General features: G+C 71.6%; 23 protein-coding genes (2 of these 23 cut by a window edge). 19 read left to right on the top strand and 4 right to left on the bottom strand.

Translation table 11 applies throughout. The features are described 5' to 3' along the window. The 4 genes in view from ACZ56V_RS32110 to ACZ56V_RS32095 are tightly spaced (at most 11 nt apart) and all read left to right on the top strand, a layout consistent with a single transcriptional unit that may run on beyond the window. Positions 1 to 1206, top strand: the 3' portion of a protein-coding gene (locus ACZ56V_RS32110) for a sugar ABC transporter substrate-binding protein (protein ID WP_467383709.1). 96 nt of this gene lie to the left of the window's left edge; 1206 of the gene's 1302 nt are visible here — the last part of the coding sequence; its start codon lies off the left edge, out of view; the stop codon is at positions 1204 to 1206. A gap of 11 nt (positions 1207 to 1217) precedes the next feature. Beyond that, a complete protein-coding gene (locus ACZ56V_RS32105) occupies positions 1218 to 2198 on the top strand; it encodes a carbohydrate ABC transporter permease (protein WP_468947161.1) in 981 nt (326 codons plus the stop codon). Position 2199: 1 nt separating this feature from the next. Beyond that, a complete protein-coding gene (locus ACZ56V_RS32100; RefSeq protein ID WP_468947159.1) occupies positions 2200 to 3033 on the top strand; it encodes a carbohydrate ABC transporter permease in 834 nt (277 codons plus the stop codon). A gap of 2 nt (positions 3034 to 3035) precedes the next feature. Next, positions 3036 to 4115 carry a glycoside hydrolase family 130 protein gene (locus ACZ56V_RS32095; protein WP_467383704.1) on the top strand — a complete coding sequence of 360 codons (1080 nt, stop codon included), beginning with the start codon at positions 3036 to 3038 and terminating at the stop codon, positions 4113 to 4115. Between the two features lie 77 nt (positions 4116 to 4192). Here the strand turns inward: ACZ56V_RS32095 and ACZ56V_RS32090 are convergent, their stop codons facing one another. Next, positions 4193 to 6382 carry a polysaccharide lyase family 8 super-sandwich domain-containing protein gene (locus ACZ56V_RS32090; RefSeq protein WP_467383702.1) on the bottom strand — a complete coding sequence of 730 codons (2190 nt, stop codon included), beginning with the start codon at positions 6380 to 6382 and terminating at the stop codon, positions 4193 to 4195. 319 nt (positions 6383 to 6701) lie between these two features. Continuing rightward, a complete protein-coding gene (locus ACZ56V_RS32085; protein WP_468947157.1) occupies positions 6702 to 10052 on the bottom strand; it encodes a right-handed parallel beta-helix repeat-containing protein in 3351 nt (1116 codons plus the stop codon). Between the two features lie 346 nt (positions 10053 to 10398). Between ACZ56V_RS32085 and ACZ56V_RS32080 the strand changes: the two genes are divergently transcribed. Further along, on the top strand, positions 10399 to 11454 hold the full coding sequence (locus ACZ56V_RS32080; protein WP_468947156.1) for a S8 family serine peptidase: 1056 nt from the start codon (positions 10399 to 10401) through the stop codon (positions 11452 to 11454). Positions 11455 to 11577: 123 nt separating this feature from the next. On the opposite strand, the gene eccCa is transcribed toward ACZ56V_RS32080, so the two are convergent. Beyond that, a complete protein-coding gene (eccCa, locus tag ACZ56V_RS32075) occupies positions 11578 to 15597 on the bottom strand; it encodes a type VII secretion protein EccCa (protein ID WP_468947256.1) in 4020 nt (1339 codons plus the stop codon). Between the two features lie 345 nt (positions 15598 to 15942). Between eccCa and eccD the strand changes: the two genes are divergently transcribed. The 12 genes from eccD (at position 15943) to ACZ56V_RS32015 (ending at position 46201) form a co-directional block, all read left to right on the top strand. Further along, entirely contained in the window at positions 15943 to 17343 is a 1401-nt protein-coding gene (gene eccD / locus ACZ56V_RS32070) for a type VII secretion integral membrane protein EccD (RefSeq protein ID WP_398909315.1), read from the top strand. A gap of 129 nt (positions 17344 to 17472) precedes the next feature. Further along, positions 17473 to 19017, top strand: coding sequence for a type VII secretion protein EccB (gene eccB, locus ACZ56V_RS32065; RefSeq protein ID WP_468947153.1), 1545 nt, complete (start codon positions 17473 to 17475; stop codon positions 19015 to 19017). 174 nt (positions 19018 to 19191) lie between these two features. After that, positions 19192 to 19560, top strand: a complete 369-nt coding sequence (locus ACZ56V_RS32060) for a hypothetical protein (protein WP_356361241.1) — start codon at positions 19192 to 19194, stop codon at positions 19558 to 19560. 74 nt (positions 19561 to 19634) lie between these two features. Next, positions 19635 to 19955 carry a WXG100 family type VII secretion target gene (locus ACZ56V_RS32055; protein WP_356361243.1) on the top strand — a complete coding sequence of 107 codons (321 nt, stop codon included), beginning with the start codon at positions 19635 to 19637 and terminating at the stop codon, positions 19953 to 19955. 125 nt (positions 19956 to 20080) lie between these two features. Continuing rightward, entirely contained in the window at positions 20081 to 20587 is a 507-nt protein-coding gene (locus tag ACZ56V_RS32050) for a type VII secretion system-associated protein (RefSeq protein WP_468947151.1), read from the top strand. Positions 20588 to 20687: 100 nt separating this feature from the next. Next, the gene (locus ACZ56V_RS32045) at positions 20688 to 24257 is read left to right on the top strand and encodes an AAWKG family protein (RefSeq protein ID WP_468947149.1); all 3570 of its coding nucleotides are present in this window, start codon (positions 20688 to 20690) and stop codon (positions 24255 to 24257) included. A 13-nt stretch (positions 24258 to 24270) separates the two neighbouring features. Further along, positions 24271 to 24726 carry a YbaB/EbfC family nucleoid-associated protein gene (locus ACZ56V_RS32040; protein ID WP_468947147.1) on the top strand — a complete coding sequence of 152 codons (456 nt, stop codon included), beginning with the start codon at positions 24271 to 24273 and terminating at the stop codon, positions 24724 to 24726. Between the two features lie 129 nt (positions 24727 to 24855). After that, positions 24856 to 25221, top strand: a complete 366-nt coding sequence (locus ACZ56V_RS32035) for a hypothetical protein (RefSeq protein ID WP_398909326.1) — start codon at positions 24856 to 24858, stop codon at positions 25219 to 25221. Positions 25222 to 25233: 12 nt separating this feature from the next. Next, positions 25234 to 40776 (top strand): lonely Cys domain-containing protein, encoded by a 15543-nt coding sequence (locus ACZ56V_RS32030; protein WP_468947146.1) that lies wholly within the window; start codon positions 25234 to 25236, stop codon positions 40774 to 40776. 137 nt (positions 40777 to 40913) lie between these two features. Next, entirely contained in the window at positions 40914 to 41636 is a 723-nt protein-coding gene (locus ACZ56V_RS32025) for a type VII secretion system-associated protein (RefSeq protein WP_467383685.1), read from the top strand. A gap of 329 nt (positions 41637 to 41965) precedes the next feature. Further along, a complete protein-coding gene (locus ACZ56V_RS32020) occupies positions 41966 to 44791 on the top strand; it encodes a DNA polymerase III subunit gamma/tau domain-containing protein (RefSeq protein WP_468947144.1) in 2826 nt (941 codons plus the stop codon). Between the two features lie 252 nt (positions 44792 to 45043). Then, positions 45044 to 46201, top strand: a complete 1158-nt coding sequence (locus ACZ56V_RS32015) for an RICIN domain-containing protein (RefSeq protein WP_468947143.1) — start codon at positions 45044 to 45046, stop codon at positions 46199 to 46201. 46 nt (positions 46202 to 46247) lie between these two features. On the opposite strand, the gene ACZ56V_RS32010 is transcribed toward ACZ56V_RS32015, so the two are convergent. Continuing rightward, entirely contained in the window at positions 46248 to 47057 is an 810-nt protein-coding gene (locus ACZ56V_RS32010; protein WP_467383679.1) for a hypothetical protein, read from the bottom strand. Positions 47058 to 47394: 337 nt separating this feature from the next. Here ACZ56V_RS32010 and ACZ56V_RS32005 point away from each other — a divergent pair, with 337 nt between their 5' ends. Both ACZ56V_RS32005 and ACZ56V_RS32000 read left to right on the top strand, forming a co-directional pair. Beyond that, positions 47395 to 51450 carry a non-ribosomal peptide synthetase gene (locus ACZ56V_RS32005; protein WP_468947141.1) on the top strand — a complete coding sequence of 1352 codons (4056 nt, stop codon included), beginning with the start codon at positions 47395 to 47397 and terminating at the stop codon, positions 51448 to 51450. After that, positions 51450 to 57671, top strand: partial view of an amino acid adenylation domain-containing protein gene (locus tag ACZ56V_RS32000; RefSeq protein ID WP_468947139.1) — the 5' portion only. Its footprint extends 3048 nt past the window's final position; 6222 of the gene's 9270 nt are visible here — the first part of the coding sequence; its start codon is at positions 51450 to 51452; the stop codon falls past the right edge of the window. The genes ACZ56V_RS32005 and ACZ56V_RS32000 overlap by 1 nt, the downstream gene beginning before the upstream one ends.

The raw sequence follows: 57671 nt of genomic DNA, 5'->3' as shown, positions 1-57671 counted from the left end.
GAGCCGACGTCGGGACCGATCGAGATCTGGTACTCGACGAACCAGCAGGAGCAGGCGTGGGCCAAGGCTACCGTGGCTGCCTGGAACGCGCAGCACCCCGATGAGAAGGTCACTGCCAAGGCCGTGCCGTCGGGCAAGTCCACCGAGGACGTCCTCACGGCCGCGATCACCGCGGGCAACACCCCGTGCCTCGTCTACAACACCGCCCCGGCCGCCGTCCCCGCCTTCCAGAAGCAGGGTGGTCTGGTCGACCTCTCCAAGACCTTCCACGACGCCGAGTCCTTCATCGAGAAGCGCTCCGGCGCCGTCGCGGAAGGCTTCCGGTCACCGGACGGCTCGTTCCACCAGGTGCCGTGGAAGACGAACCCGTTCATGCTCTATTACAACAAGGACGTCTTCGCGAAGGCTGGTCTCGATCCGGAGAAGCCGCAGCTGAGCACGTACGAGGACGTGCTCGCGGCAGCCGAGGCGATCAAGAAGGGCAACGCCGCGAAGTTCGCCCTCTACCCGCCCGCGACCAGCGACTCCACCAACGCGCTGTTCGACTTCTACCCGCTCTACCTCGCCAACTCCGGCGGCACGCAGCTGGTGGAGGACGGCAAGGCCACCTTCACCTCGCAGGCCGGGCAGCAGACCCTCGCCTTCTGGCAGCGGATGTACGCCCGCGGCTACTCCTCGCCGGAGGCGTACAGCGGCGACATGTGGGCGGGCCCGTTCGCCGACGGGGTGGCCGCGATGGGCATCGCCGGACCCTGGGGCAAGGGGCAGTTCGACGGCAAGGTGAAGTACGGCGTGGTGCCGCTCCCCACCGCCACGGGAAGGGCCGGCGCCGCGACGCCGACCTTCGCGGACTCCAAGAACGTGGGGCTCTTCAGTTCCTGCGCCAACAAGCAGACCGCCTGGGACTTCACCAAGTTCTCCATGAGCGAGGAGATGGACACGGCGCTCCTCGAAAGGACCGGCCAGTTCCCCACCCGGAGCGACGTGGCCTCGGTGGCGGCCTCCTTCCTCAAGGACAACACCTTCTACCGGCCCTTCGCCGACGCCGTGCCCCACGCCGTGGACGTACCGAACATCGCGGGCTCGACCGAGGTGTGGAAGACCTTCCGCGCCGGGTGGGAGGAGACGGTGCTGACCGGCAAGGGCGATGTGAAGGCGGCCTTCGGCAAGGTCGCGCAGGAAATCGACGACCAGGCCGCGGGCTGACGGAGCGCACGATGACCCCACCCCGTGCCCAGGCCGACACGCCGCGGACCGCCACCGGCCCGGCCCGCGGCGGAGCGGCGCACGCCTCCGCACCACCTCGCCGGCCGCCCGCCTCGCGGACGAAGCGGTGGCTGGGCGGCAGCCCGCTCGGCCTCTTCCTCACCGCGCCGTACACCGCCTACGTCCTGGTCGTGTTCGTCATCCCGTTCGGGGCCGGGGTGTGGATGGCGTTCCACGACTACTTCTTCACCGCGCCTGGCGTCTCCGTACCGCACCCGTTCGTCGGCCTGGACAACTTCACCGAGGTCCTCGGCGAGGCGGAGACCCGGCGGGCCTTCGGCAACCTCGCGCTGTTCATGGCCATCAACATCCCGCTGACCGTGGTGCTCGCCCTCGCGCTGGCGTCGGCGCTGAATACGGTGACCCGCTGGCGGGGCTTCTTCCGGATCGCCTACTACGTCCCGTACGTGACGGCCTCGGTCGCCACCCTGGCCGTCTGGCTGTTCCTGTTCAACGGCTCCGGGGCGGTCAACCACGTGCTCGGCTCCCACGCCCCGGACCCCTCATGGCTGGCAAACAAGCAACTGGTGATGCCGCTCATCGCGGTGTACGTCACCTGGAAGCAGCTCGGGCTCTACATCCTGCTCTACCTCGCAGCCCTCCAGAACGTTCCCAAGGAGCTGCACGAGGCGGCCCTGACGGACGGCGCGGGACGCTTCCAGGCGTTCCGCGCGGTCACCCTGCCGGCCGTCCGTCCCGTCACCTCGCTGGTCGTCCTGCTCTCCATCATCACGGCCGGACAGATCTTCACCGAGCCGTTCCTGCTCACCGGCGGCGGCCCGGGCGGCGCCTCCCTCACCCCGGCGCTACTCGTGTACCAGCGGGGCATCGCCCAGGGGGAGCCGGACGCAGCGGCCGCCATCGGGCTGATCCTCGTGACCGGGGTGCTCGTCATCGCGACCGTCGCCCGGCGCATCACGGAAAGGGACTGACATGGACCGCGTCCTGCGAGCTGTGCGCTACGCCGCGCTCGGCCTCGGTGCCGTCGCCGCGCTGCTGCCGTTCTACTACATGATCATCGGCGCGCTGCAGAAGAAGCGCGACACCAGCCTGGGCGGCCTGCTGCCCGATCCGGCCAACCTCACTCTCGCCAACCTCAGCGGCATCGACGACTCCTTCAGCCTCGTCGGCGCTCTCGCCAACTCGCTGATCGTGACCGCCGGTGTGATGGCCTGCACGCTGGTCTTCGGCCTGCTGGCCGGGTACGCGCTGGCGATCCTGAGGTTCCGCGGCCGCGGCATGGTCTTCGCCCTCGTGCTGCTGGTCCAGGCGATCCCCTTCCAACTGCTGATGATCCCGCTGTACGTGATGGTCGTGCGCTACTTCGGCCTCGCCGACAGCTACGCCGGCATGATCCTGCCGTTCGCCGTCAACTCCGTCGCGGTGCTCATCTTCCGCCAGTACTTCCTGCAGATCCCCAGAGAGATCTTCGACGCGGCCCGCATGGACGGGGCGGGCGAACTGCGCATCCTGCGCTCGGTGGCGGTTCCGCTGGTGCGCCCTGCTGTCCTTACGGCCATGCTCGTCACCTTCATCGGCCCTTGGAACGAGTTCCTGTGGCCCTTCCTGGTGACCAAGGACGAGGGGATGCAGCCGCTGGCCGTGAGCCTGGCGAACTTCTCCCAGGCCAACTCCACCTTCCAGGCCAACCCCACGGGCGCGGTGCTCGCCGGAGCCTGTGTGCTCGCGGTGCCTGCCGTCGTCCTGTTCGTGCTCTTCCAACGCCATTTCACCTCGGCCAACCTCGGCTCCGCGATCAAAGGCTAGGTATGCCCCAGCTCATCACCCCCAGCGCCCTCCCCTACACCCTGCGCAGGGTCGGCGTGCTCATGAGCCCCGATCCCGCCGACCCCATGGAGGCCGAGGGCGTCCTCAACCCGGGCACCGCCTGGGCGCCCGACGGGCAGCTCTACCTGTTCCCGCGCATGGTCGCGGAGGGCAACGTCTCGCGCATCGGCCGGGCCCGCGTGGTCATCGAGGACGGTGTGCCGGTCGGTGTCGAGCGGCAGGGCGTGGTGCTCGCGCCGGACGAGGGCTTCGAGCGGGGCGCGGGCAACGCCGGGGTGGAGGACCCCCGGATCACGTTCCTCGCCGACCTGGGCGTCTACGTCATGACGTACGTGGCCTACGGCCCGCTCGGTCCCCGGCCCGCGCTGGCCGTCTCCACGGACACCGTCGCGTGGCGCCGCCTCGGACCGCTGCACTTCACGTACCGGCCGGAACTCGCCACCGACCTGAACTTCTTCCCCAACAAGGACCTGGTGTTCTTCCCGGAAATCGTGCCGGGCCCTGACGGGCGGCCGAGCTTCGCCATGCTGCACCGCCCGATGTGGGACCTGGAGTGGCTGCGGCCGGGGGAGGGCGCCCCCGCACCTGCCGGGATCAGTGACGGGCGGCCCTCGATCTGGATCGCCTACGCCGACGCCGAGGAGGTCTCCCGCGACCTTTCCGCGCTCACGTCACTGCGGCACTCCGCCCCGGTGGCCGGACCCGAGATGCCCTTCGAGGTCGCCAAGATCGGGGCGGGACCGCCGCCGGTGCGGGTGCCCGAGGGCTGGCTTCTCATCCACCACGGCGTGACCGGCCCCGTCGCCAGGGGCTTCGAACTCAGCCACGGCGCGGTCTACCGGGCGGGCGGCATCCTCCTCGACCCGGACGATCCCTCGCGAGTGCTGGCCCGTTCGCCCGAGCCCTGGCTCTCCCCGGAGACGCACGAGGAGACGGTGGGCACGCTGGGCAACGTAGTCTTCCCCACGGCCGTCGAGCGGATAGCCGACACCACGTACGTCTTCTACGGCATGGCGGACAGCTCGATCGGGGTCGCCGCCCTGGAACGCACCGAGGACTGACGGGCCGCATGCCAAGAGGCGGGCCGCCGAAGGATCACCTTCCATCGGCGGCCCGCCTCTTCCTGCTCCGAGGCCGCCTATGCCAGGGCCCGCGTCACCGTCCTGCCGAGGTCCGCGCCCGTGCCGAGGGCGAAGTCGCCCCGGCGGGTACGGCCCCGGGAGGTGAGGGTGACCGAGACCTGGAGGCCGGGCCGGTCCGGGTTGGCCACGCTCACCACGGGCGAGTGGCCCGTCCGGTCGAGGACCACCAGGGCGGGCTGGTCCACCAGCAGAGCGCTCCCGCCGCCCAGGTCGAGGACGCCGGGCTCATGGAATACCGCCATCGTCAGCCGGAGCCGCGGATGGGTGACGGCCTGCGCCCGCTCGTCGTTGCGCAGGGCCCGCACCACCGGCCTGGCCGCGTAGGCCCTGACCCGGCCGGGGGTGGCGCCGGGCAGGACGATATAGGCGTACCCGGCGTCCTCCGGGGCGGTGCCGTGGTCGAAGAAGAGCGTGAAGGCGTCCCGTTCGACCGGGTCGCGGCCGATCCAGCTGCCGCGCTGCTTCTTGTGGGAGACCTTCAGCGGGCCGCCCTCGGGGAAGACGTAGCCGATCTCGTCGTTGTACGCCCAGGAGGCCGTCACCGGTGCGGAGTCGGTGCCGGGGCGCACGGCCCGCCCGCCCACGGTGGCGTTGGAGCGGGCCGCCCCCTGGTTGACGGTCGTGTGGACGGCGTGGGCGGAGGTGGAGCTGATCCCGGTGCCGAGCACCATCAGCTCGTCGTCGAAGCAGAAGTAGCTCTTGAGCCCCTTGGTCCCGTACCGGTCCAGGGTGAGGACGCAGGCGCCGTACCGCCCGTCGCTGACACCACCGGTGAAGCTCCCCGCGTTGTCGGGGCTGGACGCCGAGGTCACCTTGGCGTACGGCGCGGTGACGCCGGGGTAGTGGGACCAGTCGAACGCGGGAACGAGGTCGTCGTACTCCCGGTTGGTGACCTGGATCGAGGTGGCCCCGGACGCGTTCCAGGCGATCTCGTTGCCAACCTCGGGCCGGAGCGTGGAGCGGTACTCACTGCCTTTCATCCGGGGGGAGTTGATCCTGGTGAAAACGCCGTACCCGTCCCGCAGGTGGGAGGAGAACTCCGACCGCCAGAAGTACTTGTGGCCGGTGACGCCGTTGCCCCGGCTCCGGCCCCGGATGTTGTCGGCCAGGCGCGTGTACTGGGCCGACCTGGCCTCGTCGGCGCGGGCCATCCGGTCCAGCGGCTCCAGGAAGTCCGCCGCGTAGCTGGTGACGCCGTCGATCGTGTTGGGCGGCCGGTAACCGAGGTACAGCATCCCGATCTCCCCGCGGATCAGCCACCGTGTGCCGTCGAGAATGTAGAAGGCCACGGCGTCGATGTCCTCGGGCGAGAAGTCGAAGCTGGTGCCGCGCGCCACGTCGGCCCAGGCCGCGACGATGGTGAAGAGCGCCATGCCGTAGCCCTCGCTGTAGAGCTGCGCGCCGTGCGCCCAGAAGCTGGAGTCGACCTGCACGGCCTCCTTGACCCCGCCGCTGCGGTCGACCGCCACCGTCTGCGACATGGTGACGTAGCCCTGGTGGATGTCGTCCGAGGCGCGCTTGGCGACCGCCTCGTAGAGGTAGTTCTCGGTGCGCCAGGAGCCGTTGGCCCCGACCGGGTCGCGGCGCCCGGTGTTGTGGGCGTAGGCCACCTCCCGTGCCGGGGCGCTGAGTTCGTCACCGACGAAGATCGACACCCGCCCCATGGCCATCGACTTGCCGATCTCGGTCTCCCACCAGTTGGTGCAGGTCGGCCTGGTCTCGTCCCAGTGGAGCAGGGCGCGGTTCAGTGCCTCGATCAACTCCGGCCTGCCATGCCCCTCCGCCTCCGGGTCCCGGTAGGCGTGGGCCATCGCCATCATGCGGTACAGCGCGTGGTACGGCGACCACACCCGGCCGTTCGCGGAACTGGTGGTGTCGGCGTAGTCCACGTTCGGCCAGGACCCGTCGGAGCGCAGGGACGCCGCGTAGGACAGGGCCTCGGAAGCACGGGCGAGGAAGATGCCGTTGGCCAGTCGCACCTGGTCGCCCTGGGCGAGGAAGCGCTGCTGGAGGCGCTCGATGATGATCTGGATGTCGTCGACGACCGACGGGTCGCCGCCCGCCTCGGCGGCCCGGGCGAGGGACGGCACCGTCAGCGTCAGGCCGGCCGCGCCCGCGGCCAGCCCCAACCCGCCGAGCAGGACGCGTCGGCGGTCGGGCAGGAAGGCGGCTCCGGTGTCAGACATGAAAGACTCCTTCAGTGCGTCCGGCCTGCCGACGGGGTGTGGGACGCCTGATCCGTCAAGGAGGGTGCGTCTCGGCCGGCGTGAGGCGTGCGGGCGTTGGTTCGGTCATGGCCGTCAGGTGGGGCACAGGGTGGCTAAACCGGTTTGAGGATGATGTTCAACAGTTATCCGGTGGCGCTCACCCGCGTCAACACTCCGAACGGCGAAACCTGTGTGCCGCGAGGCTTTCCCGCGACGAGCGCGCCGACATGGGCCCGGGGTCCCGAGGAGCGCCGGCCCCCAGCCGGGCGCCAGGAGCCGGCAGGTGCCGAGGGGCCCGTCAACTTGGCGTGTCAGCCAGGTTCACAGGAGGCAGGTCGTTCAGGATCAGGGTCTGCAGGTCGTTCATGGTGGGGGAGTCCATGGTGGCCAGACGGCGGGCTTGACGGGTGGCCATGTGTTCAACGGTCTGGCGAGCCAGGCGGGCGTTGCCGAAGGAGCGGTCACGGGGCTGGGCGTCGAAGTACTTCAGGAGCGCCGGCGGCACGTCCGGAGCACATTCGAAGCCGCAGAGGGCCGCGTGTTGCCGGACGATGGTCACCAGTTCCTCCGAGCTGTAGTCCGGGAACTCGATGTGCCGTGAGAAGCGGCTGGAGAGGCCGGGGTTGGAGGCGAGGAAGCGGTTCATCTCGTCCGTGTAGCCGGCGACGATGACGACGACCTCCTCGCGGTGGTCCTCCATCAGTTTGAGCAGGGTGTCGATGGCCTCGCGGCCGAAGTCGGACGGCGAGTCGGGAGGCGCGAGGGTGTACGCCTCGTCGATGAAGAGGACGCCGCCCAGGGCCTTTTGGAAGACCTCCTTGGTGAGCTGGGCGGTGTGCCCCACGTAACGGCCGACGAGGTCGGCGCGGGCCACCTCGACGATCTGGCCGCGGGGCAGCACTTCCAGTGAGCGCAGCAGCTTGCCGTAGAGGCGGGCCACGGTGGTCTTTCCGGTGCCGGGAGGCCCGGCGAACACGAGGTGCCGGTTGATCCGGGAGGAGGGCAGTCCTGCCGCTTCGCGCTGCCGGGAGGCCGAGAGGAGATTGATCATGTCCGTGACCTCGTACTTGACGCTGTCCAGGCCGATCATCGCCTCCAGTTCCTCCACCGGCGACGTCGCCCGGACTCCCGAGGCGGCGGCCTTGGCGGCGGCGGCAGCGGCCTCGCCGACGTCCTCCGGCAGCAGCACCGTCAGGTCGTGCTCGGCGGCCTCCATGAGACCGGCCAGCCGGAACGCCTGGCGGTCCACCATCTCCTCGAACACCTGCCGGGCCACTCGGCCGTTGCCGAAGTTGGGGCCCCGGTGCATCTCGCCGAAGTGGGCGGCGAGCGCGTCCCTGGTGTCCGGGGAGAGGTCGTAGCGGTGGCGCTCGCAGAGGGTCTCCACGATGGTCACCAGCTCGTCGACGGTGTAGTTGGCGAACTCGACGGTGCGGGCGAAGCGGGAGGCGAGACCGGGGTTGACGGCGAGGAAGGACTCCATCTCGTCCGTGTAGCCGGCCGCGATGACGACGACGTCGTCACGGTGGTCCTCCATCAGTTTGACCAGGGTGTCGACGGCCTCACGGCCGAAGTCGGCGCCGGAGTTCTTGCCGTCGGAGGCGAGCGTGTACGCCTCGTCCACGAACAGCACCCCGCCCAGCGCCCGGTTGAACGTCTCGGTGGTCTTGATCGCCGTACCGCCGACCACCTGCGCGACCAGGTCGGCCCGGGAGACCTCCACCAGGTGACCGGAGCGCAGGCTGCCCAGCTCGGCGAGGATCGAGCCGTAGAGGCGGGCGACGGTCGTCTTTCCGGTACCGGGAGCGCCCGCGAAGATCAGGTGCCTGCTCATCGGCGGAGCCGGGAGGCCGAGGTTGGCCCGGCGCTGGGCCAGCCGGGTCAGGTTGATCAGGCTCTTGACCTGGCGCTTGACCCCCTCCAGCCCGACCAGCGCCTCCAACTCCTCGACCGGTCCGGCCGGTTCGGCGGGCAGCTCGTCGCCGGTCCGCTCCGCCCCCGTCCGGGACGGGTCGGTGAGGTCCGGCGGCGGGGCTCCGTCGTACGCGTCCCGGCCGCCGTTGCCCGCGCTGGAGAGCCGGTCGACGGTGAGCGCGCCCTCCTTGGCTGTCTGTCGCAGACCGGCGCCCCGGTTGTCGTTGGCCGCGCAGTCGAGCACGGAGACCTGGCCCGCGCTCTCCACGCGGACGCCGTCCGCCTGCCCGTTGAGCATCTCGCAGCCGTTGAGGGTGGCCCGCGACCCGGCGAGGAGGAGCACCCCGTGCGCGCCGGAGGAGATGATTCGGTTGCGCAGGGCGGAGACCTCGCCGTCCTCCTCGACCCGGATGCCCTCCGTCGTGCTGTTCTCGACGACCGTGTCACGGATGTCCGCGAAGCCGCCCGCGTCGATGAGGACCCCGGGCCCCCCGGCCTCGCTCATGGAGCAGTTGACGACGTGCGTGCGGCTGTCGGCCGCCACCCGCAAGGAAGCGCCGCCCGCCTTCTCGACCTGGCAGTCCTCCAGTCGGCCGCGCCCGCCCTGGGCCACCTCCACGCCGTGGCCCGCTGCCGCGACGATACGGGCCCGCCGCACCAGGGGATTGGCCCCCGCCCGGATGTGCAGGCCGGTTCCGGCGGCGGCCGTCACCTCCAGCCGGTCGACCTCGGCCGCCGATTCGCCGGTCAGCAGGACGGCGGACGAGGCCGCGCAGTCCCGTACGACGGTCCTGGTCAACGCCGGCGCCGCGCTCTCGGTGGCCAGGACCGCGGGCCCTTCGCAGCGGGTGAACTCGCACCCCTCGTAGCTTCCTCGCGCCCGTGAGGTCACCACGAGGCCGCTGCCCTTGGTACGGGCCACCCGGCAGTCGCGCAGCACCGGTTCGGCGCCGGCGGAGACAAGGATGCCGTGCTCGGAGGTGTCCTGGACGTCCAGTTCGGCCAGCTCGGGCCGCGAGGCACTGGTCACCAGGGCGCCCACGGCCAAGTCGTGCAGCCGGGTGCGCAGCACCCGGGTGGCACTGTTCTGCTCGATGGCGACTCCGGGCTTGTCGGTGCCGGATATGTCGCAGTCCTCGACCCTGCCACGAGCCTGCCCGTTGGCCAGCACCCCGTTGCCGCGCGAATCTCGTACGGTGCAGCCGCGGATGACGGTCCTGGCCTTCTCGCTCATGACCACCGCCGAACTGCCCAGGTTCTCCAGCACGCAGTCCGCGACCACGCTCTCCTCGGCCGAGGTGTCGACGATCCCCGCCCCCGCCGGGTTGACGACCCGGCAGTCCCGCATGGCCAGCGAACCGGCGTTGCGGCTGAGCAGCGCGGTCCAGCCGGCACCGGTGATCTCGCAGCCGTCCAGCGCCGCCTGGCCCTGGTAGGCGTCCACCACGGGGACGTCCTCGTCCTCGGGGCCGCGCAGCACCAGGTCGGTGAGCATCACGGCGTCGGCGACCAGGGTCACGGCGGAACCGCTGTGCGGCGCGATCTCCACGCTTCCCCGGTTGCCGTCGGCCACGATCGTCACCCGCCGGGAGATGCGCAGGCTCTCCTCGTAGCGCCCGGGCAGGACACTGATGACCGCACCCGTCCGGGCCTGTGCCAGAGCTTCACCGATGGTACGGAAGCTGTCCGGCCCTTCTGATCGGTCGGGACCAACCGTGAACAGCTGGCGTACCACGCGCGTCTCTCCTCTTCTTCGTCACCGTCGCGCTGGCGACGACGATGGGGTGACCGTAGTAAACAGTAGAAGGCGTCGGTGAACAGCGGGCGGAGGCAGACCCCATGGCCATCGGCGGCCATGATCTCCCGTACGGAGTTGGGAGGTTGAAGGGGTGGAGCCGCCTTTTATCATGCGTCCCATGAGGCAACCGCGGGTTCCCACCGTCCCCCTGTCCGCTCCTGGCCGGCGCCGCCGCACCCGTAGGTGGTCCCAGGGGGTCGGGGCGCTGGCGGTGACGGCGGCCTGCGCCGTGGGCCTCCCGGCGCAGGCCGCCGCGGACGCAGGCACGACGAGCCTGCCGGCCATGCCCCTGGCACTGGCCCAGGACGCCCCCTGCACCCCCGAGTCCAAGCGCACCGCCGAAGGGGTGACCTGGACGCAGAAGAGCCTGTCGCTGCCGCACGCCTGGAAGTTGTCCCGGGGCCAGGGGGTCACCGTCGCGGTGGTGGGCTCCGGGGTGTCCCTCGCCGCGCCGGCGCTGGAGGGCCGGGTCACCACGGTCGGCGACGCGGGCGAGGACTGCGTGGGGCACGGGACGTTCATCGCCGGGCTCATCGCCGCGGCCCGCACCGACGGCACGGCCTTCCAGGGGGTCGCCCCGGCCGCACGGGTGCTCGGAGTGCGGGGGACCGACGAGCGCGGGGTCCCCTCCGCCGAACGCGTCGCCGCCGGTATCCGCGCCGCGGTGGACCGGGGTGCGCGGGTCGTCAGCGTCGCCTCGGCGCTGCCCACCGGGAAGAAGGAGCTGACCGACGCCGTCCGCCACGCCGTCGAGCACGACGTGCTCGTGGTCGCCCCGGTCGCTCCGGACGCCGAGCCCCAACCGGGTGACCGGACCCCCGAGGCCTACTGGCCCGCGGCGGCGCCCGGCGTCCTGTCCGTGGTCGGAGTGGGCGAGGACGGAGTCGCCCTGAAGAGCGCGGTGGGATCGGCTGCGGCGGAGCTGGCGGCGCCCGGTGGTCCCGTGATCGGCGTCGGTCCACGCGGTAAGGGACATTTCATCGCCGCCGGATCCTCGGCCGCCGCCGCCTACACCGCGGGTGCGGCCGCCCTGGTCCGCGCCTACGACCCGGACCTGTCGGCCGCCGAGACCGCCGACCGGCTGACCCTCTCGGCCGCGCCGGCCGGTGAGGCCGCCCGGCTCGACCCCTACGCAGCCCTCTCCATGGTCTCCGCCGCGTCCCGGGCCCCGGTGGCCGCCCCGGTGGAGAGCGAACCGCTGCGGCTGCCGGTGGCGTCCACGGGCCTCCAGGACCGGGCCCTGGTGATCGCCGGCGCCATGGCGATGCTGGTGATCCTGGTCGCCGCCGCGGCCGCGGTGATCCCGCGCGGCCGCGCCCGGGGCTGGCGGCGGCCCTGAAGAACGTCCGGCCGACCCCGACCGGGCCCACGACACCTGGCGCGGTGCGTGTCCGGCGCGCCCGGGAGCGCGGGCCGCTCTCCGGCGACGAGGCTGGGGCGAGTGTCCGGTGTCCAGGGCGGCTCAGTCCGTTCCGGTTTCGTCCAGCCGGGCCGTCTGCACCAGCGTCGTGGTGCGCCGGGCCACCCGCAGGGCGCGCCCCGTGGGCAGGGTGCGCGGCTTGACGTTCCCGAAGAGATATCCCTCGGTCGGCGGGCAGGACAGCAGCAGAGCAGGCGAGTTGACCTCCTGGAGGCGGCGCAGCAGGGCCTCCTGGAGGCCACGTCCCGAGCCTGAGGCCGAGCGGGCGACCACCATGTGCAGGCCCACCTCGTAGCCGAGGGCCAGATAGTCCAGCAGCGGCATGAAGGGGTTGTTGCCGGGGCCCACGCCGATCATGTCGTAGTCGTCGACGAGGACGAACAGCCGCGGTCCGGTCCACCAGTCGCACAGCCGCATCCGGGCCGGGGCGACGTCGGCCCCGGGCACTCGGAGTTTGATCGCCCGTGCCGCGCCGTTGACCAGATCGCGCAGCGCGTCGATGGACACGGCGTGCCCCAGGCGGTACTCCTCCGGTATGGCGTCGGCCAGGTCGCGGCGGTAGTCCACCAGCAGCACCCGGGCCTCCTCGGGACTGTACCGCTCGGTGATGGCGCGGGCGATCAGGCGCAGCAGGTTGGTCTTGCCGCTCTCGGTGTCGCCGACGGTGATCAGGTGCGGTGTGGTGGAGAAGTCGTGCCAGGCGGGCTTCAGTCCGTCCTCCTCCAGGCCCAGCGCGACGCGCAGACCGTCGCCCTCCTCCGTCTTCCGGGGTTCGGGCAGCGTGCGGCTGGACACCGTCGCGGGGAGCAGCCGCACCTCGGGGGCCTCCGGTCCGTTCCAGTGCTCCTTGACGTCCTGGATCAGGTCGGCCGCCCCCGCGGAGAGGCCGGCGGCGCTGTCCACGCCGTCGATCCGGGGCAGCGCCGCGAGGAAGTGCAGCTTGGAGTCGACGGTGAGGCCGCGGCCGGGGGACGAGGGCACGGACCTGGCCCGGCGCGAGTCGACCATCGACTCCATCGGGTCGCCCATCCGCAGCTCGATCCGGGTCCCGGACTGGTCGCGGACAGCGGCGGTCAGCTCCACCCAGCGAGCGGTCGTGACGATCAGGTGGATGCCGTAGTTGAGTCCCCGGGAAGCGATGCGGGTGAACGTCTGCATCAGATCCTGGTGGTCCTGACGGACGGTGGACCAGCCGTCCACCACCACGAAGACGTCCCCGTGCGGCTGGTCGGCGAACTCCCCGGCGGCCCGGCGGGCGCGGTAGTCGGGCATGGAGGTGACACCGTGCCGGAGGAAGAGCTTTTCCCGGTTCTCCATGATCGCGGTGACCTCGGCGACGGTCCGCCCGATCCGTTCCGCGTCGACCCGCGCGGCCACCGAGCCCACGTGGGGCAACCCGGCCAGCGGGGCCAGCGAGCCGCCACCGAAGTCGAGGCAGTAGAACTGCGCCTCGCGCGGGCTGTGGGTGAGGGCCAGCGCCGATATGAGGGTGCGTACGACGGTGCTCTTGCCGCTCTGCGGGCCGCCCGCGATGGCCACGTGGCCGCCCGCGCCGGACAGGTCGACGGTCAGCAGGTCGCGCACCTGGTCGAAGGGCCGGTCCACGATGCCGACCGGCACCGAGAGGCGGCCGCGCCCCGCCCAGCCCACGGTGGTCAGGCCGTGTTCGGGGTGCGGCGCCAACGGCGGCAGGAGTTGGTCGAGGGACGGCGGCGTGTCCAGCGGCGGCAGCCAGACCTGGTGGGCGGGCGGGCCGGCGCCGCGCAGCCGGTCCAGCGCGGTGGCGAGCAGCGACCGCGTCTCGCCCGCCTCGTCCGGTGCGGGCTCCGTCTCCGGAGGCTCGTCGGGGGTCTCCGACGCGGGGCGCGGGGCCACCCACTCCGTTGTCCAGGGAACCACCTGTCCGGCCGCCCGCGCCTGCACCGCCGGACCGCTGCGGTGCTCGTAGGTGCCCGAGACGAACGCGGCCCGGAACCGGGTCAGTTCCTCGACGCCGCTCTTCAGGTAGCCGCTGCCCGGCTGGGACGGCAGCCGGTAGGCGTCCGGTACGCCGAGCACGCCGCGGCTCTCCATCGCGGAGAAGGTCCGCAGCCCGATCCGGTACGAGAGGTGGCTCTCCAGCTGGTGCATCCGGCCCTCGTCCAGCCGCTGGGAGGCAAGCAGCAGATGCACGCCGAGCGACCGGCCCAGGCGGCCGATCATCACGAAGAGTTCCATGAAGTCGCGGTGTGCGGCCAGCAGTTCGCTGAACTCGTCGACGACGACGAAGAGACTGGGCAGCGGTTGCAGCGGCGCACCGCCCGCACGGGCGCGTTCGTACTCCAGCGCCGAGGTGTAGTTCCCGGCCGCGCGCAGCAGTTCCTGACGGCGCATCATCTCGCCGTGCAGCGCGTCCTGCATTCGGGAGACCAGCGCCACCTCGTCCGCCAGGTTGGTGATTACCGCCGACGTGTGGGGGAGTTCGTCCAGGCCGAGGAAAGTGGCGCCGCCCTTGAAGTCGACCAGGACGAAATTGAGGGTGTCCGAGGAGTGGGTGAGCGCCAGGGCGAGGACCAGGGTGCGCAGCGTCTCGCTCTTGCCGGAGCCGGTCGCGCCGATCAGCATGCCGTGCGGGCCCATGCCGCCCTGTGCGGACTCCTTGATGTCCAGTTCCACCGGCCGCCCCTCGGCGCTGATGCCGATGGGGACGCGTAGCCGGTCCGCTTCGCTCCGGCGCGACCAGAGGTCCAGCGGTTGCAGACGGTTCAGGTCGGCGATGCCGAGCAGCGAGGTGAGCTCGATGTCCGCGGACATCGGTTCGGCGCTGTCGCCGCCGAACGCCATCCGGTACGGCGACACGCGCATCGCCACCGTCCGGGCGACGGCCGGGCCCAGCCGGTCGGGGCGGCCGAGCAGGGTGCGCTGTTCCTGCCGGTTGCGGTCGGTACGCACCAGGCTGACGGTCTTTCCCTGCCGCCGGGAGCCGCCCTCCCCGTCCTCGCCGAATTCCAGCCGGAGCGTAGTGCGGCCCGGACGCCAGGTCAGTTCGCCGGAGAGGTCGATGACGACCGCGTTGCGGAACCCGGCCCCGTCCAGCCGGTGACCGCTCGGCACACCGCCGTGGTCGACCACGATCACCGTGAACGGCTCGTCCTGGCCGGATACCGCCTCGGGATCGAAGGGGGGTCGCTCCTGGAACTCCGCGCCGAGCATCTCCTCCAGCCCCGCCACCGTGGTGACCACACGTCGCACCGGCCCGGCCCCGTCGTGCGCCTCGGCCTGGAGGGTGTGCGGAAGCCACTTCACCCAGTCGTAATCGGCCCGCCTCTCCTCGGACACACAGAAGGCCAGCCACAAATCCTCCGGCGAGTGGAAGACCGCCAGTTGGGCGATCACCGCCCGCACAGCGTCGCGGATCTGCCGCTCGTCCCCCCGGCACAGCACCCGGGACCAAGCCTGCAGGGACAGCGCGATGGGCTGGTCGGGGACGTTGGCGTACGCACGGATGAAGCTGCGCAGCGCGTGCGCCGAGAGCGGCTCCAGGTCCTCGACGGGTTTGGTGGACATCGGAGCCAGTCGCAGCCCGAGCCGCTGTGTGCCCACCGCGATCCTGGCCTCGCCGAAGTCGTCCTGGCCCGGCCTGCGTTCCCACAGCCGGGAGGTGCGGGCCAGCGAGGACAGAGCGGCCGGGTCTGGGTGGCGCCAGGACAGCGCGTGCTGCTGTTGGATGAAGGCGCCCCTCACCTGCTGCCTGGTCTGGCGCAGATAGCGCAGGTAGTCACGGCGCTCGCCCTTCAGACGCCCCTTGCGTTCGCCCGCCCGGCGCATGAACTGGCCGAGGATCATGAGGGCGGAGGCGGACACCATCAGGATCAGAGCGGTGTAGCCGAGCGCCGAACTGCCGCTGCCCATACGGACGAAGAGCAGCATCATCGAGGCCGACATCATGCCCATGGGCAGGTAGTTCCAGACCGCGGAGGTGTCCGGCACGACCTCCGGGAGCGTGGGCGGCTCCTGAAGGCTCAGCTCCCCGTCGGGCATGTCCGGGGCCCGTCGGCGAGGCGGGCGACGGAAGAGAACCACACTCAAGGGATGCCTCCTCGGCGGCAGTACGGGTCCTGCGGTCGGACAGGACGACGTGACGGTGCGGCCCGGTGTCGAAACGCGGACGAGGGCCGGTGACTACGGACGAACGGAGTCTGCGCGACGTCCTGCCGGGACCGCTTCGCGAACCGTGAGCCGTGACGGCCCGACCCTGCGCGTCCGGGCGGGAGTTGGCCCCGGGCGGCACGGCTGAACCGTGAATGGTTTCATAGGCTACAGTCATTCGCCTATTGGCGCCGATCCCCCAACTCCGGTTGCGGCGCCCCCTTATCGCAAGGTGTCTGCAATTCGCCTGCCACGCCCCTCGGAAGAGACGAGCGAGCCTTGACCGACAGTACGGTGGCACATCTGTGCCGGATCTCGGTGCGAGCCCCCGCGAAATCCATAGACCTGGCCGTTCCCGGCGACATACCGGTGGCCGACCTGCTCCCGGCGCTGCTCGACTACGCGGGAGAGGAAACTCAGGAAACCGGTTTGGAGCACGGAGGCTGGGTGCTCCAACGGCTCGGCGGCGCCCCCCTGGACGAGGAGTCCACGCTCGACGCCGTGGGTGTGCGCGACGGCGAGACCCTGCACCTGAGACCGCGGGCCGAAGCGCTGCCCGAACCGCACTTCGACGACCTGGTCGACGGCATCGCCACCAACATGGACCGCCGCCCGTTCGCCTGGACGCCCACGGTCGGCCGCCGGGTGCTCATCGGTCTCTCGGCGACCACCCTCGCCGTCGGTACGGTGCTGCTCGCCCTGCCGGGCATCAGCCTGTGGCTGCGCGTCACGGTGCTCTTCGCGGGAGGCGTCCTGATGCTCGCGGGCGCCGCGTCGGCCAGCCGCGCCGTCGGCGACGCGGGCGCGGGCGCCGCACTCGGAGTCATGGCCACCGTCTACTGGACCCACGCGGGTTGGGTGCTGCCCGGCAGCAGCCCCGAAGGCGACCACATGGCCCACGTGCTCGGCGCCCGGCTGCTCGCCGCCTCCGCGTCCGCCGCGGGCGGAGCGGTGCTCACGCTCGCGGTGGTGGCCGCTTTCACCCCGTTGTTCCTGGCCATCGCCACGGTGGCCACGGGTGGCGCCTTCACCGCCCTGCTGCTCATCCTGTTCGACCTCACGGTCCATGAGGCGGCCTCCGTGGCCCTCCTGCTCACCGTGCTGTTCGGGGCGTTCGTGCCCTCGCTCTCGTTCCGCCTCTCCGGCATGCGCACTCCTCCGCTGCCCACCAACGCCCAGCAACTGCAGGAGGGCATCGACCCGCACGGCAGCAACGAGGTGGCGGTCAGGACCGTGATCGCGGACGGCTGGATGACGGCGCTGTTCGCCGCCACGGGACTGCTCTGCGCGGCCGGGCTGGCCGCCCTGGTCCAGCCCTTCGACTGGCCCGGCGGCTGCATGGCCGGAGCACTTTCCCTGCTCCTGCTGCTGCACGGGCGGGGCATGGGCAGCTCCTGGCAGCGGCTCGCCCTGCTCGTCCCCGGCGTGCTCGGAGCGGCGGCGCTCGTGATCCGCGCGGGGCAGACGGTGTCCCCCAGCACCGTGCCCGCACTGGTCGTGATGCTCTTCGCGGTCGCGGCGGTGAGCGCCATCGCCTCCTGGACGGTGCCGGGTCGCAGGCTGGTGCCCTACTGGGGCCGCATCGGCGAGTTGATGCACTCCGCGGCGGCGATCAGCCTGCTGCCGCTGGCCCTGTGGATCCTCGGCGTGTTCGGGTGGCTGCGCTCACTGAGTCTGTGACGGCACGGACGGCAGGCCGCCCGCCCTCACGCCGCCGCAGCCCCGGCATCCCCGCATTCCCCGCCGCGCCCGGCGCCGACAGCCCCCGCGCGGCCATGGGTCCGTTCCTGAACCATGGGAGAGCAAGACGTGCAGAACAGACGTGATCAGGTCCAGGCGCACATGTTCGTCATGGGGCGTCTCACCTCCGGCCTGCTCCGCACCGACCTGGACGCGCCCGAGAGTCCGGTCGGCCGCACCAACCGGGGTCTGGCGATCGGCATCGTCGTCTCGCTGCTGATCTCCGCCGGCGCGTTCGTCTGGGGCCTCATATCCCCGGCCACCTCCAACTCCTGGCGCGCCGAGGGGACGCTGATCGTCGACGAGGACACCGGCTCGCGCTATTTCTACGACAACGGCGAACTGCGCCCCGTGCTGAACTACGCCTCGGCCAAGCTGCTCGCGGGCGCGTCCCGCTCCGGCCTGACCAGCAAGACGGTCGACACCGACGCGCTGCGCTCCACCCCTCGTGGCCTCCCGGTCGGCATCAGCGGCGCCCCCGACGTGTTGCCGGACCCGGGCACCCTGGAGAAGTCCCGTCCGTGGCTGGTCTGTTCGGCCTCCGCCGACGGCGCGGGCACCGGGGCCACCGTGCTCTCGGTGGCCTCGGCCGCGACACAGCGGCCGCTGCCCCGGGGCAGCGCGGTGCTGGTCGCCGACCCGTCCGGGAACCGGTACCTGGTCTGGCAGGGCGCCAGGCTGCGGATCGACGGCAAGAGCAGTGCGCTGGAGGGCCTCGGCTACGGGTCGGCGGTGCCGCGCAAGGTGTCCGCGGCCTTCGTCGACGCGCTGCCCGCCGGGCCGGACCTCGCCCCCACGGCCCTGGCCGGGCTCGGTGAGCCCGGCCCGTCCTTCGGCAGCCTGACGACTCGTGTCGGGCAGGTCTTCCGCACCACCGTGCCGGGCGCCGAGCGCGGCCAGTACTACCTGCTGCGCGAAGAGGGCCTGGTGCCACTGACCAACACCCAGGCGGCCCTTCAGCTCAGCGACGCGCAGACCGCCCGCAAGGCGTACGAGGGCAGTCCACCGCACGCCAGGGAGCTGGAGCCGGGGGCCCTCAAGGGGCAGCTCGCGCCCGGCAAGGACGGGTTCTCCGCCGACGCCGTAGCAGGGATGCCGGAGTCGCCGCCGACCCTCGCCCGGATCACCGAGGAGCAGGGCCTCTGCTCCTCGGTGACGCCGGGTTCGCCCCCTGGTTCGGGCGTGCGGGTCGGTGTCGCTCTGGTGGACCAGGACGCCCTGGGACCGGCGGCCAAACGGTCCTCCATCGGTGTGGCCGAGGCCTGCCTGGCTGTCGACGCCGTGGTCGTCGGACCGGGGGAGGGGGCCTTGGTACGTGCCGGAAGCGCCGCCGGCGGCGAGGTCGGCGGCACCCGCTATCTGGTCACGGACACCGGGGTGAAACACCGGTTGCCGACCGAGGCGGACGCCGAGGCCCTGGGATACGGGAGTGGCCAGGTGCGGACGGTGCCCTCGCTGCTGCTGTCCATGCTCCCCACCGGTCCGGATCTCGGAGCCACCGCTGCCGCCGTCTCCCCCCAAGCAGGGGCGGAACCTCTCAAACCGGTTTGTAGAAGTGGGAAAGCAGCCGAGGACGCGAAAAAGCCGTCTACCTCTCAAAGGGTTTCCGAATAGCGTGACGCGGTGCGGGGGCGTCGTTCACGTACGGCATTGGTGCCTGAGGTCTACGGGCAGGGGCGCGAACGGCAACGTGAATTCTCGACAACGTCCTCGGCCGTCGTTGCGGTAACAACTTCTGTCTGACTAGGCTGAGTTGAGTTTCCCGACTGTCCTAGGAGTAGAGACGACATGAGCGAAATGGGCCTCCAGCAGTCATCAGAGGGCTCCACTCGAAGCGGAATCCAGGCGCTGGAGATGGCCTACAGCGGCGTGCAGCGCATCCTCCAGGACGTGCACGGCACCAGGGGCAACCTGTCCGGCACGTATCAGGGGTCGGACGGCGGCCGCTTCGGGCAGCTGCTGGACAAGTGGGACGACCAGGTGGTCATCATCCTGAAGAACCTCGAGGACATGATCGACAAGCTCAACACCAGCCTCGTGGAGCACGGGAAGGCCCAAGGCTCCAGCAACGCCGCCATCGACCAGGCGTTCAGTGCCAGCGAGGCCGCCTTCGACGCCCTGTCCGGGTCCGGCGCCCTGGGGAACAACCCGAGCTAGGTGCTTCGGAGCGATCGTTCGCCTCCTTGCCGCTCGCCGTACCGACCGCCCCTTCCCCGAGATGAGGACCCCTCATGGCAGACACGACCGACGGTTTCATCCACGTTCAGTACAACCACGTGCAGAACGCCGGCGAGAACATGATCGAGCAGACGCGCGCCATCCAGACCACGCTGACGCAGTTGGAGATGGAGCTGAACGACCTCAAGCAGACCTGGTACGGCTCTGACGCCGAGGTCTACACGGAGAAGCAGGCCAGGTGGGACGCCGCCGTCGTCACCATGCAGCAGCTCCTCAGCTCGCACGCGGCCCTGCTGGGCGATGTCTCCGGCAACTACAAGCAGACGGAGAACAGCCTGAGCCAGCTCTGGTCCGAGGTGAACATCGGCAGGTGACCGTTGGCCGTCCCGGTTCCGCCCCGTCCGAGACGGGATCCGGCCGACCGGGGAGGGGGCCACCGGAGCGCGACCACCTGGCGCCGACAGGCGCCGCGGACACCCTCGCAGGACGGGAGACATGCATGGCCGACCTCAGTGAGCTGGACAAGGCGTCCCTCCAGGCGTTCATCGAGCAGGATCTGTCCGAGTTCAAGGCCGACATCAAGAAGGTGCTCGAGGGCGACCCTTCCCTGAAGGCCATGTCGGAGGGGCGCACCACGGCCGACACCGTCCTGGCGATCGGAAAGAACGAGCCGCTCGTGATGGGGAAGATCGGCGAGAGCGACGACGTGAACGGTGAGAGTTTCGTCAAGTCCCTGGCGTCCAACATCGAGACCGCCGTCACGACGCTCGAGGGCCAGCTCAGCACCTTCGAGGAGATCGAGGACGGGCTGCGTCAGACGATCGAGAAGCTGTTCAAGACCCAGGGTGACAACCTCGCCGCCATCGACGCCGAAGACTTCTCCGAGATCCTGTCCGAATCCGGCTTCTCGGGTGAGACACCGTCGCCCGACCCCGGTGCGGACGACAAGGACGACGACAAGGACGAGAGCGACGACGGCGAGGAGGGCGACGACCGAGCCTCGTAGTGCGCCGTCCCTCATCCGCGACGCCTTGCCGCCACTTGGGGCGGCCCCTTCGTCCTCCTGATCCCGTCCGTCACCGGACCTCTCTTTCCCGGAGACCTCCATGCCAGATCCCTCCGACCGCTGGGCCAAGGCCGTCGAGATGTTCACGGGCTACCCCATGCCCAAGCGCAGCGGCCTGTTCAGCGACGCGACGGGGACGGAGCCGGAGGGCAACGCGCCGCTGCTCAAGGTCACCATCGAGGACGCGGCCGAGTTCATAGAGATGACGGAGTCCAACTACGACTACCATTCTGGCGCCAAAACGGGCAAAAACGACTTCGTGATCAACTTCTACCTGCCGGGCAAGGAAGACCCGGAGGAGGTGAGCCTCAAGGGTTACTCCGAGGAGGACCTCAAGGAGAGGATCTACCCTCGACTGCGCCGGGTCCTCATCAACTTCGTCGGACCGGGCGGCGAGGGCGTCAGCCTCAGCGAGATGGACCCGTTCAGCTGGTACAAGTACAGCGACAACTCCCTGGCCGGGGCGGAGCACGCGATGGGGCAGTACATCGAGGGTGCCGGCGCCGCGTTGCACAACTCCGGCTACGAGAACATCGTCTCGCACACCAACGTCGGCTTCTCGTCCAACGGTGCGTCGGTCGACAAGACCAACGCCATGGACTTCTCGACTTTCACCAGAACGGCCGAGGCGTACGACCGGGTCGCGAAGTTCTTCACCGAGCACGCCGAGACGCTGAAGCAGTGGAAGGAGTCCCTGGGGAAGGAAAAGGCCGCCTGGAAGGGCAAGGCCGCCGAAGTCTTCGTCGATCTCATGGACGGGCTGTACAAGAACTACGCCGGGTACGGCGACCAGATGCACCCGAAGAACTTCAAGGCCCAGCACCAGAGCCAGTGGGACTGGTACGAGGCGTCCAGCAGGCAGGGTGACGCCGTCGTGGGGGCCGGCAACGCCGTCTTCAAAGCCAACCGCGAGCTCTCCCGAGTCCACAGCGAGTGGATGGGCGGCCTCGCAAGCGAACGCGAGACGCTGTCGGAGGGCGATGGCGATCCCATCGAGTACTGGCCGGGGCTCGGCAACCCGTACGGAATTCTCTACTCGATGCTTCAGTCGGTGAGCGACTGGGTGTACAACAACAACGCCAGGTTCGCCGTGGAGGCGTCGAAGACCACCACGAGTTCGACCCACAGCCAGGGGAACAGCTCCTCGTCCCATTCCTGGAGCGAAACTTCGGAGACCACCGAGTTCTACGTACTCCGTTCCGAGGCCAAGCTGTCGATCCCCGGCTTGGGCAAGCTGGACGATGTCTCCACCTGGGCGAAGTTGGGCACCGAGGCGGTGGAGTCCTGGAACCGGGGTGTGAAGGAGTACCTGGAGCCGGCCGCCAACCAGGCGCTGTCCGATGTGAGAAACGCCTTCCTGGATGCCCAGGCCGTCATCGACGAGGTTCTGGAACCCGAGGTCACCAGCTACGGAAGTGCCGGAGGGAGCGGTGGCGGAGGCGGCGTCGACAAGAAGGTCGACAAGATCAAGGACGACGCGGACAAGGCCATCGCCAAGGCCAACGCGGCCGCGGAGAAGGCGATAGCCGAGGCCGAGGCGGCCGCCGCCAAGGCCAACGCCGAGGCGAAGGCGGCCATCGCGAAGGCCAACGCCGAAGCGAAGAAGGCCGCAGAGGAGGCGAAGGCTGCGGCGAAGGAGTCCAACGACGAGGCCAAGGTCGCCATCGACGAGGCGAACAAGGAAGCCGAGAAGGCGGTCGAGGACGCGAAGGCGGCGGGGAAACAGTCCAACGCCGAAGCGAAGGTCGCCATCGACGAGGCCAACAAGGAAGCCGAGAAGGCGGCGAAGGAGTCCAACGCCGAGGCGAAGACGGCCATCGACGAGGCGAACAAGGAAGCCGAGAAGGCCCTGGACAAGACCAACCGTGAAGCCAAGACGGCGATCGACGAGGCCAACGGCCAGGTCGACAAGATGCAGGACCGCACCAGCCTCCAGATCGGGGACGCCAACAACCAGGGCGACCACCGCGCCGACCGCACCGATGCCGAAGCCAAGACGGCGATCGACAGCGCCAACGACAAGGTGGACAAGGCCCTTCAGGAAGCCGGCAACCAGGCGCGGACAGCCATCGGTGACCCCAACGGGCAGGTCGGCGCCGACGGTGGACGACTCGGCGGTAGCGGGTCCTCGCTCCCTCCGGTCCCGGGCGGCGGCTTCGTCACCAGTCGGCAACCGGGCGACCCGCTCGGGAACAAGTCGCGAGGAATCACCAGCCCGAACCTCGACGGCGGCTTCACGACCGAGTTTCCCGACGGCTCGCGGCAGGTCGTCGACTCGAACGGCACCATCACCGAGATCGGCCCCGACGGCACCAAGACCGTGACCCGGCCGGACGGGTCCAGGACCATCACCGACCCCGACGGAAACGTGCGGACCTCGGGCCCGGGCGGGAACCTCAACGGCTCTCGCGAACACATCACCGTGGACGGTCCGAGCGGCGAGATCGTCACGAGGCCCGACGGATCGACGGTGGTGGACGGTCCGAGCGGTGAGATCGTCACGAGGCCGGACGGATCGACGGTGGTGGACGGACCGGGTGGCCGTACGGAGACGTCGTCGGACGGCACGGTCAAGGTGACCGGGCCGGACGGCTCCATCAAGGTGACCTCGCCGGACGGCAGCGTCACCGTCAACTCCCCGGACGGCAGCAGCTCGGTCACCCGCCCGGACGGCAGCTCACGGGTGGAACTGTCGGACGGGACGGTCCGGGAGACCGGCGCGGACGGCCGGATCACCGTCAAAGAGCCGGACGGAAAGGTCACCGTCTCCTACCCGGACGGGAGCGCCAAGGTGACGATGCCGGACGGCTCGGTGCAGGAGATCTCGCGGGACGGCACCGTCACGGAGATGTCTCCGGACGGTCGGACGGTGGTCGAGGGCTCGAAGGTCGACGTCGGGAACCCGGGGAGCGGCCTAGGCAATCCGGGTGACCGGATCGGGAACCCGGGAGGCAACCTCGGCAACCCCGGCGACCGGATCGGGATCGACAACCCCGGCGGCCTCGGCAATCGTTCCGACGTCCCCCGAATCGAGATCGACCACCCGAAGGGCGGACTCGACCAGGTCATCGCGGATAGACCGAACGGTTCGACGGGCCTCTCCGGCGGGGACCTGCGCGACCACGGGGCACTCGTCCCGGGCGGCCCCGGCGACGCGTTGGGCTACGACGATGACCCGTACGACGACTACGGCTCGGAGAACGAGAACGCCGCGAACGGGCAGGGCACGTCGGTCAACCCGTTCACCCAGGGCGGCACTCCGATGATGCCGCCCATGGGGGGAATGCAGGGCGCCGGCGCGGGCAACGACTCCAACGGCGAGCGCGAGCGGTCCAACCCGGGCTCCCGCATCAACCGGCCCGCCCCGCGGCGCGGCTCCACCGCCGCCCAGGCGGCCAGTCGGCGGGCGGCGGCGCAGCGGGAGCAGGAAATGCACGAGGACGTGGTCGTCGCCCGGCCGACCGCCTCGGGCGGCGGGATGATGCCGCCGCCCGCGCAGCGCTCGGAGGCCACACAGAGCGGCGACCGCGAACGGTCCCACTGGACTGCGGAGGACGAGGACGTGTGGGGCACCGACGAAGGCACCACGCCCGCGGTGATCGGACGATGAACAGGGGTGAACGATGAGCGAGGAGTCCGAACGGCTTGAGCAGCGACTGGCCAGGGCGACCGCGGAGTTGGAGAGCGTCCAGAGCGCCGCGGCCGACGCCGAGCGGCAGTTGAGCGCCTTCACGTCCTCCGCCTTCTCCGCGGACGGCTCGGTCGAGGTGTCCGTGGGCGGTCAGGGTGAGGTGACAGAGGTCAAGTTCCTTGACGGCAAGTACCGTTCGATGACCGCATCGCAGCTGTCCGACGCGGTGCTCGGCACGATCCAGGAAGCCAGATCGCACCACTCCCGCATGGTGCGCGACCTCTTCGAGCCGCTCACCCGGCCGAGCGCCGTCATGCCCGAGCTGCCCGGCCTTGAGCTGGACTGGGACCGCATCCTCGGTCCCGCGGCCGACACGCTCCCCGAGGAGTCGTGTCCGCGCGGCGCCAGCGACCGGCTACGCGACGAGATCGACGGGGACGAGGTCTGACGGCTCTGGCGGGGAGCGGGGACGCCCCCGAAGGACTGGAGAGGTACAGCGCTCCGGTGGGACCGGGCGGACATGCCACCGACGGGTGGCGTGCGGCGGCGTGAACGAGTGCGGTACGAGGAGGCGGACATGAGCGACGACGACACCTTTCACCTGGAACCCGAGCGTGTGCAACAGGGAAAGGCCCTGCTCGCCGAGCTGGGCTCCTACAGCTGGGGTCTCGTCTCCGAGTTCGACGCAATCATGGGCGACACCTCGTGGTGTGGTGGCGACGAGAACGGCAGGAAGATCGAGGCCAACTTCACGAGCAACCGCGATGCGGTCTCGGCCGCCCTCAACGGGCTCGGTGAGGTGCTGGAACGGACCTGTGACGCGGTGCTGTTGAACCTGAACGCGACATCGAGCACGCAGGGCGACATCCTGGCCGGGATCGACGCGGAGATCGCCGGCTACGGGGCCGGCGAGGATGCTCCCGGCGGCGGTCGGCGAGGCTGACCCATGGCGCTCATGCCCAGTGAAGAGCTGCGGAACCTGATGTTCGTCGTGACGGGGGAGAGGTTCCCCGAGACCGACGAGGACGTGGCCGCGCTGCGTGGTCTGGTCATGCAGAGCACGCAGGGCAAGGTCGACATCCTCAAGGGGAAGGTCGACGAGAGCATCGCCTTCGTCGGGGACGCGCTCCCCGGTGACATCGGCAGGAACTTCATCGCCGCCATGGAGAGCGTCCGGCCCGAGCTGGACAAGCTCACCGAGGGCATGGGCAAGGCGTCCGGCGGGCTGCGGAAGACGGCCATGGACGTCCGCGAAGCGAAGTGGAACCTCATCGCCGAGCTGATCCGGCTGGCCGCCGAAATCGCCATCTTCACCGCCCTGGCAGCCGTCACAGGCGGCGCGTCGGCCACACAGATCGCCGTGCGCAAGATGATCGCCAGGGTGCGGATGCTGGTCATCCTGTATGAGCTGTCCAGCCGCATCCCGATCTTCTCCGCCGTCACCGAGGCGATCGAAGAGGCCCTCCTCACCCTGGCGACCCGGCTCGCGCTCATGCGGTGGGCACCGGAGGGACAGCGGCCCGGCGGGGTCGACTGGCGTGACGTCGGCATCGCCGCCGTGTTCGGCGCGCTGACAGGGGCCTTCTCCGAACTGTTCGGAGTCGTCGTCAGGAAGGTCACCAACGCCTTCAACTCCTATGCCGACCACTGGATGAAGGACCCCCCGACCAAGAAGTGGAACAACGACGACCTCGGTGACGGCCTTCTCAACACCCCGGGCGGGAACCGGTGGGGCGACCTGCCGGACGGTCCGCCGCGCGTCGGACCCGGCCCGGGCATCCGGCGTCACGTGATCGACGAGATCGGCCAGGCCCCCAGTGAAGGCGCTGCGGAGACCCTTGCCGAGGGGCTGGTCAACGAGATGTTCTACGACGGCTTCGAGGTCAATCCCTGGACCGCCGTCGGGGCGATGGTCAGTCGGCAGGTCGAGATGGGCCTGATGAGCGGCGGTCTGGCGTTCGGCGGGGCATTGCACAACTTCTTCTCGTTCAAGGACGGCCTCGGGGGCGGCCTGCGGGGTGGCTCCATTGGTGGCCCGGGTGGTGCCAGCGGTGGGCCCTCCGGTGGTTCCACGGGTGGATCCACCGGAGAGGCGGGGAACGGAGAGCTCGGGAACCTCGACACGGGCCCGGGAGGCGGGTTCGGGACCGGTTTCCAGACGCGGACAGGTGACCTGGACGGCCTCGGCGGGGTCGGCGACCTCGACGGAGGGCACGGTCTCCGAGGGGGCAACGGCAACGGCCTCAACGGAGTGGGAGAGCCGGACCCAATCGCCGGCCCCGGCAGCGTCAACGGCGGCCGCGACGTCCGCGGTCTCGGCGGTTCCGCCGGCCTGAGCACGCCGGACGGCCTCGACGGAATCCGGCGCCACAACGGGCTCAGCCCCCTCACCCGGTTCGACGACTCCCACCAGGCCCCCGGACCCGGGCCCCAGCGGGTCCCCGGCCTCAGTCTGACCTCCGGCTCCGAGCAGGTCCCTGGGCCTCAGCAGGTCTCCGGCTCGCACCTCTCCTCCGGTTCTCAGCAGCTTCCCGGCACTCCGCAGGGCCCTGGTGCCCATCGGTCCACCGGGTTCGACGCGGTGAGCAACCTCGACCAGCGGGTTCCCGGTCAGGACGGTGGCTCTCTCGGCGGGCAGGTGCCCTCCAGCTCGGGGGCGTTGCCGGACACGGAGCACGAGGGCCATCGGCAGACCCCGTCCGGTGGTGCCCAGCACGACCAGGGCCAGGACCAGGCCCGGCCCCGCCACGCGGAAGAGGCGCTGGAGGTGGGCGCCGACCAGAAGCAGGAGGCGCCGCGACCGCAGCCCGAGACACGGTTCGAGTCCGGACAACAGCCGCACACCCAGGCCCCGACGTACACTCCCGCCTCGCCCCAGCCGCAGCCCGAAACCCGCATCGCCACCTCGTCGCACTCGCAGTCGCACCCGGAGACGCAGCAGCAGCCCGGGTCCCGGGCACCGTCCCAGCCGCAGCCGCAGCCGGAGACGCACACCTCCGACTCGCCTCGTCCGGAGCAGCAGCCGCAGACCCCCGCCTCGCCCCAGCACCAGACGCACACCCCCTCCTCCCCTCCGCAGTCCGAGCCCTCCGGGGAGGCCCCGCCCCCGGCGGACGAGACAGCACCGGATCCCGTCACCCCCGCGTCGCCCGGCCCCATCGGAGCGGACGGGCATACCGACCTCCAGCGCACCTCGGCCGCGGAGGCGCTGCGTGAGCAACACAGCGAGGCCGTACGGCGGTTGTCGGGCGCGTTGGACTCCGTGCAGGAGTTGCGCGACCGGATGGACACGGGCGGCGGGACCAACAGGGACGCAGCTCGCCTCGACCGGGCCCTGGACGACGTCGCGCGGGCCGAGAAGGAACTGGCGTCGGCCGAGGATCAGCTGCGGGACCTCGGGACGGACCCGCACTCCCTGCCCCCGGACCGGGATCACGGTCCGGCCCCCGCCGTCGAGCGGGACGGCGGCCAGCGCCGGTGGATCGCCGGACAGGTGACGCCGGAGGACCTGGCCGCGGACGTGCGGAACCTCGACTTCGGCCGTGCCGTGTACCGCGAAGCGCTGGACACGGCAGGAATCTCCGCCCCGCCCGCGCTGCGGGCGCAGTGGCAGCTCGGCAGCACGGACGTGCCGCTGGCGGAGAGCGGCCTGCCCCCTGTCGACCAGGCCCGGCTCCTCATGGTGGAGCCCGGACCGTGGCCGCAGGCACTGGAGGTCACGGCGGCGAACGCCGCCAGGCGGCTGTGGCAGGAGTCGTACGCGGACTTCGCGGCAGACGCCCCTCAACTCGCCGACGGCGAAACGGGGTACACCCCCTCCCAGGCCTGGAGTACAGCCACAGGCCTTGTGCTCCCGCTGGAGATGCACCCCGTGCGCGCCGACTCGCGGCACGCCGTAGCGCCGTACCGTGACGCCGTACGCGAGGTCGCGGACCTGCTGATGGCGGGCGGCGCGCGCGACGCTGCCGCCTCGCTCGCCGACCGGCTCCGGGGCGACCTCGGTCTGCCGTCCCGCGCGGACGACGCCGTGCCCCCGACCGCCGCCCCGGTCGACCTCCCAGCGCCGATCCCCACTGCTTCCGTCTCCCCGCGCACAGAGGTGCCACCCGCCGCCGTACCCCCGCCCTCGGCCCTCACGTCCGCCGCACCGAGGACCGGGCCCAGGGCCGGGGGAACGCGGTCCGGAGAACCGGAGCCCGGGCCGGCCGAGCAGGAGCCGCAGCGCGACCCGAAGGCGGTCGTACTCGAGCCTGCCCCGGTCGTGGCGCCTGCCGTGCCGCTCGTCGCCACCTCGTCGGATGACGCTGTTCCGCGCGGCTCCGAGACCGCCTCGCCTCCGGCCCGGCAGCCGGCCGTCCTGCTGGCGCCCCCGACCGAGCCGGACGTCGTGGCGGCTTCTCCTGTCCGGGCCCCGGCGGATCCGAAACCGCCCGCGCCGAGGCGGACGAATACGATGCTCTCCTCCGCGTCTTCCTCCTCGGAGGACTCGATGGACGCTCTGACGGCGGAGCAGGCCCAGGACGTCAAGTTCCTGCGGGACAAGAGCGAGTTGTACCACCGGATCGCGGGTATTCGCGCTCTCGCCGCCGACCCGGCCTTCAGGAAGGGCATCAGCGACTTCCTCGACAACATCGATCGCGACCGGAAGTCCAGCACGCCGACCCCGGTCGACCACGCGGCCATCGAGGCGATCATGACGGGCCTCCAGAAGAAGGGGGTGTACGGCAACAGGATCCAGTACTCCTGGTACCACCGCCATCAGGACAAGGAAGGCTTCGAGGGAGCTCTGGAGGCGCATGCGAAGCGGTCCGCGAACCATGGTGCGCTCTGGTCGAAGCTGGGTTCGGCCACCGCCACCGCTGAGGCGGGCGTGGGGCGCGGCGTGGTGCTGGAGGCGTCCATCCAGGGCCGGCTGTTCGACGGCCTGCTCTTCGGACTCTCCTCCTGGAGTTCGTCGCCCGCGCTGGGAGTGCTCTGGGAGCGGTTGTCGAAGTCGTACGTGGAGTCGCTGACGGGCTGGGCCACCGCCCACGTCCTGGACGGCACGACCAATACCAGCGTGCTCAACCGGATCGAGTGGCCCACGCTCGCGAGGCAGATCGAGGCCGGGAAGGTGGACGGGCTCAACATCGTCGTCTACCGGTCGGTCCCCAACCCCGACACCGGTGCGTTGGACCTGGTGCCGGTCGACACCTTCCCGGTGCGGACCCAGGAGGAGTTCGACCAGGTGCCCCAGGCGCCCGCCGACGCCGACTGGTACCGGAAGCAGAGCCGGGTGGACCAGGAGCAGCGTGCGGCGCTCGTCAAGGTGTACTCCCGCGAGGATCAGATCGACAAGCTCGACAAGTATGTCTCCGACCTCTTCGGCAAGCACGAGGGAGAGATCACCTTCCGTCCGACCCTGACACCGCATACCACGTTCCGCGGCAGTTTCTCCTCGCGGGCCCTGGCGGACGTCGCCGTGCGGTTGCCTGCCGTTCACCCCGACCAACGTGCCCTCCTGATCGACGCGTTGTCATCGGAGGAGCGCCGGACACTGGCCGCCAACGAGGAGGTCGTCAACAGCCTGCAAGCGCACCTGTCCCCGGAGGACTTCACGGCGACGACGGAGCGGCTGAGAGCTGATGGTCCGGAAGGACCGCCCCAGCAGGAGGCGGAGGACGTCGTCAGCGTCCCCCCGTGGAGCTCGGCGGCCCTGGCTGCGGAGCTGTCGAGCGTGGCCGCCGGCGAACGCACGCTCCATCTGCGGGAGCTGTCGTCGGAGCAGCGTCATCAGCTTCTCGCTGACGAGGAGTTCATCAACGGCCTGCGCGAGCACCTGTCCCCGGAGGACTTCGTGACGGCCGAGGCGGAGCTGACGGCCGAGGGGCCGGAGGCTCTTGTACCGGCACAGCAGCCGGACGCCCTGCTCGCGCCCCCGACCGGGCCGGACTCCATGCCGGCGCCCCCTGTCCCGTCCGACGCCGATCCGATCCGCGACTGGCGGCTGATCTCCGCCGGGCCGAACCGGCTGCGATCCGACGCGCTGCGCGCCGTGGACGAGGCGGTGGCGGGACTGCCCGCCGACCCGAGCGCGGAGGACGTGCGTCCGGTCCTCGACGCGGTGGGGGAGTGGAAGAAGGGCAAGACTCCGCAGAGCGGGCGGTGGGACGCGATCACCCGGTTGGAGTCCGCGGTCATCGACCGCATCGACCGGATACAGCAGCTGAACCGTGTGGAGCGGCCCGCGCCCGTCGCCCCGGTGACATCGGTGTCCGTGGCGGCCCGGCAACACCCGGTGAAGGTCGACGGGTACGCTCCGGCCAGCGGCTTCGAGGTGGAACTGCACCGGTATCGTCTGGAGTTGCCCAGCGGCCACACCTACGACGAGTACGACGAACTCGTGTCGGTGCCGGGCCTGTTGAAGATCACGTTGGATCGGGCCGGCGGCGTGCCCATCCTGGAGCTGGTGACCGAACCGGCCCGCGGACTCGCGAACGGGCGGCCGGACGGACGGGCCGAGCGCTCCGACGTGGTACGCGCCTTCCACGACGTGGTGAGTCGGCTGGAGAACGCCAGGCCGGGCAGCAGCCTCAGCTCCGTCTTCCCCGCCGATGCCGGTTACCGGGTCGACGTCCTCGCGGAGGGACTGCCGGTCAAGATCAACGAGGCCGGTGGCGACCGGATGCTCGTGCACCACTCGGCGTCCACGCCGATCGCCGAGGCCGTGCACTTCCTGGAACATGTCGGCAGCAGGATGCGCCGGGAGCCCGGCCCGGCCCGTACCGCCCACTCGGACCTCGGACTCGGCCTCCAGTTCGCCAAGCACGGACGCACGCGGTTCGATTCCTGGCTGGACCAGCATCCCGAGCACAGGTCCGGCCTGCTGGCGTGGGACCACGACGAGTTGGAGGGCGCGCTCGCACTCGGTTACGCCCAGGCCGCCGGTGCCGTTCGGGGCAGTCTGGACCGGTCGAGGCCGCCCAAGGACCTGGCCGCGGTGGTCTCGCGCGGCTCGCTCGCCGGGATACGCCGCGGCCTCAGCCCCGTACCCCGTGCGTTCCTGGAGGATCAGGCCAAGCAGCTCGCAGGCGAGTTCGCGACCTCCTTCGACGTCGCGGATCTCCCGAAGGACGTCGGTGTGCTCGACCGGCTGCTGCCGCCGAGAGCGGATCAGGGGGAGCGCGCGACGGTCGGTCAGTACCTCGACAACCTGCTCCGGGAGAACCCGGAGCGCCCGGTCGACCAGCGTGAGGCGCTGCTTGTGCGCCGTACCTGGTCCGATCTGGACGGAAATCCGGAAGCGGGCGCGGCACGCATCGAACCGCCCGTCGCCGTGGTGCAGGTCCGTCTCTACGCTGCCACCGATTCCACCGCCGGCGCGGTGGAGAACGATTTCGACACCCTGGCCGACCTGTCGCTCGGCCTGTACCGGGCGGCGCGGTCCGGACGCGGCCTGCCCAGGGTGGGGCGTCCCCTCGCCCCGGCGGGGTCGCATCCCCCGGCCCCGCCGAGGCGGACGAACACCATGCTGTCCTCCGCCTCCTCCCTCTCCTCGTCGCAGAGCTCGATGGACGCTCTGACGGCGGAGCAGGCCCAGGACGTCAAGTTCCTGCGGGACAAGAGCGAGTTGTACCACCGGATCGCGGGTATTCGCGCTCTCGCCGCCGACCCGGCCTTCAGGAAGGGCATCAGCGACTTCCTCGACAACATCGATCGCGACCGGAAGTCCAGCACGCCGACCCCGGTCGACCACGCGGCCATCGAGGCGATCATGACGGGCCTCCAGAAGAAGGGGGTGTACGGCAACAGGATCCAGTACTCCTGGTACCACCGCCACCAGGACAAGGAAGGCTTCGAGGAGGCGCTGGAGGCCCACGCGACCCAGTCCGCCGACCACGGCGGACTCTGGTCGAAGATGGGTTCGGCCATCCCCACCGAGAACGCGAGCGTGGGGCACGGCGTGGTGCTGGAGGCGTCCATCCAGGGCCGGATGTTCGACGGCCTGCTCTTCGGACTCTCGACGTGGAGTTCGTCGCCCGCGCTGGGAGTGCTCTGGGAGCGGTTGTCGAAGTCGTACGTGGAGTCGCTGACGGGCTGGGCCACCGCCCACGTCCTGGACGGCACGACCAATACCAGCGTGCTGAACCGGATCGAGTGGCCCACACTGAGGCGACAGATCGAGGCCGGGAAGGTGGACGGGCTCAACATCGTCGTCTACCGGTCGGTCCCCAACCCCGACACCGGTGCGTTGGACCTGGTGCCGGTCGACACCTTCCCGGTCCGGACCCAGGAGGAGTTCGACCAGGTGCCCCAGGCGCCGGCCGACGCCGACTGGTACCGGAAACAGACCAGGGTGGACCAGGAGCAGCGTGCGGCGCTCGTCAAGGTGTACTCCCGCGAGAACCAGATCGACCAACTCGACGATTACGTCTCGGACCTCCTCGGCAAGCACGGCAACCTCACCTTCCGTCCGACCCTGACACCGCACGCGACGTTCCGCGGCAGTTTCTCCTCGTCGGTCCTGGCGGACCTCGCCGTGCGGTTGCCGACCGTGGACCCCGGCCAACGTGCCACCCTGCTGCGAGCCCTGTCACCGGATGAGCGCCGGATGCTGGCCGGCAACGAGGAGTTGGCCAACAGCCTGCGCGAGCACCTGTCCCAGGAGGACTTCGCCGCGGCGGCGGCGGGGCTGATGGTCGACGGACCGGAGTCCGGTGATCCGGCGGGCGCGGCCCGGCAGGAGGCGGAGGCCATCGTCTCCGGCATGTTGGTTGACCCCGAGGTCACGGTGTCCCTGCTGACCGGTGGCCGGCGCGTGGTCGTGGTGCCGCGCGGGGTGGCGGTGACCTCGCTGCCCCAGTTCGCCGGCCTGCGGGGCGTGGAGGCGGACGGGCGGCCGGTGGACGTCCAACGGGCGCTCTACCACGACGGTCTGATCGCCATCGGCGAGGAGAACCTGCTGGGTGAGCCGGCCGACCTGCCGGGCGCCGGAATCCAGGCGGACGGCTACGGGGCACTGCGGCACGAGCTGGCCCACGCCATCGAAGAGGTGCTCGATCCGGCCGACCGGAGGCAGATCGAGGAACACTACCGGGTCAAGAGCGCCGAGGGGGAGGCCGCCCGGTGGCCGGACGGTCCCGGCGCGAACTACTCGGCCAGCAACCCACGCGACTACTTCGCCCAGCTCACCAACACCTACCTGGCGGTCAACGCCGGTACCGACCTGGCCACCGGTTCGCCACGCAACAACGGCGCCGACTGGGTGCGGGAGCACGACCCGAAGCTGCTGCCGCTCCTGGAACGGCTCTACGGTCCCGGCCGGCCCGGGATTCTCGGCAGCCAGGACAACCCGTACGTGCTCAGCGGCTTCCGCGCCCTGTTCGACCGCGCCGAACGGGACCTGGCGGGTGAGCCCAGGACGTCGGAGTCCGGCTCGGCGTCCCCCGTGCCCGCGCCCGACCCGTCGTCGCCGGCGCCCGACCCGTCCCCCGGCCCGAGGGGTCGTACCGGGGCAGGCCCGGACGGCAGGACGCTGCTGGCCCCTCCGACCCAGGGCGGCCGCCTGAGCCGCAGGCTGGTCGAGGCCATGAAGCAGATGTTCGGCCGGGACATCAGGCGGCACCCGCAGTTCGACGCGCTCTACGACGCGCTGGCCCTGCTGAACCGGCTGCACGAGTCCGATCCGGGACGCCCCCGGGGCCCCATGGACGTGGGCGCGACGGCCGAGCGGGTGCTTCACCTGGACCCCGGCGTCGACATCACCCCCGAGGACTACCGCAACCTCCTGCTCACCACGGCCAGTGCCGCCCGGCACGGCTGGGCGAGATCTGTCGCCTCCATCGCCGGCTACGCGACGCACCGGACCACCGGTGTCCTGGGGCCGGAGACGTGGTCCTCCGACCCGTACCAGAGGTACACCGCGCGCGACTGGTCGGGAGGCGGAGCCCTCCAGCTCGACGTGGACCAGGTGTGGGCGCCCGGAAGCCGGCGAGGTGAACCCATGGTCGGTTCCCCCGCGCTGTGGGGTCACCGGCCACACGTGGCGCTCGCCGAGCGGGACGCCGAGTCCGACCTGATCATCGTCCGGGACCGGTCCGGCAACGCCCGGTACGTGGACGACGGGGAGTTCGCCCATCTGGTCGCCCTCGACCCCAACCGGCCGCCGGGCGCCCCGGTGCTGGTGCTTGTGCGGCCCCCGCGGAACGCCGCGCCCGAGACAATGCCGCGGTTGCTCGCGGACCTGGCCGGGACCCGTGTCTGGAGCACGGACGGGGATTTCTCCCTGATGCCCGCGGAGGGCCCCGGCAACGTCAGGCTGATCGCGCTGGTCGACCGCCGTCCCGGGCGGCACGTCGGCGTCTGGTTCCCCAGCGATCCGGGCCTTCACGACCGTTCTCCCGGCTACGAGATACAGACCACCGTCGGCACGGCGCTGGACTCCTCCGACGTGGAGTCCTACCCGCTGACCACCTTGGACGGACAGCTGCTCACTGGCCGGGCCTATCTGACCAGCGACGATCTGGTCCGTATGGAAGCCGCGCTGCGCGAGGCGTCAGGTGTGGAGTACTACGCCAACTACGACGAAGGAGTGCCCGGCGCCATCCCCAGCCGCCACGGCCCCATGCTGAGGCTGCCCCGGGCGTTGACGGACAGCTATGTCCTCTATCTGCACGCCAGAGCCGGCTGGGCGAGTGTTTCGAGCCGTAGCAGCGGCCGTCAGTACAACCTGCGGCCCGGCGAACTGGGGCGGATCGTGCGACGGCGTCCCAGCCTGCGACAGCTCGACCCCAACCTGCCCATCTTCGCACTCGGCTGTGAGCTCGCGCAGCTCAGGCCGGGTTCGGACCTGCTGGTGGAACCGTCCGAGGCACAGAACGTCTCCACGCAGACCGGGCGCGTCCTCTTCGCCACGGACGCCCAGGTCACCCCCGTCCCGACCGTGGGTGACTCGCCCCCGATCCTGGTCCTGAGCGACGATCCGGACCGTCCCCGGCACGGCATCTGGGAGTACCGTCCGGAGCCGGACGCCGACACGCTCCGGTGGATCGCCGACGTGGCGGGGCTGCCCCCCGATGTGGCCGAGCGGTCGACACGCGCACTGCGCTGGGTGCGCGCCCTGCGCGAGGTGTTCGACATCGACATCGACTCCGACCCCGGACGTCAGCACGAGTTCACCGCACTCATCCGTGACTTCGGCCGGCTGGAGGTGCAGCGGATGGCGCTGGGAGTGGGACCGGAGGGCACCAGACCGCTGACCTGGCGTGAGCTCACCCGCATCACCGACGACTTCGCCCGACGCGCCGGGTTCTCCGGCGGCGTGGTGACGCACACCCTGCTGCGGGACGTGCTGCTGGCGGCCCGTCACCGAACGCTGCGCCTCCCGGGCCTGCCCAACATGCCGAACATCCTGTTCGCGCCCCCGACCCGGGCCGACTCCGAACCGCCCTTGACGCTGCCCGCAGCGGTGGGGCCGCCGGCGCTCCGGATCGACACCGCCCCCGCCGCGACGGACCACGACCCGTCACCGACGCCCCCGGTGGCGCTCGCCCCGGACACGGAGGGCTCCTCCGACGGGTCGGACACGGACGTCGACAACTCCCGGTCCGCCTCCCCGTCGGATCCGGGCCCCGCGCTACCAAACGCCGAGGCCGCCCACCGCGAGCCCCGCAGGTTCCCCACCAGTGCGCCGGACCAGCCCCGGAGCAAGTCCGCGGCCCAGAGTCCCCTCCCCGCTCCGGAGCGGCCCGACCGGCTCGACACGGCCGCGGGAAGCGGGATGCTCCCCGGAGCGCCGCCCGCCGACGGGCCCCGCCCGACACCCTCGGGCACGGCGAGCGCGCCGGTTTCCCTGCCGGTGCGGGCCGCCGTGCCCGTGCGCACGGTCGCCCGGCACGACATCGACTTCATCGACGGCCGGGCGCAGCTGGGCGAGGACTCCCAGCGACTCGTCACCACCATGGCGCAGCGGCTCGTAGGCGCCGCGGTCCGCGACCTGACCGCCGGGCTGCGCATCCCCTCCCTCAAGATCACCGGCTACGGCGACGGCGCACGGATCGCCGTCGGCTCGGGTCCCGCCCAGGGGACCGAGGGGGCCGGGCGTCTGCCGGCCCGGATCGTCGAGGACGCGCTGCGGGCGCAGATCAACGCCCATCTGTCCACGCTTCCTCCGGAGATGCGGGAATCCGTGCGCCGGGTTCGCGGACGAGCCCTCACCGCGGACGACTTCCCGATCGACGCCCGCAGCGGAGCGGACCCCGACCCGCACCCCCGGCCGGGGGAGCGCCGTGCCGTCGTCGAGGTGCAGGTGTCGGCCCTGTCGCGCGCCGTCGATCAGCTGATGCGGCTGATGCCCGGACTGAACCTTTATTCCGACGCCGACCACGTCCTCACCCTGGACAAGGCGCCCGACCTCGTGCTGCTCCGGCCCCTGGGTGCCCCGGAGCCGCCGCCGCCCGCGCAGGCGACGGACGCCGCCCGCTTCGACACCGATGCCGTGCCGGATCAACTGCGCCCGCTGTACGCCCTGGTGACCGACGCGATGGCCACGGGCGACGCCACCAGCGTCGCTTCCCTGACCGCCTTGCACCTGGACCGTCAGGGGGTGTTCGCGGAAGGGACACGCCTGCTCGCTGTGGACGGTTCGGTGCGCGGCCGGAACTGGACCGGCCACCCGGGGCCGCTCGCGGACACCGTCGTGCGTCAACGGGTGCCGGGCAGCGACACGGCGGCCCCCTCGCCGACGCCCTGGTCGGCGGGAACAGTCACCCAGGAGCCGCTCGTGGTCGGTACCGCGGACGGAAGTCACTGGGGAGCCGAGCTGGCTCTTCCGGACGGGACGCGCTACCGCGTATCCGACCAGGAGCTCTCGGAGCTGGTGGGACGGGACCCGGACCTGTCGTCGGCCGACGGGAGGCGCCCCGTGGTGCTGGCCTCGTCGAGAGCCGGCGCCATGGGGCTCGACCTGCCCCGGATGAGCGCGTTCCGGTCCGGGCGGCCGGTCTACGCGCACACCGGGCGGGTGGAACTGGTGCCGGACCGGCAAACGTCGCGCCTCCACATCGAAGTGTCCGACCGGCGCGATACCAGGCTCCCCCTGGGCTCCTGGGTGCTGAGTCTCCCCGACGACTGGGACGCGTCCGAGCCTCCCGCCATGGGCGGCGACGCCGTCCGAGGCATGGACAACCGGATCGTCCGGATGAGTGACATCGAGAACGTCACCATCATGGTCGACGGACGTCCGGCCGGACGGATGCTGATGAACCTGCAGGATCAGTTCAGCCGGGAATCGACCGGTCTTGACCTCGCCGGGTTCACCGAGTGGGTCGACGTCGACCCGGTCACCGACCGCGCCCTCGATGGAGCCCACCCGGTGGAGTGGCAGGGGCGCAAGCCCTACGTCCTGTGGGTACACGGAACGCCCGGCGTCGCCACCGCCGGCGCCACCGATGGCTGGCCCGTCGGCCTCAGCGGCCCCGAAACGGTCCGCTACCTGAAGCGTCGGCCGAGCTTCCGCAGGCTCGACCGGAAGCAACCGCTGGTCGCCGTGATGTGCTGGGCCTCGGCGAAGCCGGGCGGCGCGCTGGGCGGGTTCGCGGACGACGCGCCTTTCGTCCCGGACCCGTGGGCCGCGGTGTCCTGGACACAACAGGTCGCCAACGGGCTCGGCCGGGACGTCTACGGTCCCAGCCGGGTCCACGTGACCGGGGGGCCGGTGGGCAAGCCCGAGAGCGGTGTCTACACGAACGCCCAGGGCACCACCGGCACCTACGGTGTGAACCGGGCCGAGCCGACACCGGAGGAACTGGACCGGCTCTCGACGGTGGCCGGTCTGGACGGAGTGGCGGCCGACCTCCAGGACCGGCGGGAGACCACCCTGCGTCTGGTGCGCGGGTTGCGCGACCTCTTCGGCGTGGAGGTGGAGAACGACCGCGACGACCCCGCCGGTGACTACCGAGCGCTGCTCAGCGGGCTGGGAGCCGTCGAGGCCATGCGGCGGGTGGACGCGCGGCTGGCCTCGCGTGGCCGGCTCACCCCCCACCTGGTGGAGCGGATCGTCCGGGCGCATTCCGGGACGGAGCCCGCTCCCCACACCAGGCCCGCGCCGGTGGACCCCGCCGACGTCCGGACCACCCTGCTCGCCGCCCGGACGGCACTGGAGTCCGGCGCCTCGGCCCAGCTGTCCTCGTTCGTCGCACTGCCCGGCGTGGACCGGGCCCTGGAACTGCTGACCGAGGACGACGAGGACGAGTCGGTCCGGCAAGTGCTGCGGCTCGCGCCCGACCGGCCCGTCACCGCCGACCTCAGGCAGCACGCGCTGTGGGCGACCGTCGCGGCCGTCGAGGCGGTGGACGGCCACCCGGACACGGAGTCCCTGGTACGGCAGGTGCTGCACCTGCGCCCGTACGAGAGCGTCGATGGGGCCGAGGACGGCGAGGCGTTGCTCTGGACGGCCGCCACGGCGGCGGCCATCGGCCGGGACGTCTACCGCCCCGTCGCCCTCGCCGCCTACCACCTTCAGCGGGGAGGCGTGTTCGCCCCCGACTCCGTACTGGTGTCGACTTCGGGTCTCCCCGTGGGGCGGAACTGGTCGTCGTTCTCACTCACCGACCGGTTCAACGCCGACCTGTACACCGTCACCGACCCGGCCACCGGTGCCAGGACCAGCCATCTGCCGCCCTGGTACGGGCCGGAAAAGCCCTTCGTCGTCGCAGTGGAGCCCGGCGCCGAAGCCGGCACGGTCTCCATGCCGTGGCTCAACGGCCCGAACCGCTCCATTCCCTACGACGAGTTCGCCGAAGTGCTGCGCATGGAACCCGCTCTGCGTCAGACAGCCCCGGTCGCCGCCCGAGTGGTCCTGGTGGGGCTGGACGACAGGGCCACCCAGGACCTCGCCGACGTCCTGGGCACCCGCCGTGCGCTCGGCCGCAGAGTACTCATCCCGCGGCACCCGATGAACCTGGGATTCGATGCGCAGCGCCATGCGCACTACCTGAACATCACCACCTCGGACCCGGATGTGCACCAGCACTGGTGGGACCAGCATCCGGAGCAACTGCCGCCCCGCTCGCAAGCCCCCGCCCCGCCGGAGGCCACTGCCGACACCGACACTGACACCGACACTGACACCGACGCTGCTCCGGCGGAGCCGGACCGCACTGCGGAGGGCGTGCTGCACGACTGGGTCGAGTCGCGGCTCGAGGAACCCGGCACGGAGCGGTACGTTCCCCAACTGGCCGGTGCGGACTGGGCCGGTGGCCGCCCCACGGTGTCCGTGGCCGACCTGCTGGCGGCCGGGGTCGTCCTCGACCACGACCAGCACGCCTACGCCGCGCTCATGGGCGGCCTGCCGACCGCCTCCACCGACCTCTCGCTCGTCCAGCGCTACCGGCTGCTGCGCGCGTGGTCGGGAGACGACGCCCAGGCCGTCACGGGGATCGTGGCGGACCTGACCGCGGCGCTCGAGGCCGATGCCAGCAAGTATCCGGTGCGTGGGCCGGCCGGACGGGGGGAGAGGCCCGACGGCGCCCGAGGAACGGCCTCCGGTCGCTCGCCTGCCACCCGCCCGCATGCGCAGGAGCCCGCGGAACCGCCGCCGTCGGCGGACATCCCGCCGTCGCAGAGCTCGGCCGGGAACGCCGCGGTGAGGGAGGTCGTCACAGGGCAGTCCGCGTTCACGAGTGGGCGGCACGATCCTGTGGATGACGACTCACACCTGGCGTACGGAAGCTCGTCGGGCGGCGCCGAGCCCTCTCCCCGCCGAAGGCGGCGGGACAGGAACGACAGTTCCGACTCGGACTTGGCCTACGGCTCGGACCACGGGACTCCGCCGCCCCCCGGTATCCCGTTTCGCGGCTCGGTGGGCGGAGTGACTTTCGAGAGCCGGAGCAACGGTACGGCCATGTGGGAGGTATACGACTTCGTGGCCGCCGCTGCCCCCTTCTTCGGCCAGGAGATCGCAGCCGCCGGTCCCATCACGGTGCGGTTCGGTCGTACGCGTGGAGGTACCCCCGGCGAATGGCTGCCGGACAGCCGTTCCATCATCCTGGATCGGGGTCGGGCCAGTAGCGGTCATCTCGCCGGAACCGCCGTGTTCGAAATCCTCAATGCCGCGTCGGCGCGTCGCCTGGCCGCTCTGGAGGACGAGGCGCGCAGCGGCAGGCTGGACCTCCTGGCCGAGCAGACCGGGTGGCCGGCCGCTCAGTACTTCGCCATGGAGGTGGAACGCATCGAGTGGGAGAACGGAATGAGGCACCAGGAAATCGTGGCCGGCGCCGGTGGAGGGGGAACCGGGGCCGACCTGTTCGCCGCCGAGGGCGACTTCAATGCCTTCTATGAGCGTCAGGTGCGCTCCGGCCACACGCACAGCTACGAATTCCGCTACAACCTGCTGAGGGAAGAGGCGGCTTCGCAGGCTCGTCGGCGCCGTGAGGCAGAAGAGGGTGCTTCGTCCGGCGGGGGCCGCCGGCACGGGTCCGACCACAGCTCGGACCGGCGTCATCGCAGGCGCCCCCGGTAGTCGGTCGATCCCATGAGCCTCCCGGAGTGTCCTGCTCGCCGCTGGCACTCGAACTCAGAGCCCCCCGCCGCTCCGCCGCAACGACGACTTCGTCGTCAGCCGATCCCCGGATGATTTGCCCAGTGAACGAGGACACGATGACCGACTCTGCACAACCCCCCGCATTCCCTCCGGACTCCCCACCGCCGGATGAGGCCGTCCGGGCTGCGGACCCCGTCGGGGCTGATGCCGAGGCGAAGGAGCAGCCCGATCCGCCCGAGCCCCCCGAGGAGATCGTCCGGGCCGCCCGGCTGGCCCCGGGGCACTGGTTCAGCACGGTCGATCCCGGGTGGCGGGGCGAGGGCGTACCGCCCGACTACGCGGTGGCGGGCCGCTGGCGTTCCGACGCCGCGGGCGAGATCGTGGAGTGGCAGGACAACGACGCCTACCTGCCCTCCCCGCAGGTGCTGGGCTGGCCCGAGCCCACGGACCCCGTCGACGCGGCCCTCCAGCGCGCCGTCACCGGCTACGGCCCGCCCGAGGACGTGGCGTACGCACTGACCGACGCCGAGGTCGCCGTCCTCACGCTGCCGGACGGTTCGCCGGTCACGGCCACCGGGTCGGACGGCACCCCGGTGGTCCCGGTCTTCACCTCCTCCCGGTACCTGAACCTGGTGGGTGCTCTCGCCTTCGAGCACCGGGCCGCGATCGAGCTGCTGCCCCGACTGCCCGAAGAGCACCGGATCTACGTCAACCCCCCGAGTCCCGCGGGGGCGGTGCTGGAGACCGGGCCGCTGGCGGAGATGATGGCCCGCACGAAGACCGCGCGGCCGCGGACGGAACCGGACGGGACGGAGCGGGCAGCGGCAGGCGATGCGTGAGTTTCACCGCATCGGGGCGGTGAACGAACCGAGTGACTACCGCAGTCGACACAGCGAGGCGGGCCGGTGCGGGCCCGGTGAGCGAACGCGTGCTCATGGGGCGGTGGTCCGCCCGAACAGAGCTGTGTCTCGCCAGGACATACGGGCGTGGAGAAAGGGTCAGGGATGGGTGCGGAGATGAACAGCACGTGGAGGGAAGCGGGATGAGCCGCTGGAACGGTCCGCTGTCCCGGCGTCGGAGCGCCGCGTCTTCGAATGCGGGGCGACAGCGTGCCGGACGGGACACGGCCGGGCGGGACACCGGGACCGGCGGGGGACAGGCATCCCGGGTGCTGGTCGAGAACCACGGCGGTCTGCTCCTGCTCCGTCTGCCCACGGACGAGATCCTGCATCCGGCGGACGTCGCCGACCTGGCCAGGACGCTCGGCGCGGACGAGGACGGCACCGTCACGATCGTCGCCGTCGCGGCGGCCGGAGCCGCAGAGGCGCTCTGGCCGCGGCTGAGCGAGACGCTGGACTCCCTCCGGGACGAGGGGACATCGTCGGTACGGCTGGTGATGTCCGACGCCGGCACCGGCCACCCGGACCGTCCCGCACTGGCCCAGCAGATCGCCGACGCCTGGAAGATGACGGTCGAGGCCCCCGACGGACCGGTGCTCGTGGTGCCGGGCGGCTCGGTCTTCGTACCGCCCGGGCGCGGCGGTTGGCATCGTTTCGCCCCGGACGGCGAGCCGGAGGAGCTCGGGCCGCGTGCCCCGGCCCCCGGCTGGCAGCCCGCGCTGCGCCGCGCCCCGGCCCGTACGGCGGAGGGCTGTGTGGTCGACCAGATCCCGGCCGGCGTGGTGATCCGGCCCGCCGGGGCCAACGCACCGAGGCCCGGCGACCTGTTCCACGCGATACCCGTGGACCCGGGCCACCCGACCGTGGTCGTCGGCGTGCCGTGGGGGGAGGACGTCGTGGCCACCGACGTCGCCGAGGTCCTCGCCGGTCTGCCCGCCGTCGTCCGTCGCGGTGTGCGGCTCGCGCCCGGCGGGCGCCGGGACCTGCTGCGACTCGGCCAGTCGGTCGCCGGGCTCCTCAACGCCGAGGTCGAGGTCACCACCGGGCTGCCGCTGATCGCCACGGGCCAGCTGCTGGGCCGGTTCGGGATCCGGTCCGTGCTGTCCGGGCCGGACGGTGAACCGCGCTGGCTTCCCTTCGTGGACGCCGTGATGTGCCTGCCGTCCCGGGAGCCCACGGCGGCCGCAGACCCGGAGCCCGGCGGGCCCGCCCGTCCCGTACCGTCCACCGCACCCGCGCCCCGGCTGCTGTGGTGGTCCGGCCCCGCCCCGGAACTGGGCTTGTCCGAGAACGGTGTGGCCCGGCTCTCCGACGCCTGGCAGGCGGTAGCCACCCGGGCCGGGCTGTGGGTCGGACCCGCCGGTACGGACGCGCCGCGCACCGCCCGGCCGGTGAGCGTCGAGGGCCCGGTCGTCGAGATCGGCCGCGGCGGCGACCGGGTGGACGCCTCGCTCTGGCCCCTGCTCTCCGACCTCCTCGGCCGCCTCGCCCCCGACATACGCTCCCGTACGACGCTCCAGGTACACGCCCTCACACCCGACGGCGGCCGGGCGCTGCGCGGCCTCGCCGCCGACCACGCTCTCCGGATGATCAGCTTCGCGCCGGCCACCGCCCCGCGTCCCGCACGACGCGCCCCGGCCCCGACCATCACGGAGGCGGGAGCACGCACCGGCGCCGGGGCCCTCGGCCGGACTCCGGTGCCGTCTGCCGTCCCGACGTCCACCAGGCAGGCGAGCGCCCCCGGCTCACCGGAGCGGACACCGCTGCCCGGCTCCCCGCCCCCGGTCACGCCGGCCGTCGCGCCGGAACCGGCGGCAGCGGCCGCCACGGCTGCGTCCGGCGCAACGGCAGCGGCGCCGTCCTCTGCCGCCCCCGACGTGCCGGCCACGCCCACGCAGCGTTCCGGAGAGCCTTCCGTGCCGCCCCCCGTACCCGCCCCGGCGCCCTCCGTCAGGCCCGCCGGGCTCTCCTCCGCCCCGCTCGCCCCGGACGTTGCCGCGAGCGGGGACAAGGGGACCGGCGGGACCGGTATCACGACGGAAACGCCCCAGCCCCGCAGGGCGGTGACCGAGAGCGAGGCTGCGGAGACCGGCGCGCCGCCCGCCCCGGTACCGGACGCCCCCCGCGCGCGGCCCGTGCCCACCGGTGCGCCCTCCGCACGCTCGGCCCCTCCGGTCCCGGACCCCGTGGGCGGTACGGCTGCCGGGCAGTCCTCGGCGCGGCCGGACCCGGCACCCCGGACGCGAGTCGATCCCGTCCCCGCAGTTCCCACCCCCGTAGCCGCAGATGCCGACAGGCCCGCCACCCGTACGGAGTCCGCCCCGGAGTCCGCCGGGCCGCGTGGGCCCTTGCCCTCGGTGCCGGTGGAGCCGCAGCACAGCAGCACGCCCGCGGAGCGTACGGAGTTCCGGCGGCTCGCGGAGTCGACCTGGGAGCGGCACAGCGCGGTCGTCAACCGTGCGCTTGCGGAGATGCCGGCCCTGCGCGGCGCGGAGCAGGAGACGGCCCGTACCGACCTGGTGGCCCTCCGGATGTACCTGGACAACGCCGAAGGCCCTCTCGATCACCTTGAGTTGGCGAAGTCGCTGCGCTCCGGCGAACCGCGCCTCGTGCCGTACGCCGGGTGCATAGCGTCCGCGCTCGCACGGCTGCCGTCGTACCGGGGGGTCGTCCTGCGCGGGCTCGGCGGCGTTACCGGACCCGGTCGACTGCGACCCGGTGACGTGGTGCGCGACGCGGCACCGGTGAGCGGGCTGCCGCTCGACCCCGCCGGGAAGCAGCGGGTCGCCGGGGCGGGTTTCGCCATCTGGTCCACCACGGGCCGCCGGGTCCGGCGGCTGCTGGACGGAGACGAGCAGATCGTCTTCGCCCCCGGAACCGCCTACCGGGTCCTCGCCGTCCGTACGGACGGCGACGGCCCGTTGATCATGCTGCGCCAGATACGCAGCCCGGAAACCGCGTCCCTCCTCCTGGAGGACGCCGACGAGACCGCGCTGGAGCGCCTGAACCAAGCTCTGTCAGGCCGGACAGCGCCCGGAACGGGCGACTGGCCGGACCGCTGCGCAGGTCCTCTCGGCGGCATCGGTGTCCTCTGACGGCCGGCGGGCCACCTCCCCGCACACCCACCTCGACAAGGAGCTGTTATGCCTCATCAGCACGATCCCCCGGCGGGGGAGAGGCCGTCGTCCGTCTCCGTCCGCCGTGCGGTGTCCGTACCGCCGCCGGACCAGGGGCCGGGCGCGGACCTCGGTCCCCGCACTCCGGGTGCCGCGGCCCCGGACCCGACAACGTCCGGCTCCACGGCCACAGGCGCCGCGGAGCCATCGGCTCCGCCGGGCCCCGCCACGATGTCCGCCGAACCCGCCCCGGGCACACCGGAATCCGCCGCGACCGCCGCGCCGACGCCGGACGGGACCGCCCGCAGACGGTTCCTCGGGCTGCGCTCGCGCTCCGAGAGCACCGAACCCGCTCCGGAGGCGGCCGATCCCGCACGGGCGGAGGGCACGCGGCCCGAGCAGTCCGCGGCCGCCGAGGAGCCCGACAACGACGGCCGGTCGGGGCTGCTCTTCGCGTCGGACCACGACCACCCGGACGGCCCGGGCCCGGACGAGGCGAGCCCGGGACGCCCGCGCGGCCCCATGATCGCCGCGGCCGCCCTCGCGGGAGCGGTGCTCATCGGTGTACCGATCATCGTGTTTGTCGGTACGAGCGACGACGACCGCCCCACGGAGCAGTCGGTCGGCTCGAAGCCCGTGGGTGGCGAGCCTCTCGAACCCAACATGTCCGACGACAAGCCGCCCGCCGACTACGTGGCGGAGTCGCCGTCCCCGAGCGCTTCCCCGAGCACCGCCAGGAAGACAGCGCCCGAGACGGTCGCCGAGGTGAAGAAGGTCCCTGCCGCCGACACGGAGCAGGCGCCCGCGAAGGCGGAGTCGGCGGCGCCCGGGAGGGCGGAGTCGGCGGCGCCCGGGAAGGAGACCGAGAAGTCGGCCCCACCCACCCGCCGGCAGATGGCCAACGCCCTGTCCGGCAAGGCCAACGTCATGCTGAAGAACCAGCTGACCGGCCTGTGCGTCGACGTCCCCGGCGAAGGCAAGGGGAAGCCCGCCGGTGCGCTCAAGCAGGGCACGTGCAGGGCCACCACCGCGGACAACCAGATCTACGACCTGAAGGTGGTGGACAAGGACGGCGGACCGCAGGGATCCAGCCTGTTCGTGATCAAGAACCGCAAGAGCGGGCTCTGCCTCGACCTTTCGTACTACAAGTCCGTCAAGCCCGGCTCGAAGATCATGGAATACCACTGCAACAGTACGACCGCGGACAACCAGCTCTGGTGGCTGGATCCCAACGAGTACGGGAACCGCGTCCGTAACGTCGTGAGCAACAACCTGTGCATGGGCGTGGCAGGTGGCGACCGCTCCGAACTCGATGCCGCGCTGCAGTTGCAGACCTGCAGCGGCAAGGTGTTCAGCTCCCAGCGCTGGATGGTCAGCCAGCTCCAGTAGGCGCGAGCCCTGTTGACCGGGCCCTCAACCGACGTTGTCGGCCCGGTCAGCGACCCTCCGTCCGCTCGAGCGGAGGAAGTCCGTCGCACAGGACCGAGGGAAAGGCGGGTTCGATGCGGTGCACGTCGGTGCATCCGCCCTTCGCGCTGCGGGCGACCGGCTTCCAGCCCGACTTCTCGGCCCGGAAGAACCAGCGGTCACGGAGACTCGCCCCGCAGCCGGGGCTGGTGCCCTCGGGACAGGCCGGGCCCATGCGCGAGGAGACGTCGAACACCAGCCACTTCCCGTCGCAACGCTCCTCGCCGCGGGAGGTGTGGTTCGGTACGTCGAGCGCCATGACCGCCTGGTCGTAGGAGGCGGGCGTGCAGCCGGTGGGCGCGGGGTGGCAGCCGAGTTCGCCGCAGAGGCGCAAGTCCGGCAGGTGGGCGCCGTCCGCGGTGAACACGGTGTGGGTGTCCATGGCCAGTTCGCGGTTGCCGAGCGGGGACGGCAGTCGCACCTTCGCCGTGCTTGTCGCGGTCGTGCGGCAGTCGGCGTGCGGGGCGCCGCCCGTGAGGGCGGAGAACGTCACCTGCACCCACACGGTGCGGTCCGAGGTGTCCGTGACGGTCGCCTTCAGATCGCGTGCGCACGTCTTCCCGCCGCCGGGCACCTCGGCGTCGACGCTGAGCGTGCGCCGGTCGTCGGCGAGTCGGGCGGCCGTCACCCGGAATGGGGCGAACGTCTGCCAGCGCGCCGGCTCTGTCGGAGTCGCCGTGCTGCCGGAACCGGCCCGGACGGTCCCGCAGGCGCCGAGCAGCAGCACGCCGACGGCGCTCAGCACGACCGCCGTGACCAGTGATCTTGTGCGTCGCATGTTGTTCCGAGCCCCCCGGTGATTGTGGTCCTGGGGCCACTGTAGGGCGTTGCGTGCACGTCGAATCAGGATGGTCGAGAGTCGTGCAAAAGGGTCTGATGTGCGCAGAATTCTGCGCGGGAGACCGGCCGCCGGTCAGGGTGGTGTGGCGTGGGTCACTGTTGACCAGGTGATCGACTCGCAATTAATATCAGCGGAAATAAATCGCCGCCGCGGTGGGCGGAAAAAGCGGACACTTCCCTGATTATTCCTCCGAATTGTATCCCGGGTGCCTTTGGTGCAGTAAAGCGGAGCTGTGGAAGGAATGGCTGCGCGGGGGCAGACATTCACGTCGAGAGTGCCAGTGCATGTTTCCGTCCCTTTTGTTTCGTGTGAAGGGTGGTCCGTGTCTCCTCCCCACATCGTTGTTCCCCGACCTTCCGGCGAAAGGACGCCTCCCGCGCCGCTGTCCCTGGCGCAGGAGCGACTGTGGGTCATGGCACGTATGGGCGAAGACGCCAGTGCCGCCTACAACGAGCCGATGCCCTTCGACATCCGCGGGGCCCTCGACCGTGACCTGCTCGTGCGGGCGCTGCACCTGCTCGCGGCCCGGCACGAGGCGCTACGCACCCGGCTGGTGCCCTCCGGCGGCTCGGCGCTCCAGGTCGTCGACCCGCCCGGGACCGGGTTCCGGGTGACGGTCGAGGACCTGACGCGGTTGCCCGACGCGGCCGAGCGGTTCACCCGCATCCGGCACGCGGTGGAAGGCGCCCCGTTCCGGCTGGGCGAGGAACCCATGGTGCGCGGCTGTCTGGTGAAGCTCCGAACGGACCACCACGTACTGCTTCTGACGGCGCATCACATCGTTTTCGACGGCTGGTCCCGTTCCCTGCTCCTGCGTGAACTGGGCCAGGTGTACACCGCGCTCCAAGAGGGGCGGGACGCCGTACTGCCGGAACTGACCTGGCAGTACAGCGACTACACCCGCTGGCAGTGGGAGTGGATGTCGGGAGCGGACCCCGCCGCGCACGCGGAGTACTGGGCCGACGCGCTGGCGGGCGCTCCGGCCGTGCTCTCCGTGCCCACCGACCGGCCCCGCCCGCCCGAACAGGTCTTCCGTGGCGACCGGGTCACCGTGACCGTCGACGAGGATCTGACGAGGGCTTTGCGCGACCTCGCCGCGGACCACGGTGTTTCCCTGTACGCCACCGTTCTGACCGGTTGGTCCGTGCTCCTCTCGCTGCTGTCGGGGCAGGACGACATCGTTGTCGGGGCTCCCACCTCGAACCGCCGCCGCGGTGATGTGGAGGGCCTGATCGGCCTTTTCGTCAACACGCTCGCCCTGCGCGCGGACCTGTCCGGCTCGCCTCGTGTCGCCGACGTCCTCAAGCGGGTCAACCAGCGGGTTCGGGACGCTCTCCGCCATGTCGACCTGCCGTTCGAGCGGGTGGTGGAAGTGGTCAACCCGCCGCGCAGCCCCGCCCACACGGCGCTGTTCCAGACCATGTTCGCCTGGGTCCCCTCCATGCGGAGGGAACTGGAACTTCCTGGTCTGGACGTGGAGTTGCGGCAGGACGCCGCCCATGTGCCGGCGAAGTTCGACATGGTCCTGGCGCTGGCCGACGAGGGGCCACGGCTCACCGGGGAGCTCGACTACGCGGTGTCACTCTTCGACCGGACGACCGTCGAACGGTACGTACGCCAGTTCTTACGTGTGCTGCACCTGATGACCCGGCAGCCCGGAGCGGAGATCGCCGATCTGACCCTGCTGCACCGTGACGAACAGCGCGAACTCCTTGCCGCCTTCAGCACAGGACCCGCAGCTTGTGAGCCGGACTCACCGGTTCCGGCGGGCCTGCTGGAGCGGTTCGCCGAACAGGTACGGACACGGCCGCGGCAGCCCGCCGTGGTGGCCGGGGACACGGTGCTGGACTACCGGACACTGGACCGCCGGGCCAACCGGCTCGCGCACGCGTTGACCGCTCGCGGCGCCGGACCCGATCGCGTGGTCGGCCTGCACGCCGGCCGCACGGCGGACCTCGTCGTCGGCGTGCTCGGCATCCTCAAGGCCGGCGCCGCCTACCTTCCCCTGGACCCCGGCCAGCCCCCGGAGCGCCTCACCGCCATGGCGGACGACGCCGCGCCGGTCCTGGTGCTGACCGACGGGGAGGACACGCCGGGCGACGACCGGCAGCCGTGGGAGAACCTGGCGAAGGTCGAGGCGGAGGGAGCGCACGAGGAAGCACCGGAGGTGGGCGCGGACCCCGCCCGGCTCGCCTACGTCATCTACACCTCGGGATCGACCGGCCGCCCCAAGGGCGTGGCGGTCACGCACGGCAGCGTGATCAACCTCTTCGACCACTGGCGCGACCTCATGGGGGACGCGCCCGGCGAGGCAGCGTCGGCCTGGTCCAGCATCGGCTTCGACGCGTCGGTGCACGAACTCCTCGTACCGCTGACCACCGGAGCCGTGCTCCACCTCGTCCCCGACGAACTCCGCGGCGACCCCGGGGCCCTCATGGCGTGGCTGCGCGAGCACCGGGTCACCCAGGCGTTCCTGCCGCCCTCCTACGTCCTGTGGGCCGACGAGGACCCGGCCGCCCGCCTGGCCGGACTGAGCCTGCGCCAGCTCCTCACCGGAGTGGAGTCCCTGCCCGAGCGGGCTCTGTACCGCATGCGTGAGTGCCTTCCCGGCCTGCGCATCTGCTTCGGCTACGGCCCGACCGAGGCGACGCTCTACTCCACCGCCTACACCGATCCGAAGCCCTACGAGCGGCCCTGCCCCATCGGACGGCCGCTGCGCGGCACCCGCCTGTACCTGCTCGACGACCGTATGCGCCCGGTCCCGGTGGGGGTCGTCGGTGAGGTCTACCTGGGCGGCGCGAGCCTCGCCCGCGGATACCTGAACCGCCCGGACCTCACCGACGAGGCGTTCGTCCCCGACCCCTTCGTCCCCGGCGAGCGCGTCTACCGCACCGGCGACCTGGCGCGCTGGCTGCCGGACGGCAACGCCGAGTACGCCGGCCGCCGCGACGACCAGCTCAAGCTGCGCGGTTTCCGCATCGAACCCGGTGAGGTCGAGGCGGCCCTGCTCGCGGTCCCCGGCGTGCGGGAGGCCGTGGTGCTCGCCGACCGCGACACACCCGGCGGCCCGCACCTCGTCGCGGGCGTGGGCTGCGACGAGGGGACCACGCGCACGGCGTACGAGTGGCGCGCGGCCCTCCGGGACCACCTGCCCGACTACATGATCCCGGTGGTGGTGGCCGAGTTCCCGCGCCTGCCGTTGAACCGCAGCGGCAAGGTGGACCGGCCCGCGGTGCTGCGCGCCGCAGCGGGCGCCCGAACCGGCCGGGTCAACACGGCCGCGCCCCGCGACCACGTGGAAATGGCGCTCCACCGGATCTGGCGCCGGCTGCTGCTGCACCCGGACGTCGGCATCGGCGACGACTTCTTCGAACTCGGCGGCACATCGATATCGGCGATCAAGATGGCCGCCGCCGTCCAGGAAGAGCTCCGCGTGCCCCTGCCGGTCCGGGACGTCATGCTGCACCCCACCATCGAGGCGCTCGCCGAACGGGTGCGCGGCCACGGCGCCGGCGCCACGCCGCCCGCCGACGTCAGCAGTCTGGTGGAGTTCCGCCCGGGCGACGGCCGGCAGCGGGTGGTCTGCATCCATCCCGCCGGCGGTACCGCCTTCTGCTACCTGCCGCTGTCCGCGGCCCTGCCCGACGGCGTCGGTGTGGTGGGACTCCAGGCACCCGGCATCAACCCCGGCGAGTCCGTCCTGCCCGGCGTCGAGGAGATGGCGGAGGAGTACCTTCGGCTCGTCGAGCCCGGGCGGGACGAGGCACTGGTGCTGTGCGGACTCTCCTACGGCGGCCTGATCGCGTACGAGATGGGCCGTCGGCTGGCGGCGAACGGACGGCAGAGGGTGAGCGTGGTCCTCCTCGACACCCACGGCATGCAGGGCGGGGGAGACGCACGGGAGCGCGCCGCGGTCGGACCGGTCGGCATGGAGGAGTTCCGGGCAAAGCTGGTGCGCTTCAACGGCATGTACCCGGGCATCGACGACGACCAGGTGGCTCGGTACCTGACGGTCTACAACCACCACCGTGAGACGGCCGCGGCCTACGTCGTACCCGAGTCACCGGCCCGCGTCCTGCTGATGCAGGCGACGGACGTACGGGACGAGGACGACGAGGAGGCGCCCGGCCGCCTGCGCGCGTTCTGGCGCCGCCGTGTCACAGGCGACTTCAGCGTCGAGCCGGTCGCCTGCGGCCACTGGGACATGCTGGAGAGCGACGAACTGCCACGGGTCGCCTCCGTCCTCGTCGCCGAGCTGGCCCGGCTGACACCAGGCCCGGCAGGCACCGGGACGCCGCTCGCGACCCCTTACGGCATGTTGGAGGACTGATGGAACCGCCCCTGCCCGAACACTCCTCCGCCCCTACCGCCGACCCGGGCACGGCGTCGGGGATCGCCCTCGCCGTCCACCGCCGGGCCCTGCGCACTCCGGACGCGGACGCGGTCGTCGACGGCGACGTACGCCTGGACTACGCGACGCTGAACGCCGCGGCGGCGGCCGTCGCCGAGGCACTGGGCCGCCAGGGCGTGGCACCAGGGCGGTCCGTGGCCGTCGCACTGCCGCGCTCGTGGCAACTGGTCTGCGTGATGCTCGGCATCCTGCGCACCGGTGCCCGGGTGGTGCCGCTGGACATCCAGAGCCCACTCGAACGCCTCCTCTTCATCCTCCGGGACTCCGGCGCCGACATCCTGGTGCACGCCGCCTCCGAGAACGGCGGCGAACTAGGACGGGGCAGGACAGCGCTAGCGGTCGACACGCTGCTGCCCGCGCCCCCGGACGGCGCGGCGACCGCACCCGAACCCCACACCGCCGACGACGTGTCCTTCCTGTTCTACACCTCGGGAACGACCGGCCGGCCCAAGGGCGTCGAAGTCCGCGACGCCGGTGTCATGCGACTGGCACGGCCCGGCTACATCCGGGTCGGACCCGGTCTTCGCTACGCGTGCCTGGCGAACCCGGCGTTCGACGCGCTGAGCTTCGAGGTCTGGGTGCCGCTGCTGACCGGTGGAGTGTGCGTGGTCCTGCGCGACGCGGACGCCCAGAACCCCGAGAGGCTCGCCGCGGCGCTGCGGCGTGAACGGGTGGACACCGTCTTCGTCACGACCGCGCTGTTCAACGCGGTGGTCACGGCCGTCCCCGACTGCTTCGCCGCGGCCGGTCAGGTCCTCGTGGGCGGGGAACAGCTCAACCCCCGGGTGATGCGCCGCTGGTACCGGGACAACGCCGACAGTGGCACGCGCCTGTACAACGTCTACGGGCCGACCGAGTCCACCACGTTCGCCCTGTGCCAGCCGATCCCGCGGGACCTCGACGGCGACGTGGTGCCGATCGGGCGGCCCCTGCCGCACACCGGGGCCGTCGTCGCCGTACCGGACCAGCGGCGGGTGGCCGCGCCCGGCGAGGTCGCCGAACTCCTGCTCAGCGGCGCCGGACTCGCGTCCGGCTACCGCAACCTCCCGGAGGAGACCGAACGGCGCTTCGTGCGGCTGGCCTGGCTCGACGGAGGCCGGGAGCGGTACTACCGCACCGGTGACCTCGTACGGACCGACGACGAGGGGCGCGTGGAGTACGTCGGACGCACCGACCGGCAGGTCAAGGTCCGTGGCTTCCGGATCGAGCCCGGCGAGGTGGAGCGGCACGTCCTCACCCACCCGGGCGTCCGGCAGGCCCACGTCTGCACACGGCGCGAGGGCGAGGAGGGCAGCAACGAACTGCTCGCCTTCGTCGTCCTGCGGCACGAGGTCCCCTTCGAGGAGTTCGACGCCCATCTCGCGGCGCACCTGCCCGCCTACATGCGCCCGCACCACATCCACCTCGTTGCGGAGCTGCCGCTCAATCCCAACGGCAAAATCGACCAGGCCGCGCTGCTGCGGGTGACCGGCAGGCCCTGGCGTCCCGGCGTGTCCGGCGCACCGGCCGCGACGGACACGGAGCGAGGTGTACTGGACCTGGCCGAACAGGTCCTGGGCACCAGCGGCCTCGGACTCGGTGACCGGTGGATCGCCGCCGGCGGCGACTCGCTGAAGGCCCTGCGCTTCCGCTTCGCCGTCCGGCAGCGCTGGGGCCACGACCTGCCGCAGGCGACCGTCCTGCACGGCGACCTCGCCGCCGTCGTCCGAGCCGTCACCGCGGCCGGCCCTCACGCGAGGAACGCATACCCCCCACTGGCGGCCGTCGGCGCCCGCTCGGCGCCCGCCACGAGTGAGCAGCAGCGGTTGTGGCTGCTGCAACGCCGTGCACCGGACTCCCGGGCCTACTCCGTCCACCAGGCGTTCCGCGTGGACGGACCCGTCGACACCGCCCGCCTGCGACGGGCGCTGCGTACCCTGGTGACCCGTCACGCCGCCCTGCGGACCGGCTTCAGCCACGGCGCGCGGGGACTCGAACAGAGAGTCGGCGAGCCGTACGACCCCTGGCACGAGCCGGAACCACGGCCGGCGTGGGACGAGGAAGAGGCGCACGCCTTCGCCGACGCCTTCTTCGCCGAGCCCTTCGACCTCGCCGACCCCCGGATGCTCCGGACCTGCTGGCTGCCCCGGAACGGCGGCGGGACACTCCTGCTCCACCTGCACCACATCGCCGTCGACGGATGGTCACTGGGCATCCTGCTGCGCGACCTGTCCGCCTTCTACGCCGACGCGGCCGACACCCCGGCCGAACCGTCCATGGCACAGGCCGCGACCCCCCTGGACTTCGCCGTCTGGCAGAACACCTGGTTCGCGACCGACGCGTACCGCGCCCGGCGCGACGAACTCCTCGCGCACTACCGCGAGTCGCAGGAGCCCCAGGAACCGCTCACCGGCCACGGCACCGAACCGGCACCACGGGCCCGGCTGCTGCGCACCCGCCTCGACACCGCACGCCGGGCCGGGCTGGACCGGCTCTGCGCCGAACTCGGCCTGACCCGTTTCCAGACGCTGCTCACCGTCTTCTCCTGGAGCTTGTACGGAGTGACCGGCGTGGTCCGCCCGCGCGTCGCCACGCCGGTCGCCAACCGCCCGGTGGCCGAGCTGGAGCACAGCGTCGGCATGCTGGCCAACACCGTGCTGCTGCCGGTGACCGTCGATCCCGGAGAGGACCTGCGAGCACACCTCCTTCGCACGGGAACCGGAACCGCACAGGTGCTGCGCTGCCAGGACGTGGCCCTCACGGACGTACTGACCGGCTGGGAAGAACTCGGCGACGGCACTCCGTTCGACTTCCTGTTCGTGTCGGAGAACACCGACTTCGCGGGGCTGCGGCTGCCCGGCTGCACCCAGCGTCCCCTGTGGTGGGCGGCGACGGAGGCCAAGTGCCCGATGACGGTGTCCGTCGTCGACCACCCCGAGGGACTCGACCTGCTGTGGGAGTACGCGGAGGACCGCTTCTCCGCCGAGGACGTCGAGGCGATGGCCGCCCTGTTCGCAGGCGGCCTGGACGCGCTCGCGGCCGGTGGCCGGTCCACCGCGCGCGAACTGGTCGCGCCGTACCGGCGTTCCCTGCCGCGGTACGGGCGCGGACCCGCCCCGCAGCCGGGTTTCACCACCGTCGCCGACGGCTTCGCCCGGCAGGTCGCCCGCACCCCCGGGGCCACCGCCCTGCTGACGGCCGACGGGAGCACCCTCACCTACGAGGCCCTCGACGCCCTCGCCGCGGACCTCGCCACCGAACTGGCCGACCGCTACCCCGTCCCCGCCGACGGCGGGACCTGCCGGGTGGCGCTGTACCTGGAGCCGTCCACCGAGCACGTGGTGTCCCTGCTGGCACTGGCGCGGCTGAACCTCACCGCCGTACCCCTGGACCCCTCCTACCCGCCCGACGTGCTGCGCCGGGTCCTGGAGCTGGTCGACCCGCTCTGCGTCCTGGTCCCACCCGCAGGGGCGCCCGCGCCGGACACACCGCTCCCGCCCGACGTGGCCCGCCACCCCGTCGTCCTGACGGGCCGGGTGCCGCTGCGGCGGATCCCCCGGGCGGCCGGTTGTCACGACGGCGCCAGGCCGCTGTACACGCTGTTCACCTCCGGCTCCAGCGGCGTCCCCAAGGGCGTGGAGATATCCGACCGCACGTTGTGCAACCTGATCCGGTGGCAGTCCGGAACCGGAGGCCCGGCCGGACCGGCGGCCACCCAGCAGTTCTCCATGCTCGCGTTCGACGTGTCGTTCCAGGAGATCTTCGGAACGCTGTGCACCGGCGGCAGCCTGCAACTGATCCGCCCCGAGTGGCGCCAGGACGTCCCCGCGCTCCTGGACCGGCTGGAGTCGGCGGGCACCGAACGGATCTTCATGCCGTACGTGGCGCTGCAACTGCTCGCCGAGTACGGCGTCCGGCTGGGAAGGTTCCCCTCGCGGCTGCGCGAGGTGGTCACCGCGGGCGAGCAGCCGGTGTGCACGGACACCGTCCGCAGTTGGTTCTCCGGACTGCCCGGCGCCCGGCTGTTCAACCACTACGGGCCGACCGAGACCCACGTGGTCAGCGCCCTGTGCCTGGAGGGCGACCCGAGGGAGTGGCCCGAGCGGCCCGCCGTCGGACGCCCGGTGGCCGGTGCCGACCTGCGCGTCGTGGACGCCCACGGCGACCCGGTCCCGCCCGGGTGCACCGGTGAACTGCTGATCGGCGGCACCATGGCCACCCGCTGCTACCTCGACGCTCCCGCGTCCGACGACCCCCGCTTCACCGAGGTGCCCGGAGCCGGCCTGTTCTACCGCAGCGGCGACCGGGCCTGGTTCGACCACGAGGGTCTGCTGCACTACGCGGGCCGCGACGACCAGCAGATCAAATGGAGCGGACACCGGCTGGAACTCGGCGCCGTCGAGACGGTCCTGCTGCGCCACCCGCTGGTGGCCAACGCCGTCGTCGCGCTCGACGGGAACCGGCTGACCGCCTGTCTGCAGTTCCGGGGCGAGACCGCCTCCGCCGACGAGCTCGGCGCCCACCTCGCCACCTCACTGCCTTCCTACGTCCGCGTGGACCGCTTCCGGGCACTGCCCGTGCTGCCCCGCACCCCCAGCGGCAAAGTGGACCGGAGGGCCGCCCTGCGGGCGCCGGGTGAGGAGCTGCGCCGCACGACGGCCGCCCGCACCGGCCTGTCGGCCGACGAGGAGCGGCTCTCCACCGCCTTCCAGGAGGTCACCGGGGCGGCGATCGGACCGGACCAGACCTTCTTCGAGGCCGGCGCCTCCAGCCTCGCCCTCATACGCTTCCATCTGCGCTGCACCACTTCGCTGGGACTGCGTTTCGGTGTCGCGGACCTCTTCGAGCACGTCACCGTCCGCTCCCTGGCCCGCCACCTCGCCGCCCCCGCCCGGCCCGGCCCCGAAGCAGCCGCCGCCCCCGCCGAGGAGAACGACGAGGACCCCCGGCCCGGCGAACCCGTCGCGGTCGTCGGCATGGCGTTACGGGTGCCCGGCGCCGCGGACCTCGCCGCCTTCTGGGACCTGGTCGTCTCGGGCGGCACCGGCATCCGCCGCATCGACGCCCCGGAAGGCGTCGTCGGCGCGCACAGCACGCTCGACGCGATGCTCGGCTTCGACCCGGGCCACTTCGGCATCAGCCCGCAGGAGGCCCGCCTGATGGACCCTCAGCAGCGGCATCTGCTGATGGCCTGCGTACAGGCACTGGCCCACGCCGGCATCGCGGACACCTCGGCCACGCGCGTGGGCCTGGTGGCCGGCGCCGGCGAGAACACCTACTTCCAGTCCCTGCTGCTCGAGGCGGACCCCGACCGGCTGCCCGACGGCTTCCAGCTCGCCCTGCACCACGAGAAGGACTTCCTGGCCACCAAGGCGGCCTATCACCTCGGGCTGACCGGCCCCGCCTTCAGCGCCCAGACCGCGTGCTCGAGTTCCCTGGTCGCCGTGCACCTCGCGGCCGGCCTGCTCCGGCAGGGCGAAGCCGAGGCCATGCTCGCCGCAGGAGTGCTGATCGACCCCCGCCTCACCGGCGGCTACCGGTACCGGCCACAGCACATCTTCTCCGCGGACGGCGACTGCCGGCCCTTCAGCGACGACGCGACCGGGACGGTCGGCGCCAGCGGTGTCGGTGTCGTGGTCCTCAAGACGTTGCGACGGGCACGGCGCGACGGCGACACCGTCTACGCGGTCCTCACCGGCTCCGCCGTCAACAACGACGGTGCGGCGAAGATCAGTTACACCGCACCGTCCGTGTCCGGACAGCGCGAGGTCGTCCGGGCCGCGCTGGCCCGCGCCGGACGCACCGGCGCCGACCTGGGCTACGTCGAGGCACACGGAACCGGGACCCGGCTGGGCGACCCGATCGAGGTGAGCGCCCTGCGACAGGCCTACGGCGTCGACGAGTCCGGCCGCTGCGCCCTTGGCTCCGTCAAGAGCCAGCTGGGCCACCTGGGAGCCGCCGCCGGTGTGGTGGGCCTGGTACGCGCCGTCCTCGCCGTCTACCACGGGACCGTCCCGCCCACCCTCAACTTCCGCGCCTTCAACCCCGAGATCGGGCCCGACCCCACCCCCTTCCACGTCCCCACCGAGGCAGCGCCCTGGCCCGGGGGACGCGAACGGGTGGCCGCGGTGAGCAGCTTCGGGATCGGCGGCACCAACGCG

The organism is Streptomyces sp. NPDC034099, assembly GCF_055575415.1.
The sequence above is the reverse complement of the archived record's forward strand: the minus strand, read 5'-3'. Positions and strand labels throughout refer to the sequence as shown.

Bases quoted from the DNA above. Each gene is read 5' to 3' on its own strand.
- ACZ56V_RS32105 (WP_468947161.1), top strand. From the start codon at position 1,218: ATGACCCCACCCCGTGCCCAGGCCGACACGCCGCGGACCGCCACCGGC.
- ACZ56V_RS32100 (WP_468947159.1), top strand. From the start codon at position 2,200: ATGGACCGCGTCCTGCGAGCTGTGCGCTACGCCGCGCTCGGCCTCGGT.
- ACZ56V_RS32095 (WP_467383704.1), top strand. From the start codon at position 3,036: ATGCCCCAGCTCATCACCCCCAGCGCCCTCCCCTACACCCTGCGCAGG.
- ACZ56V_RS32090 (WP_467383702.1), bottom strand. From the start codon at position 6,382: ATGTCTGACACCGGAGCCGCCTTCCTGCCCGACCGCCGACGCGTCCTG.
- ACZ56V_RS32080 (WP_468947156.1), top strand. From the start codon at position 10,399: ATGCCCCTGGCACTGGCCCAGGACGCCCCCTGCACCCCCGAGTCCAAG.
- ACZ56V_RS32060 (WP_356361241.1), top strand. From the start codon at position 19,192: ATGAGCGAAATGGGCCTCCAGCAGTCATCAGAGGGCTCCACTCGAAGC.
- ACZ56V_RS32055 (WP_356361243.1), top strand. From the start codon at position 19,635: ATGGCAGACACGACCGACGGTTTCATCCACGTTCAGTACAACCACGTG.
- ACZ56V_RS32050 (WP_468947151.1), top strand. From the start codon at position 20,081: ATGGCCGACCTCAGTGAGCTGGACAAGGCGTCCCTCCAGGCGTTCATC.
- ACZ56V_RS32045 (WP_468947149.1), top strand. From the start codon at position 20,688: ATGCCAGATCCCTCCGACCGCTGGGCCAAGGCCGTCGAGATGTTCACG.
- ACZ56V_RS32040 (WP_468947147.1), top strand. From the start codon at position 24,271: ATGAGCGAGGAGTCCGAACGGCTTGAGCAGCGACTGGCCAGGGCGACC.
- ACZ56V_RS32035 (WP_398909326.1), top strand. From the start codon at position 24,856: ATGAGCGACGACGACACCTTTCACCTGGAACCCGAGCGTGTGCAACAG.
- ACZ56V_RS32030 (WP_468947146.1), top strand. From the start codon at position 25,234: ATGCCCAGTGAAGAGCTGCGGAACCTGATGTTCGTCGTGACGGGGGAG.
- ACZ56V_RS32025 (WP_467383685.1), top strand. From the start codon at position 40,914: ATGACCGACTCTGCACAACCCCCCGCATTCCCTCCGGACTCCCCACCG.
- ACZ56V_RS32015 (WP_468947143.1), top strand. From the start codon at position 45,044: ATGTCCGCCGAACCCGCCCCGGGCACACCGGAATCCGCCGCGACCGCC.
- ACZ56V_RS32010 (WP_467383679.1), bottom strand. From the start codon at position 47,057: ATGCGACGCACAAGATCACTGGTCACGGCGGTCGTGCTGAGCGCCGTC.